The sequence below is a fragment of the Acinetobacter sp. ANC 4216 genome, assembly GCF_004331195.1.
GTDB classification, from domain to species: Bacteria; Pseudomonadota; Gammaproteobacteria; order Pseudomonadales; family Moraxellaceae; genus Acinetobacter; species Acinetobacter kookii.
This window is the reverse complement of sequence record NZ_SJOC01000005.1, coordinates 1-57,671: the sequence shown is the minus strand read 5'-3', so window position 1 is coordinate 57,671 and position 57,671 is coordinate 1. Positions and strand designations below refer to the sequence as shown.

Below are 57,671 nucleotides of genomic sequence, written 5' to 3'. Positions count from 1 at the left end.
ATTCATGGGCTCATTGTTCATGATGTTGATCGTGATTTTTATCTCGATTCCGATAGGTGTGGCATCAGCCATTTATCTTGAAGAATTTGCGCCTAAAAACTGGATTACCGATGTTGTTGAAGTGAATATCAATAACCTGGCAGCCGTTCCTTCGATTGTCTTCGGTTTGCTCGGTGCCGCGATTTTTATTGGCTGGATGCATTTGCCTCTTTCTGCACCATTGGTCGGTGGTCTGGTTCTGAGCCTGATGACCTTGCCAACCGTAATTATTACCACTCGTGCATCACTAAAAGCCGTGCCACCATCGATTCGTCAGGCGGCATTGGGTTTAGGCGCTTCCCGTGTACAAACGGTATTTCATCATGTGCTGCCTTTGGCACTTCCGGGTATTTTAACCGGTGCAATTATTGGGGTAGCGCAAGCACTCGGTGAAACCGCACCCTTACTTCTGATTGGGATGAGCGCATTCGTGGCCAGTGTGCCAACATCGCCACTTGATCAATCCACTGCATTACCGGTACAAATTTTCTTATGGCAGGGTAATGAATTGCGTAACTTCTTTGAAGGACGTACTGCTGCCGCAATTATTGTCTTACTGGCGCTGATGGTTGGATTAAACAGCCTTGCCATCTGGTTACGTAAGAAATTTGAAGTACGCTGGTAAGGTGAGGACAATATATGAATACTGTAACAGATATGACACAAGCAAATTCCTTAGAACAGGATGAATCCGTGAATCCAGAACAGAAACAGTTTACAGCTCCTGAAGTCGATCAAAAACATCCTGGTACTTCATTTGTTTCTCAATTCGATACTCATGCTTCAACGAAAAAAGAAAATGAAACGTCGAATGTTAAGATAAGCACTTCAGATGTCCATGTTTACTATGGCGAAGCAGAAGCCATTAAAGGTATTGACATCAATATCTATGAAAATGAAGTAATTGCCTTTATTGGTCCATCGGGATGTGGTAAGTCAACCTTCCTGCGTACCTTAAACCGTATGAACGATACCATTGATTCATGTCGTGTTACCGGTAAGGTGATGCTGGATAATCAGGATATCTATGACCCGAATCTGGACGTGGTTTTACTGCGTGCACAAGTTGGTATGGTATTCCAGAAACCGAACCCATTCCCGAAATCGATTTTTGATAACGTGGCATATGGCCCTAAACTGCATGGTTTGGCGCGCGATAAATATGATCTGGAAGAAATTGTGGAAAATAGCCTGCATAAAGCGGGGCTGTGGAATGAAGTCAAAGACCGTTTGAACCAGCCGGGTACAGGTCTTTCGGGTGGTCAGCAGCAACGTTTGTGTATTGCGCGTACCATTGCGGTCAGTCCGGAAGTCATTCTGATGGATGAGCCGTGTTCGGCACTGGACCCGATTGCAACGGCCAAAATTGAAGAACTGATTTCAGAGCTTTCAACCCAATATACCATTGCGATTGTAACGCACTCGATGCAGCAGGCTGCGCGTGTATCTGACCGTACTGCCTATTTCCATCTGGGTGACTTGATTGAAGTCAATTCAACTGAAAAAGTCTTTACCCAGCCAGACCATCAATTGACTGAAGCCTATATTACCGGTCGCTTTGGTTAATCTGAACACCAAATTTAAAAAGAGCCGTAAGGCTCTTTTTATTTGTGTGTTGGGGCTGAAGTTGGAAAGATCTGGTTTTCTTTTATAGATAATGATCATTAGATTCCTTTTATAAATCAAAAAATATTCAATATTAGATTTTTTTAAATCAGCACGGCCTCATTTGACTGATTTAATTTTGTACCTTCTCGTAGGCAATCTCTCTACTTTTGAAAGGTCAAAAGTAGACAAAAACCTTTTGTTTCCCATACACGACATCCTTGTCGATGGGAAAAGTGTGGCATCCATGCCACACTCATGAATCTAATATTGACTAAAAATCTATTTTCAATTTCAGCTTTACGAACAGTTCTTAGTTTCTAAAATGATTTATGAAAGAAGTTTATTATTTGCAAAATATAAATTGAATTTTTGTGTGATTGCCCACATCTTATGCAAGATAAATATGAATTAAATGAGTCTGTATCTGTATGTTATTTCACACCCCCAAATTACCCGCTGAAATTCGTATTAGCCATTTAAACGCACGTGTAAATGAACAACGTAAAAAAATTGCACAAGCGACTGCATCTAAACTGGAACTATTGCATCTTGCCCAGCAGCTTTCAAAAGAAGCACGCTTACGTAAAAAGAACAATCAAAAAATTTATGTACTCGATTTCAAGGGTGACACAGCAGCCTCTGCCGTAGAAAACTTGCGTGAAGAAATTACCCTGATTTTAGCCACTGCAAAAGCAGGGCGTGACCGTGTTGTGGTACGTCTGGAAAGCCCGGGCGGTATGGTACATGGCTATGGCCTGGCGGCTGCCCAGCTGGTGCGTTTGTGTGATGCCGGCTTTAACCTGACGATCTGTGTCGATAAAGTCGCAGCCAGTGGCGGTTACATGATGGCTTGCATTGCCAATGAAGTTGTCTCTGCTCCATTTGCCGTGGTCGGTTCCATTGGTGTGGTTGCACAGGTACCGAACTTTAACCGCTTGCTGAAAGAAAAGCATATCGACTTTGAACTTTATACCGCAGGCCAGTTTAAACGTACCGTGACCATGTTTGGTGAAAATACCGCAGAAGGTAAAGCCAAATTTGAGGAAGAGTTACAGCAGACGCATGAGCTGTTTAAACACTTTGTAGAAAAATACCGCCCGCAACTGAATGTTGAGAAAGTGGCGACAGGTGAACACTGGTATGGAAAAGACGCGCTTGAACTCAACCTGGTAGATAAGCTGCAAACTTCGGATGAGTATTTACTCGGCTTGTTAGCGCAGCACGAAGTCTTTGTGATTGAAACTCGCCGTAAACCGACATTGGGTGAAAAACTGGGTTTACAAGCCGCACAAATGGCAGATGGTCTGGTGCCGGCCGTGATGAATAAAGTCATGGAAACTTTGAGCAAGGCAAATGCTGGCTTGGTTCAAATGCGAGATCCTAAGCTTTAATTGAAATTCGTTGGGCTATTTTAAAATTGCGCTCTGATGAGCGCAATTTTTTTGACTGGATATTAATCTCCGATTCAGCTTGATCTTTTATGATGGCATTAAAATAAATGAGCACAGGTTTTTTTATGTTTCATCGTACGACGACCTCTTCAACAGATTTGCTGATCCGATTTCTGCATATTGTTATTATTTTGAGCTTTACTGGGGCTTATCTCACCGGGGATGCAGAAGAATGGCATCACATCCATATGGCATTTGGCTATACACTCGGTATTAGCCTGATATTAAGAGTTTTATGGCAGTTTCTCGCTCCTCGATTGGCCCATACACAGCCTTCAGGACCAAGCCGTCGTTTGAATGTAATCAAGCCATTTGTAAAGCGTTATGGGGCGCAGCCGCAGCAATGGCTTTCACCCGCATTTTTAAAAGCAGCCAGTTCCAGCCTGTTTCAGCTCAGCATACTGGGTATTTTTTGCTTGTTGCCTTTAACTGTACTGGCCGGATTTTTTACCGACTATACGCATAGCCATAGTTTAAAAGAAGTGCATGAACTATTTGCCAACCTGTTTTTAGCCAGTGTGTTGTTGCATTTGGCAGCGCTGACATTGAATAGCGTTCTGCTTAAAAAATGGCTGGCAAAGCGTATGTTCTGGGGCGAAGACACCCATTCATGGTTCACCCTGTTTGCTTCAGTCCTGTCACTAGGCATGCTGGTCACTTTCTGGTTGTGGTATTTTAGCTAAGCTTTTGCGAGAGTAGCACAGATCAAGCAGGCCATAGCCTGCTGCGCCGACTGTTGCAAGCAGCATGTCTTTATGTGCATCCCACATATCTCCCTGCTGCCCATTATAATTTTCCGCTTCCTCGGGGGATAAACCAATCGCAATCAGCCATTCAAGCCATTCATAAATTAAACTGGTGGCCATAATAAATTGAACCACCAATAAAAATAGCATGAAGGGTTTAGCTTCAGGCAGCCACACCTGAAACAATCGAAGTAACACCGGGTAGAGCAGTACACCGCAGGCAAGATGCACCAGACGGTCATACATATTGCGTGACCAGCCCATCGATTGATTGAGGTCAAAGCCGAACAGCTGAATCAGCCATTCGTTATAGGGGACATAGGAATAGAGGTAATGTGCGCCGATAATATGGATCAGCAAAAAAAAGAGATAGAGCACAAAACTATAAAAACTCATGCCAATTTTTTTTTGGGTAAACAATAACAGCACAAGCATAAACACGGTGCCGGCTTGATGCAGTAGATATGCTTCAAATTCTAAAGGACGAATACTTGCGATGATGATCGCAACCGTGATCACTGCGAGTGCAAGCCAGTGTTTAATGCTTAATTGATGTTCAATCATTATTTCTTGTATTGGCAAAGTTTTATTGGAAGTGCTGAAATTTTATCAATGGCTTATAGTAGTTATAAACATAGATGAATTATCAACAGATTCTATTCTAATAAAAAAGCGAAGCCGAAGCTTCGCTTTTTAGATTTATTTCGAATTAAATTTTTGAGATTAAATCTTTAATCTGTTTCGCTTGAGTTGACGCATTACCTGTATAAGTTGCAGGTGTCATTGTCGCAAGACGGGCACGGTCAGCAGCAGGAACGGCTTCTAACTCGTTACCATTCACGAAGTTCACCATCATGTCGCGAGTCATGGCCTGACCACGAGTCAGTGCTTTCAGTTTTTCATATGGTTTTTCAACTGCATAACGACGCATTACCGTTTGAATTGGTTCAGCAAGCACTTCTTGAGCGTGATCCAGATCTTCCAGAATACGGTCAGCATTCAATTCAAGTTTGCCAATACCTTTAGAACAAGCTTCGAAGGCGATCAAGCTTTGTGCAAAACCGACACCCATGTTACGAAGTACAGTCGAGTCAGTTAAGTCACGCTGCCAGCGAGAAATAGGAAGTTTTTCGCCCAAGTGTGCAAGAACTGCATTGGCAATACCCAGGTTACCTTCAGAGTTTTCGAAGTCGATCGGGTTGACTTTATGCGGCATGGTTGAAGAACCCACTTCACCTTCTTTCAAACGTTGTTTGAAGAAACCAAGCGAGATGTAACCCCAAACGTCACGGTTAAAGTCGATCAGGATAGTGTTGAAACGACGCAGTGCATCAAACAGTTCCGCCATGTAGTCATGCGGTTCAATTTGAGTGGTGTACGGGTTGAAAGTCAAACCTAAAGATTCAACAAATGCTTGTGAATGTGCAGGCCAGTTGATTTCCGGGTAAGCAGAGTAGTGTGCGTTGTAGTTACCTACAGCACCGTTAATTTTACCTAGAAGTTCAACCTGTTTGAACTGTTTGATTTGACGCGCTAAACGGTAAGCCACGTTTGCCATTTCTTTACCCAAAGTGGTTGGGCTGGCAGTTTGACCGTGGGTACGAGACAACATTGGCTGTTCAGCGTGTTGTTCAGCCAAAGCAACGATTGAGTCGATGATTTGCTGCATTGCAGCAACCAGTACTTCACGACCATTTTTCAGCATCAATGCATGAGACAGGTTGTTGATGTCTTCAGAAGTACATGCGAAGTGAATGAATTCACCGGCATTTTTCAATTCTTCGATATCAGCAATCTGTTCTTTAAGAAAATATTCAACTGCTTTAACGTCATGGTTGGTGGTACGTTCAATTTCTTTAATGCGGTTGGCATTGTCTTCAGAGAAGTTGGCCACAATCGCATCAAGTGCAGCATTGGTTTCTGCGCTGAAAGCAGGAACTTCAGTAATTTCAGGACGGTTTGCAAGCGCTTGTAACCAGCGTACTTCAACAGTCACACGAGCGTGGATTAAACCAAACTCAGAGAGGAAAGGACGCAAAGCATCACATTTGCTGGCGTAACGTCCATCTAATGGAGAAAGTGCGGTTAAAGCGTTCATAGCGATTCCTTAAACTTTGGAATTAAACGTAAAGCGAATAATAAAAATTCGTTCATGATCAGGTTAAACCACCTGATACTGTAAACGGGCAAGATCTTGAATATCCTGGAGTAGTTTGCGCTTGCTAAAAATCATGCCCCATGAGCTGCCACCTAGCTGACGCCATAAGTGCGCCAGTTGCAGGCCAGTAAACAGGGAAGCGCGAATTCGGTTGGTATGTGCACTATCTTTAAATGCTTCGGCATTGCCCTTGACCATAATCCGCGGATTAATCTGTCCGGCAGTGTCTATATAGGTTTGGGCAAGGTTGGCAATAATGCTGGGATGCAGATAGTTATTATCGAAAAAAGACAGCTGTTTGAGAATTTTTTGTTGTGATTGTTCAATAATTTCAACAAATTTTGGATTGCTATAGACTTTTTTCTCTAACTGCAACAGTGCCATGGCATAGCTCATCGGCAGCTTGGCGTTGGAAAATTTCGGCAAACGCGACTTGGGAGAAGGATTAAAGGGTTGGGTAATGCTGCTTTCTAAGGTTTTTAAACCGAGGGAAATATCGGCCAGTTGATTAAAAAAGTCTAGGGTTTGACAGGATTCATTGGAAGTAGGACGGATATTCAGGCTGGCCTTAATCAGTTGTTCTAAATAGAAGCTGCCATTTTCACCAATACTGTGTTGTCCTGACATGGCTGTCATATGGGTCAGCTGTGTCGACTGGAACACAGCTGCCAACGCCAAAGCACGGTTCTGACGTACATTCAAAGTCCGAGGCTGTTGAAAGGGTAACTCAGCCATGCCTATCGCTTCCTTTTTAAATAAAATCAGGTTTTGGTGCATTGGTATGATGAATCACACCGCCACCTAAACAAACTTCATCTGCGTAGAACACTACACTTTGTCCTGGAGTCACCGCACGTTGCGGTTCGTCAAATTCAACACGTACGCCAGTTGGCATATCGGCATCTTTATAAATGACACAAGCCTGATCTGGCTGGCGGTAACGGGTTTTAGCCGTACAACGGAAACCTGTTGCCGGAATATCCTGCTCGCCGGCGACCCAATCAATCGCTTCACTCCAAAGTATAGTACTTTGCATCAGTGGATGCTCATGACCCTGACCAATAACAAGGCGATTGTTTTCAATATCTTTATAAAGCACAAACCATGCGCCTTCAGCTTCGCCTTTCAGACCGCCTAAGCCGATGCCGCCGCGTTGACCGAGCGTATAGTACATTAAGCCGTGATGTTCACCAACCTCTTTGCCGGTATCCAGTAAAATTTTTCCGGGTTGGGCTGGAAGATATTGTTTTAAAAAGTCATTAAATCGGCGTTCGCCAATAAAGCAGATTCCGGTGGAGTCTTTTTTCTTGGCGGTTGCCAGACCCAGTTCTTCAGCAATTTTACGCACTTGTGGCTTTTCAATTTCACCGACAGGGAACAAAGTCTTGTTAATTTCCCGGCCATGTACGGCATGCAGGAAATAAGTCTGGTCTTTGTTTTGGTCAAATCCGCGTAACAAAGGCGCGTATTCTTCACCGCGCGAGTTGGTCATGGTTTCACCACGACGGCAGTAATGACCAGTGGCAATAAAGTCTGCACCCAAATTCACGGCATGGTCTAAAAAGGCACGGAATTTAATTTCTTTATTACATAAAATATCCGGGTTAGGCGTACGGCCAGCCGCATATTCAGCCAGAAAATGCTCAAACACGCGATCCCAGTATTCCATGGCGAAATTGGCGGTATGCAGTTTGATGCCAATTTTGTCACACACGGCTTGCGCATCGGCAAGATCTTCCATGGCCGTGCAATATTCCGTGCCGTCATCTTCTTCCCAGTTTTTCATGAAAAGACCTTCAACTTGATAACCCTGTTGAAGAAGAAGTGCTGCAGACACAGATGAATCTACACCACCAGACATACCGACGATGACACGTTGTTGCATAGGATTAAGCATCCAAAGTTGTAAATAGGGGAGAGTTTTGGTGCTCGTAAACGAGCGATAAAGGATATTTTTGACCGGATAAGGAATCTTTGACGGCTTTAATCACCAAAGGACTACGTGCGCGTGCAGATTCTTCCAGTTCGTCCAATGTCATCCAGACGGCACCCACGATTCCAGTATCCAGTTTTGCCTCTGCATGATGATGCAGATCTTTAGCCAAGAAGCAGAAACGGAAATAGGTACGGTCAGGGAACATCGGGGGAGTATAGGTATATATGCCAAGCAGGTCTGTAATTTCTACTTCATGCCCGGTTTCTTCCATGGTTTCACGAATGGCTGCCTGTATAAGCGTTTCGCCACATTCGACATGACCCGCAGGCTGGTTAAATACAGTATGCGTTACCCCTTGAGTATGTTCTTCAACAAAAAGGAATTTTCCATTTTTTTCAATAACAGTGGCGACGGTAACGTGGGCAGTCCAAGCGGTCATAGAAAAGCACCATGGGATAAAAGGGGTATTCTACAAAATTTAGCGCGTGGTGGCTATGATGCTGGGCTTTTTCTTTCTGATCAGCCTTCCTGATGCTGACTTGCATGTTCAAAATTCATTAAAAATTGGGTTGATAAGCCCAGACACTATGCAGAAATTTCTGCTCTGAGCCCCATGGGGTCAGGTGAATATCATGTTCAAAATGCATTAAATGAAAATCAGCACCGAGTTTTTCCTGTAACTCTTCAATGCTATAACGCTGAATAGTTAAACCGCTGCATTGGGTGGGACCATCTTCAGCAAAGTTGGACATGATCAGATATCCAGCTTTTTTCAAAGACAGTTTTAAACTGGAAATATATTGCTGTTGCTGTTCAGCTGTGATCATAAAATGAAATACAGCACGATCATGCCATAAATCAAAATAATGGGTGGGAAGCTTGACGGTGCAGATATCTTCTACCAGCCAAGTGATCTGTTCTGCATTCAGGTGTTTATCCCGTAGTCTGGTTTGGGTTTTTTCCAAAGCTGTCCGGGAGAGATCTAATACATGGATATGTTTAAATCCAAGTTCTAAAAGTTGATCGATAAATACCGATGCGCCACTTCCCACATCAATAATCTGCGCAGTTAAGTCAAGTCCATGTTTATCTCTTAATCTCTGGATCAGTTCTAAAGACTTTTGATCCTGTTGCTGATACTAGCTGACTTGATCAGTAGATTTAGTCTGATAGACATTTTCCCAATGCTTTTGGTTCATGTTCTGGCATCCTAAATTTAGATAAAATTTAAGCTTTAAAATTCTTATTTTAAACTGAAAGAATTTCAGGGAGCTTAAAATCTGGCTGTTATCTGTAATTCCCCGCTACCTTCACATAATGCCGTGCCGAATAAGGTAAAAACTCTTTTTCTTTATCGGTTAAAGGGCGGACCTTTTGTACCGGACTGCCGACATACAAATAGCCACTTTCCAGACGCTTGCGCGGTGGTACTAAAGAACCTGCACCAATCATTACATCGTCTTCAATCACCACATCATCTAAAACGATGGTGTTGATTCCCACCAATACCCGATTGCCAATGCTACAGCCATGTAAAGTCACATGATGGCCAATGGTCACATCTTCACCAATAATTAACGGTGAACCTTCAGGTTTATCGGCTTTTTTATGGCTCACATGCAGCATGGCATGATCTTGCACATTGGAATTTTTACCAATACGGATATGATTCACATCACCACGAATCACGGCAAACGGCCACACCGAAACGTTTTCAGCAAGTACCACATCGCCAATCACGACAGACATGTCATCGACATAACATGAGTCATCAATCTGCGGTGCAACATCTAAATAGGGACGAATGTTTTTAGCCATGTGAGAGTTTCAGTCTGTGGGTTTCAAGCATTATAAAATAAAAAAGCACCCAGACCGAAGTGTGGATGCTTTAACTTAAGTCTAAAACTCAGCTTAGAACAAGTTTGCGAAGAATTGTTTGATGTGATCAATCATTTTTGCAAAGAAACCGGCTTCTTCAACAGCCTGAAGGGCAACAAGCGGTTTTTCCGCAATCACTTTGCCATTCAAGGTAGCCACATATTTACCTACCACTTGACCTTTTTTCAAAGGTGCAGTCAGTTTAGGCTGAACCACCAGTTGAGTTTTAATGGCATTGGCTTCGCCTTTAGGCATGGTCACGTTAAAGTTTTCTGCCAGGCCAATTTGAACATCATTGCTTTTGCCATACCAGACTTTTGATTTAGCCAGAACCTGATTGGCAGGTTGAACTTTTACGGTTTCAAAGTTTGCATAACCCCAAGCCAAAAGTTCACGTGTTTGTGATGCACGCTCATTCATGCTTGGTGCACCAAAAATCACGGAAATTAAACGTAATGGACCACGTTTGGCAGAAGTAGTTAAGCAATAACCGGCTTCTTCGGTATGGCCGGTTTTTAAACCGTCTACACTCGGGTCAGTATAAAGCAAGGCATTACGGTTACCCTGTTTAATGCCGTTAAAGGTAAATTCTTTTTCAGAATAGATTGGATAATACTTTGAACTGTCATGAATGATATGTTGCGCAAGTGTCGCCATATCTTTGGCAGTCGAGTAGTGACCTTCAGCAGGCATACCCGTTGCGTTGATGAAGCTGGTATTGGTCATGCCAATACGTTTTGCTTCCTGGTTCATCATGTGGGCAAAAGTACCTTCATTGCCGGCAATATGTTCTGCCATGGCTTTAGAGGCATCATTACCAGACTGGATGATAATCCCGCGCAGCATTTCCAGTGCCGTTGCAGTACCGTTAAGCGGGACATACATACATGATTCCGTGCTGCTGCCACGACACCACGCAGATTCGTTCATGCGAACTTTTTCATTTTCAGTCAGTTCACCGCTCAATAACTTTTGTTCGATGATGTAACTGGTCATCATCTTGGTCATGGAAGCAGGTGCTAATTTTTCATTTTCATTTTTTGATGCGAGGATTTGCCCTGTCTCATAATCCATTAAAACATAAGATTTATTATTGAGTTCTGGTGGTGTAGATAAGACAGTTGCTGCGTATGTGAAGCTCGGCAATAGTAATAATGCAGCAAGGGCGCTTTTGTGGGTCATTCTGGGTGGTTCCAATATCTTAATAATAAGCACAAAGAGCTTTGCATTTTAGGACAAAGCAAAGCTGACTTCTATGGGGGAAATCAGCTTATTTCAAAAGTATTGTAACCAATTTGTGTTATTTGCTGTATGTGGTGAGTTCTTGGCAAATTTCCTGATTTTTTGCGTCTCCGGCTTTTTTCGCATCGCTACGTGCTTCAGCTAAAATTGGTTTAAATTTTTTCTCTTTACTGAGTTTAGCCAGGCTTGAAACCGCATTATTTTCGGCAGGTAAATATTCCTGTGCCAGCTTGGCATATCCCTGTTCAAATTTAGCATGATCTTTCACTAAACTTGGACATACTTCTGAAAGTACATAAATGGCAGCCAGCTCTTGCTGGGTAACTTTTTGTAGCGGGGTCACTTCAATATTTTCATCTTTTTGTGTGGCTGCGTGAGTCATGGAAAGAGCCATTGCAGCAGTGGTCAACAGTCCCAGAGAAAGCGATTTAAGCATAAATAATTTCATTAAACAGACCTGAATGATTTAAAAACATCACAATAAAAATAAGCTTAACGATATTTTTCGTAATTGTAAGTACATAAATGTATTGAAGCTGTTGAAAATGACCCGGTTTATAAAAAGAGTTTTACTTGAGAAAAGCATCAAAAAAAAGGCATAAAGAAGAAACTTCTTTATGCCGATGATCATTATAAATGTTCAAGATTATGATGACTTAATCTAAAACCAGTGCTCTATATCAAGCCTGATAATTGACCACATCATCACAAACCGATTTTTGCTCATCCTGGCTGGTTTCTTTTGCCGCCTGACGGGCTTCATTCAGTACAGTCTTATATTCTGAATCTGCTTGGATTTTATCAAAAGTCATTGATTTATCTGAATAGTCTTGCAGATAGGCTTGAATCAATAGCTGAATGTTTTGATCAAATTTTGCATTTTTACCAATAATGGCAGGGCATACTTCAGCCATCACCTGAGTTGAAGCAAGGTCTTCTTTCACAATCGTATTGGCTTCTTCTAAAGATAAGCCGTCATTGGCTAACACAGTAGAAGATAATAATGCCGCAATGCCTAACCCCAATAAGCCACGAAATGATATGCTTTTAGTCATTTTTAAATCACACTTTTTGAATGGATGTTGAGCGTCAAATATATATAATTTTCTATACAATTCAATCAAATGTTCTGATTAGTCATTTTTAACCGTTAAGAGATGTTGTAGTGAATATATTAATTGCCAATGATGATGGCGTTTTTGCTCCCGGTATTCAAGCATTGGCTCAAGCCCTGGCTCCGCTTGGCCGTGTAGTCGTTGTTGCTCCTGAAAGTGAACGCAGTGGTTTTTCCAGCGCCCTGACTTTAGACCGTCCTTTACGGCCTGTTCAGATTTCAACCGATGTTTGGGCGGTCAATGGCACGCCTGCAGACTGTGTATATCTGTCCATGAACGGCTTATTTGATTTTGAATTTGATCTGGTGGTCAGCGGAATTAACAGTGGAGCAAATCTGGGTGATGATGTGCTTTATTCAGGCACCGTCGGAGCCGCCTTCGAAGGCCGCCTGATGAAACAGCCGGCTATTGCCGTATCTATGTCCGGTCCCAATGTGCGTTCCTATGACAGCCCGAATGATTATGCCGTGGCAGCAAAATGGGTACATGATTTCATTGTCCAGGGGTTGCCGATTTTACCGCCTCGTCATATTTTTAACGTGAATATTCCAGATATATCTGAATTGAAAGGTTCGAAAATTACCTATCAGGGACGTCGCAGTCAATCTAAACCGATTACCAGTCATGTAGACCCACGTGGACGTCAGGTTTATTGGATTGGCTTGTCAGGAGAGGCAGTTGCTGAACCTAAAAAAGGTTTAACTGAAATAGAATCGGACTTTTTTGCGGTGGCAAATGGTTATGTCAGTATTACGCCGATTCAAATGGACGCCACAAATTATGAGATTTTGCACACATTACACGCACAGTTTTCTAAATAGTGTCCAGTAGTGTTATAACTTTGTGAAAAAGCGGAATTGAACATATTTTTCAGATGCTTTTTTGCTAATCTTAGCGCAAACCAATAAACAGACTTAATGTGTAGAGAGGAAGATTAATGCACTTGGTGTCACCGTATCGCATATTTGCTGCGCCTGCAGGCTTGTTGAAAACCATGGTGTTGTCTACAGCTGTTATTGCCACAGCCATTTTGAGTGGTTGTGCTTCAAAACCACAAGTCCATAATGCAACACGTTACGCGGCTGCGCCAGATTACTATACTGTTCGGTCTGGAGATACATTAAGCGGAATTGCTGCACGTTATGGTCTGGCTTATACCAGTGTGGCTGATATGAATGATATAGCGGCACCCTATCGCATTTATGTCGGTCAATCTTTGCGTTTAAAGGATTCAGGCTCACGTCGGACGACCACTACACAAGCGGTGACCCAGGCGGCACCGATTCAGCGCCAAACCGTTCAGCTTCCGACTGCACCGGCTAAACAACCTGCTGTTCCGGTAACTACGACAACTGCACCCGTGGCATCTTCGCAAGTTTCTACTTTGCGCTGGGTAAAACCAAGTAATGGCCCAGTGATTGCAAACTTTAATGTGGCTGCAAACGTAAAAGGTATTCGCTATGGCGGGAATACGGGTGATGCAGTTTTTGCAGCGGCAGATGGTCAAGTGGTGTATGCGGCAGATGGTTTGAAAGAATACGGCAATTTAATTCTGATCAAGCATATCGATGGCTACATTACGGCTTATGCCCACAACAGTAAAATGAATGTGAGCAGTGGCCAGAATGTGACAGCCGGGCAGAAAATTGCTGAAATGGGTTCAACAGGAACCAGTCGTACCATGCTGGAGTTTCAGGTACGTTTAAATGGTAAACCTATCAATCCGACCATCGTTTTACCAATAAATTAAATTTTACAAATACAAAACATAAATTTCACCGTATAATACAATGAGTTGCTTTTATCGGAAAGATAAAGTAATCATAAGTTCAGAGGGAAATTTATGTTAGATCAACTTCGAGCAATGGGTGTGTTTGCTTGTGTTGTTGAAAAAAGCTCGTTTAGCGGTGCTGCACGTGAGTTAGGAATCACGACCAGCGCCGTAAGTCAGCAAATTCGTTCTTTAGAAAATGAAATGGAAGTCACACTTCTACATCGATCTACGAGAAAATTAAATTTGACTGAAGCCGGACTGGCCTTTTTCCACAGCTGTCAAGAAATGCTTGCCGCTGCAGAGCGTGGGAAAATCCGTATCAACGAGTTACGCGATGACTTGGTAGGGGATTTACGCATTGCCACAACCCCGGAACTTGGTGCGAATCATGTGATTCCTGCATTGTCTCACTGGATGCAGGCACACCGTGGTTTAGCTGTCCATGTAGAGGCAGATAATCAATATATTGATTTAATGGAAGGGCGTATTGATATTGCCTTGCGCATGAGTCCAAAAATAGAAGATCATCATTTGAATGTGATGCCTCTGGCTCTGGTAGAGCAGGTGTTGGTGGCTTCTCCAAGTTATTTGAATCAGTCGGCGCCTGTATCGCGGCCTGAAGATTTAAACCATCATGACCTGATTCCAATCAATATTATGAAAAATTATCAACATTTTTCATTTCAACATGCGGCGTCAGATAAAACAGTGAATCTGGAAATGAAATCACGTTTAAGTACCAATAACGTCCTGGTTGCAAAATCATTATGTTTGCAAGGGCATGGTATTGCACGAATTTTATATCTGGATGTACAAAAAGATTTAGTGAATGGCTCGCTGGTGGAAGTTTTACCAGAGTGGAAACTAGAAAATTTCACCTTATATGCCATCACAGCAAAAAAAGATCAGCAGCCGATGAAGGTTCATCGCTGTTTAGAGGCATTAAAACAATACTTTAGCCAGTTACCCGGCGGAAGAATTTACCAGACAGTCTCATAAGAATAGAGCACAAAAAAAGCCGCGATCAGCGGCTTTTTTAGATTGGGTTGAAGGCTTAAGCTAAATAATCCTTGATCATTTTAACCAGGCGTTCAATCAATTGATCTGCCTGTTCTTGGTTAATGTTTAGTGGCGGTAATAAACGAATGACAGAACCGGCAGTTACATTGACAATTAAATGATATTCATCACGTGCCACATTGACCAATTCTCCACAAGCTTTTGGTAACTCAATACCAATCATCAGACCAAAACCACGAACGCTAACGTTTTGATCAGCCAGTTGCTGGGTCAACTGCTCAACGATATAACTCCCCATTTTTGCGGCATTTTCAACCAGATGTTCTTTTTGAAGGGTATCGATGACGGTATAAACCACACGTGAACCCAGAGCAGTACCACTATAAGTAGAACCATGGTTGCCAGCCGTTAACACACCGACGCCGCGGCCTTGGGTCATCACTGCACCAATCGGAAAACCATTGCCTAAACCTTTGGCAGTGGTGAGTACATCGGGAACAATATTGGTGTGCTGGTAAGCAAAGTATTTGCCGGTACGGCCATTACCCGTTTGAACTTCGTCCAGCATCATCAGCCAGTTGTGCTGATTGCAGATTTGACGGATTTCTTCCAGGTAGCTAAAGCCTTGAGGGGCAGTATTGACACCACCTTCACCCTGAATCGGTTCAACCAGAATTGCCACGATGTCCGGATGCTGAATTGCAGCTTCTTCAATGGCTTCGATATCACCAAATGGCACACGGATAAAACCTTCAACCAAAGGCGCAAAACCTTCCTGAACCTTTTTATTACCCGTTGCTGAAAGGGTCGCCAGGGTACGGCCATGGAAAGAATGATCTGCCACAATAATTTTTGGGGTGTTGATCCCTTGCATATGACCAAATTTACGCGCGATTTTAATGGCACCTTCATTTGATTCTGCACCACTATTGGAGAAGAAAATTTCTTCCATGCCGGAAACTTCTGCCAGTTTTTGTGCAGCAGCCGTTTGCCAAGGCACTTCAAAAATGTTGCTGGTATGCATCAGGGTGGCGGCCTGTTCGGCAATCGCTTCAGTGACCGCAGGGTGTGAATGACCCAGGCCACATACGGCAATACCGGTTAAGGCATCTAAGTATTCAGTACCGTCTTCAGTATAAAGATAAGAACCTCGTCCTCGGACAAAGCTGATCGGCTGACGGCCAAATACCGGCATCAAATGAGATGGTTGATCAGTTTGCACAGGAGCAAGGGTAATGTTATTCATGACTAACTCTTATCTGTTAGGAGGGAAAAATAAAAGTTTATATAAGCAAAATCCAGAACAGAATAAAAGCCCAAATGTAAATAAAAATGGATTTATTGCTTTAGAGATACTGTTTCGTCCAGTTTTGGGTATAATGCGAAGCAGATTAGTTGAGGATTTATCAATGACTGAACAAGTACGCGATACTGAAGCGTTAATTCGTGACCAAATTGCTAAACATGCAGTGTTACTTTACATGAAAGGTACACCACAATTCCCACAATGTGGTTTCTCTGCACGTGCGGTAGAAGCACTCAGTCAAATTGGTCGTCCATTTGCTTATGTCAATATTTTGGAAAACCCGGATATTCGTGCAACTTTACCGAAAATTGCCAACTGGCCTACCTTCCCACAATTGTGGATCAATGGCGAATTGATCGGTGGTAGCGATATCATGCTGGATATGTTCCAAAAAGGTGAGTTAAAACCTTTGGTCGAACAGTACAGCCCGGCACCTGAAGCTTAATTCAGTGTAATGATGCAGTATGAAAAAAAGCGCCTTGAAGGCGCTTTTTTATGTCTCAGAAAATGTCAGCGATCTTCTGATCTGTTGTTTGGATCATTTGCAACAGCTTCAGCAGATGGGACTGATCCCGTTTCATCAGTTGCTGCTTCAGTTTTGGACTTTTTCTTGTCTTTCTTCTTTTTTTTCTTTTTCTTCGGCTCTTCTTCCAGTTCGGCACCATCTTCCAGTGCCTGCCAATATTCCAACTGCTCCATGACCGCTGCAAAGATTGAACCTTTGCTGTATCGACCTTTTTTATTGAGTGTCCCTACTGGATGCGCCATTAAAAGTTCCAAGGCCTGGTCAATGGTTTCAATGGCATGAATATGGAACTGACCTTTGGCTACGGCTTCAATCACATCATGACGTAACATCAGATGTTCCATATTTTGACGAGGAATAATTACCCCTTGTTTGCCAGTCAGGCCTTGCAATTTGCAGGCATCATAGAAGCCTTCAATTTTGGCATTGACCCCGCCAATCGGCTGAACCTGGCCCAATTGATTCATGGAACCAGTGATCGCCCAGGATTGATCAATAGGAAGTTGGCTAATGGCAGAGATCAGCGCCGAAAGCTCGGCAACGGTCGCACTGTCGCCATCGATTTGGCCATAACTTTGTTCAAAGGCGAGGGCAGCCGAGAAATGCAGCATCTGTTCACGGCCAAAATGCGCTTTCAGGAAACTCGACATCAGCAATACGCCTTTGGCATGCAGTGAGCCGCCCAATTCGACACTACGCTCGATATCCAGAATATCACCGCCACCTTGATACACAGAGGCTGTTAATCGTGAAGGTAAGCCAAATTCAACATCGGCATATTGAATCACGGAAAGGGCATTGATCTGACCTAAACGGTGACCTTTGGTCTCAATTAACTGGGTACCACGCGTTAAATCTTGCCAGTACAATTCACGTAAATAACCTAAGCGATACTTGCGATGATCAAGCGCCGTGTTGATATGCTTTTCTGAAACGGTTTTATCGCCGGCTTGAGCTGCATGATGATGAGCTTCCCGGATCAGATCACCCAAAGTTAGGGCATGTAATGACAAGGAACTTTGGTCTTCAGCTTGACGACTTGAATCGGTGAGTAATGCAGCCAGTGCAGAACGGTCAAAAGGCAATAATTTATCGGCCTGAACATAGTCGGCAATCAATTGCATATAGGCTTGTTCATTAATGTCATTACGTTGTAATGTGTCGGTGAAATCGGCGCGAATTTTAAATATGCTGCCAAGTTCAGGTTCCAGTTCTAAAATTTCATAATAAATTTCAGGCTCTGCAAGTAAAACCACTTTGATATTTAATGGAATTGCCTGGGGTTCTATGGAGATGCTACCTGTAAGAGTCAGCATATGTTCCAGCGATGACAGCTTTAATTTTCCAGATTTTAATGCACGTTTTAAGCCCTGCCATGCATAAGGCTGCTCGAGCAATTGTTCAGCTTCCAGCATAAGGAAACCGCCATTGGCCTTATGCAGCGAACCTGGACGAATCAAAGTAAAGTCAGTGGTGATGGTGCCATTTTGGGTAAGCTGTTCCACATGGCCGAGCAGGTTGTAGTGGGTCGGAAAATCTTCAAAAATGACCGGCGCACCGCTATTCGGCTTATAAGTCACGATGATATTGGCTTGATAACGTGAAGGCACTCGGCTGAATACGCCTGGAGAGAAATCATCTTCTTCTTGCTCAAGGATAATTTCCACATTATTGATAATATCTTCAGCATAATATTGCAGATATTCAGTCAGGCCATCGACGTCGGGATATTTGTTCTGAATCAGGTCAATACGCGGCATCACTACCTGCTTGGCAATGTCACGGTTCAGATGCTGGACCTGATCCCGGGCATCATCTTCCAGATCACCTAAATGCAGGCCTAAACGCTCCAGTTTTTTATTCATATAACGAATATTGGAAGCGATTTCTGCACGCTGTTTGCTATCCAGGGCGTTAATGTCTTCTTTGGACATTTCCTGATATTCATTGTCTTTCAGATGAACCGGCACGAAGCAGTGCTCGTCATCTTGTGAAATCAGTTTTAAATCAAAATCCGCACCTTCTTTGGTCAGTTCAACCAATGCTGATTGCTGTTCATCGCCCGTTTGCTCGCGAATCATTTCAATACGGTTGTGATAGGTTTCAGCAGTAAAGCGTCGTTCCAGTTGCTTTAAAATGGTTTGCCAGGTTTGGTGCAATAAGGCCTGAAATTTAGGGCCTTGTCCCGCAGGAAATTGAAGCGCAATCGGCTGACGGGGAAACTTGAAATTATTGACATAGACCCAGTCATTTGGCGTTTGCATAGTCTTGGCATGCTGTTGCAGTAAACGCTTGATCATGGTGCGTTTACCTAAGCCTGCTGTACCTACTGCAAAAATATTATAGCCCGAGTAAGGCAAGGCGATCCCTGCTTCAACAGAGGCACGTGCGCGGTCTTGTCCAAGAAAGTCATTGAGCGGTTTTATTCTTCGTGTTGACGCAGGAATTTTTTCAAGATTAGGAATATGCGTCAGTTGCGTAGGTAAAAGTTGTGTTTTGGTCAGGGTGTTTTGAATTTCCGGTTGATCGAATGCTGAAATTAAGCTGCTTTGTAGGGGGGCGGGTTGATTCACTGTAGTGGTCGCAGATAATGAGGAATTCATTTGATCGAGTTTTTGGGGCACTGTTTAAATCCAAAACTAAAATATTGCAATAGAGATTTAAAGGTATACAGGTTTAGTTGAAAAATTCAAGCAGGCATGTGAGTTTTATCGACAAAATAAAATAATGATCGTAATTATTGTTGAAACTGAACTTATTAAGCGTTTGAATAGCAGCATTCAGTTTTGCAGAAAAAATAACGCAATGACAATACAATCTACAGGGTGGAAATCTGCCTTTACTGCTTTTCTTGATCGTCGTGCACTGATCATGCTGTTTTTAGGTTTTTCGGCCGGTATTCCCATTCTTTTGATCTTTTCCAGTTTGTCTTTATGGCTGGGTGAAGCGGGTATTGAAAAAAGCGCAGTGACCTTTTTTAGCTGGGCGGCTCTGGGGTATTCATTCAAGTTTGTCTGGGCACCTCTGGTCGATGAATTGCCGGTGCCATTTTTGACCAAGGCGTTAGGGCGACGTCGGGCCTGGTTACTTATTGCGCAAGTTTTAATTATTAGTGCCATCTGCATTATGGCTTTTTCTAATCCGGCACTTGGTCAGGGGTATCTGTATCAGATGGCTGTGGGAGCCGTGTTACTGGGTTTCTCTGCAGCGACTCAAGATATTGTCATTGATGCCTACCGTATTGAGCTTGCAGAAACTGAAATGCAAACAGTACTCGCCTCTACCTATAATGCAGGTTATCGCATTGGCATGATTGTGGCTGGTGCAGGTGCATTATTTCTTGCGGCATCGCTGGGAACGGCTAAGGGAAACTATATTTATAGTGCCTGGAAAATCACGTATCTGGTGATGGCTGCAGTGATGTTGGTGGGAATCGTGACGACTTTAGTGATTCGTGAACCACTGGTCGAGCGTAGCATTAAGGATTATAAGCGTAGTGATTATTACCGCTTGGTGGCGGTATTTTTTGTGGCTGTGATTGGCTTTGTATTGAGCTATATTTTTTCTGGAAATTTAACGGAATCTGTTAAGGCACAATTTGAAATTACCGATTCATTCCTATTGTTCTGTTTTGAAAGTTTGCGTTTTATTGGATCTGCTGCGGTTGCTGTATTGCTAGGCTCGTTATTGGTGAAAATGGGTGCGGTCAACAAGCAGATGGCCGTTGAAACCTGGATCAATCCGATTGCCGATTTCTTTAAACGCTATGGCTTAAAGCTGGCCTTGGTGCTGTTATTGCTCATCGGTTTTTACCGTATTTCGGACATTATTGCCGGTGTGATCTCCAATGTGTTCTATCAGGATTTAAACTTTAGCAAAGAGCAGATTGCGGAAGCGGTAAAAATTTACGGAGTGATTTTCAGCCTGGTCGGTGGTTTCTTGGGGGGCTTGCTGGCACAGCGTATGAACATTATGAAACTGATGTTTGTCGGTGCAGTTCTGGCCAGTTCAACCAACCTGATCTTTATCGGTTTGGTGAAATCCGGTCAGCCTACGCATGATGTGCAAGTCACCGTTGGTCAGCACAAATATCAGGTGCAATCGGATGAAGTGGGTTACTGGAAACTGAAAGTGCCTGGTCAGGTTTTGGCACAAGCCAGTGCAGTACAGGTTCAAGTGCAATATCAAGATGATACACAGCCGCCAGTCGTAAGCTCTATACCTTATTTAAAACAGGATACCCAACAGCAGGGTGCTCAATCGGGCATGATGCAAATTCTGCCGGTGACCAGTGACAACGCCATTTCTTCACATGAACAAGACAATAGTCTGGTGGTACGTGGCCAGTATTTTGGTCAACCATTATCTGAAACACAAAAAATTGTCTTGCATCTGGATGAAGAGAAGTTTGATGCCAATCTGGACAAAACCGGTGTATTTAGTGCGGCCATTCCCGCAAAAAGCCTGGCAAATTCACCATCTAAACAGCTTGTAGCGGAAGTGGTCGACAATGACAAAGCGATTTTAAACACACAGCATCGCTATACGGTCGACATGAATTCAATCACAGCCAAAGGTCTGGATGTTGATGTTCAACCTTTAGCGGCAGTCAATGCTCAATCAACTGACGATGTTGAAATTAGCGGCAAGGTGATTAAACCTTATAGTTCACTGTGGCTATATTTTGCCATTATTGTCGATAACCTGGCATCTGGATTGGCGGGTGCAGCATTCATTGCATTCTTGTCCAGTTTAACCAGCGTATCTTTCACGGCAGTACAATATGCCATTTTCAGTTCACTGATGACTTTAACGCCGAAGATTTTAGGTGGCTATTCAGGGACTATTGTGACCAATATCGGTTATCCGAATTTCTTCCTCATGACCACGCTGATTGGCATTCCCATTTTAATCCTGGTGGTCTGGGTGGCGAAGTTATTGCGTGAACATCAGCAACAGTCGAGCTAAACTCAAATTTAAAAAAAATGAACGAACAACCCATTTGTCTTGAGGATGAAATGGGTTTTTTCTTGAGCTAAAAATTGTGGTAAGGATTCAATTTTATCTTGTAAATAGCCTAAGCAATGACTCCATCCTTACGGCGCGCTGTGCTGTTAAGCATAATATGATTTAAAAATGTCAAAACAACAGGGAAGTGGAACAATAAATGATATCCACCGCCAGATTGCTAAATTGAATTTTCCACACCAAGTCCCTATAGTGTCTGTAAAAATGGAAAACATAGGAAAATGAATTATGCGCATGCTGCATACCATGTTACGTGTAGGCAATTTGGAACAATCTTTAAAGTTCTATACTGAAGTACTCGGTATGACTTTGCTTCGTAAACGCGATTATGAAGAAGGCCGATTCACTCTGGCTTTTGTCGGTTATGGCGATGAAAAAGATCATACGGTACTGGAGTTGACCCATAACTGGGACACAGAAAGTTATGAGCTGGGAAATGCTTATGGTCATATTGCCATTGCGGTTGATGATGCCTACAAAGCCTGTGAAGAGATTAAGGCACGTGGCGGTAAGGTAGTGCGTGAAGCTGGGCCAATGAAGGGTGGTGTTACCGTGATCGCTTTTGTTGAAGATCCGGACGGCTATAAAATTGAGCTGATTCAGCAGGATGCCAATGCCAGAAATAACTAATAGACAGCTTTCCTTATTATCGACATCCTTTTGTATTTTTCTGCCTGAGCAGAATTGAAAGGTATTTCAAGTCTGCGCAAGAGAAATAAAAGAAATTGATGAAAGAAGTCTGATCATAAAGTGATATAGATAAACTAAATATTCAACATAGAGTTGAAACACTGGCTTTATTTATTTAGCCCAGTAAGATGAAACTTTACCAGTAGGTAAATTCACTTATTGGGCTTTGTTATATTTTCAATGATTACAGGAAGTAGCGATGTTAAAATTATTGGCATTGGATCGCTTTACTATTTTGTTGATTGTGATGGTGATCTTGGCAAGCCTTCTGCCCATATCGGGACTGGCTGCGGATATTTTTAGTGTGATCACCTCGGTGGCAATTGCGATTCTATTCTTTTTGCATGGAGCAAAACTGTCCAGAGAAGCAGTAGTGCAGGGCATCATGCACTGGAAATTCCATGTGGTGGTGTTTGCTTTCACTTTTGCATTATTTCCGCTTTTAGGTCTATTGACTAAACCGATTCTTTTACCGATGTTGGGCAAAGAGTTGTACTGGGGCTTCCTGTTCATGTGCTTCTTGCCATCAACCGTGCAATCTTCCATTGCATTTACCTCGGTGGCAAAAGGCAATGTCGCCAGTGCAGTCTGCAGTGCTTCATTTTCCAATATCGTCGGCATGTTCATTACTCCTGTATTGGTGAGTTTCTTTATTTTAGGTCAGTCGCAACATGGCTTTGATCCTACATCCTCAATTCTTCAAATTACCTTATTGTTACTGGTCCCATTTATATTGGGGCAAATATTACGCCCTTATGTTTATCCGTATATGTTGAAATTGCCCGGTATTGTCAAAGCATTCGATCAGGGTACTATTTTGATGGTGGTGTATGGGGCATTTAGTGGGGCTGTGGTCGCCGGTTTGTGGCAAGAAGTCAGCTGGCAAACGTTGCTGATTTTGACCATAGCCTGTTCAGTGTTTTTGACTATCATCATGCTACTGGCTTTATATATTCCGAAATGGTTGGGTTTTAACCGGGAAGACCAAGTCGCGATGTTCTTTTGCAGTTCGAAAAAAACATTGGCCAGTGGCGTACCGATGGCACAAATCCTGTTTATTGGGCAGCCTTTGGGTATGATCGTTCTCCCAATTATGATTTTTCATCAGATTCAGCTCATGGTCTGTGGAGTCATTGCCAACTACTGGTCAAAACATCCTGCAGATGAGCTTAACGCGATAGAAGAATGTAAAGAATAATTCGCTATCTGTTATTTTTTCCCGTATAATTGCGCCCACTTGTTGTGCTTAGCTCTGACGGTATCCGTCTCGGTGGGCCAAAAGAATGGTCTGTTGTGGTGTTGGTCTAGCTTTTTATTAGATAAAGCTTATTCCTCATTAATCATGAGAGTGATCAATTGCGATGACAGCATAAGCCTTTCTTAACTTAGGAGTAATCGACGATGCGCGCCGATATTCACCCAAAATATGAAAAATTAGTTGCTACTTGTTCATGTGGTAACGTAATCGAAACTCGTTCAGCGCTTGGTAAAGAAACGATTTACCTAGACGTATGTTCAGCATGCCACCCATTCTATACTGGTAAACAAAAGAATGTGGACACTGGCGGCCGTATCGACAAATTCAAACAACGTTTTGCTGGTATGTCACGTTCTATCAAACGTTAATACCCAAAATGAAAAAAACGGGCTTCTTGCCCGTTTTTTTATGCCTGTCATTTCATCAATGACTCAATGACAGACTTTGTACAAGACCTATTGGTCTTGTACATCAATCAAATGATCCAGTTTTTTCTGGAAATAATCGCCCTGAATAAAACGTGCATCCACATTCCATGCATTTGCAAACAGGGTCATGTCATTCAGGTCACGCAGCATGATTTCGCCAGGTTTGATTTCCTGGAAAGCGCTCAGTTTTTCCTGTAACTCCTGGGTCGTTTTTTCTGCCTGCAACATTTTGGTCAAATTCTGATGCAAGGTTAAACAATTTACATCCAGTTGACGTAACATCGACTCGCTATAAATGGTATTACCAAAGTCTCTGAGGGAAACTTCAGCACCAAATTGACGTAACTGGGCAATATACTTTTGGGCATCTGAAATATTCTGACTAATATCTTCTTCCGAAAATTGTAAAATTAACGGATGCTTTAATTTACTGCGCACAATGGTAATGAGTTTTGAAATAAATTCAGGGAAAGTGCGATCGTGTAAGAGAACCGCTTTATTCAGATTCACAATCAATCTTGCTTCAGGATATTGAGTAATGAAATTATGCAGTTGTTTACATGACTCCACGAGTATCCAGCGATCCAGTTTAATAGATAACTCAGGATCTTCTGCAAGTTCTCTTAAACCCGCCAAATCTCTCCAGGTATTTTCATAAATAAAGCCACTGGTCACTTCATAAGTATATAAATTGGTGTCTTGCTTATCGTAAAGTTGTTGATATTTAAGATGAATTTCACCGCGATCCAGACTTTGCTGCAAGGCTCGGAGTAGGGCTGCTTCAGGCGAACTCGGTGCTGCCTTAATTTCGGGCTGGTGCAGATCAATGCTTGGAATGGCTAATGGTGTTTCTAATTCAAGTGCTGGAGTCGGCTGATTTTCTGGTAAAACAGTCTTATAAGCTGAAGCAATAAATTGTTCAAAATGTTTTTCATCGCGTATTTCAGTATCTAACAGCGTATAGCCAATTCTGAGATTAAGCGGATAAGATGTTTGGTTAATCGACAGCAATTGCGGTTTTTTCAGCGAGCTTAAACCGATAAGTTTTGACTCTAACTTGGCTTTGGATTCAGCTTGGAACAAAGCAACGTAAATTCCAGAACTCATTTCAAATAAGGGAACATGAGTTTGTTCTTTTAAAAATTCCTTGATATTGCTGAAATACTTTTTGAAAGTATCCCATTCACCTTCAAAAATGCTGTCCGGGCAGGAAGTCAAGGAGAATAGAACTAATGCATTGATATCAGAAGGCTGTTGAGTAATTGTGCGATTAATCAGCTGATAAGTATTCGGCTTTGGAGCATCAGTCGGAGAGATCGCCTGAGCTGATGGTGAAGAGTCAATATCAACGGTAATTTGTACCGCATCTTCTTCATCCGTAGAGGGCAAAAACTCGATTTTAAGCGGGTTGGGAATAGAGACCTGATCATTGAGGCTGTTGATTTCAAAACGCCCCAAATCAAACTGACCTTGTGAAATTTTTTTAAAACGTAGCTTAAAGTCATTTAAATCTTTAGGCTGAAGCAGATCCAGAAGGGGAAGTCCAACAATCTCATCTTCATTCTTAATTCCAAAAAGTGCTAAATATTCAGGGTTAGCCTGAACATGAATACCTTCCTGAATCAATGCAATGGCTTTGTTGCTCTCTTGAACTAAAGACTGGGCATGCGTTTGAGCTGTTTCTAGCTCTTCCATTAAATGTTGTTGCGTCAGGACCAAACGACTGAGTGAAAGTGCACGTAAAAGCCCGAGATAAAAACGATCTGGATAATCCAAATTAAGAATGTCATAGACGCCTTTACGAATATATCCCGCATATTGATCAGCTTGATAATCATCAGGCTTGAGCAGGATCATAGGAAGGTTGGGTTGCTTAGACAGGCGGATTAAGCTTAATGCCTGTTCATATTTCAGGTCATAAGCACGGCCAAAAATCACCAGATCCCATGGATGATGTAATTGTTTTTCAAAATTTTGTAAGTCATCCAGCAAGGTAGCATGTACCACATGTTCACTTGATGTTAAAAGGTCACGAATTTGGTTAAAACGGATCTGATTGTCATCGATAATGAGTAAACGTGTTTCAGTACGTTTTAACTTTTTGGACAATAATGGATTTCTCACTTCAATGCTTCCCATAAATCGTGATTCTTGACTTCATTCGTTTGCTTATTAATAAAGTTCTTGATCAGGTTTTCTTGATGCTCATTTAGTAATTCGAACTCAAAATGAATAAAACTTTGTGTAATGATTTGCGCTTTGGTGAGATAAATTTTTATTTCTTCTTGTCCCAAGCGCAGATGAATGGTTTGTTTTTCTCTAAACATATGTGAACCGGAAACGATCAGGCTGGTAGATACCTCATCAAGCTGGCTAGACTGAACGATCAGGGCAGGTTGGTAGTTATGGCTATGGCGATCTGTTTTGATCATGACAGCACAAGGGAATAAATCTTGTGCCAGGACTTCCAGTCCCAGTTCCAGGCTTTTGGCTGTGGACTGCTTGATCCAGCGGATCACACCACCACGCCAAGGACTGTGGGTATTTTCCTGAATTAAAATAAATTCGCCGGTTTTCAAATTCGAAGGTGCAGCGCCATTCCATTTAATTCTGTAACCATTGACACTGATGTCCAGAACTTCAGCTGGATAAATTTGTTTGGCTTCCCGGTCTAAAGTTTTCGCCGTTGTCATTTCAGCAGGAATATTCGAATTCATCGAATTAATAAAGCTGCTTTCATTGTGGAACTGATAATTGCCATCTAGATCCAGAGTCTCATGAAAGTTTTTGCCCTTAGAGAGGTAAAAATGTGCCACTGAAAGACTAAAGCAGATTTGTAATTGTGCAGAATATTCATAACGCTCATGACGACGTTCAGTATTGGTCGTAAGCAGGTTGTGAATATGGAAATGCAGGGCCGGTGTTAAGAATAGCTTTTCATTACGCGATAGATAACCCGATTTTTTGGTTTGGGTTTCCGAGAGATGATCTAATAAATTTTGCGTTGAAATATAAATGGTTGGTTTATATAAACTGGATTGATTGACATTGAAAACAGGGGGATAGTCTTTATGAATATCGACAATATAACGAGAAAGCGTCGTTTCCTTAGGTAATATATGGACCAGTTTTGCCCAGTCGAAACTGCATAAATATAAGCCCTGCATTTCAGAAGGCCGAATTTGATGAGTATTCAGAATTTCCAGCAACACCAGTTGTGAATAAGCCTGAGCAACGGTTTGTAAAGGATGTTGCGTGTCTAAAATCTGGTTAATATTGGTTTGATAAAAATTATTTTTAATTGCACATTCAATCAGCTGATGTGCAATTAACCATTGTCCAAATAAAGGCGTGCTATAGAGCAGATGCTGTTGATAAAGCAATAAAGACAGCTGCTGCAAGGCATAATAAGTAGACACGATTCTGGCAGTCTGCAAACTTTTCTTCTGGTTGAATGCAAATAGAGAAAACTTTTGCATGCTGAGCTGGGTGTTGCAGCGTTTTGAGATATCGATATAAATTTTAGCAAAGTGACTACGTAACAGCATCGCCAGTTCAATAATCTGATCACTGCGGTCATTGCTCGCCAGCCCCTGATTGAAAAAATGCTTTTCCAGACTGCTTAAAACATTATCCAGGGTCGGATGCAGGATTTGAATCAAGTCAAAACGCAACATTTCCGGACATTTAAGTTCTGATATTTCCAGCAATGCATTGAAAAGTTCTTTAGAAGAATTCCCCAGTTGAAGAATGGATAAATTAGATACCCATTCTTGTAACCCCTTTGCATTCGTTGGGCAAAAGCTTAATTTTTCCAACTTTAACTCTGTTGGTGTTTGGAAGATATCTGAATTACTCATAAGCATCGTTATTATTAACTCAAAAAGTTGAAACTCCAAAAAGCGGTGTTTTATTTTTTTCGCCCGCTATTTCCCTAACGAGTTTAGGAACCAAATATCCCGGCAGGTTCTCTAAAACCTCTTTATATATCAGATTAATTTCTTCAGGACTTAAGTCAAAATGATGGGCACCTTTTACTTTATCTAATACGTGTAAATAGTATGGCATCACACCTGCATCAAACAGGCGGTAACTTAAATCCACTAACAGTTGCGCAGAATTATTAACCCCTTTTAATAAAACTGCCTGATTCAGCACGGTAATTTGTTGTTGAACCAACGCTGAAAGTTTGGAACAGGTAAAATCGTCCAGCTCAGCGGCATGATTTGAGTGTACCACTAGAATAATGCGCAGCCTACTGTTTTTTAACAGGGAAATCAGCTCATTGTCGACACGGTTGGGGATTACGATCGGAACCCGTGAATGAATTCTCAAAAATTTAATTTGCGGCATGGACTCAATACGATCAATCCACAGCGCAAGTTTTCGGTTGGACAGGGTAAGCGGGTCGCCACCGCTCAAAATAACTTCATTTATATCTGGTTGATTTTGAATGTATTGTTTAATATTTAGCCAGTCTTCGTTTTTTGGCAGGTTTTCTTGATAGGGAAAATGACGGCGGAAACAGTAACGACAATGAACTGCGCAAGCACCGGTTAAGGTGAGTAAAAAACGCGATTTATATTTATGTAATACGCCTGGCTGCTGATTGGCCTGTTCTTCACTTAAAGGATCAGTCACAAATCCAGGATGATCTTCAAGTTCCAGATGGTGGGGCAATATTTGTAACAGCAAAGGGTCAAGCGGGTCACCAATGCTCATTTTTCCGACGAACGCACGTGGAACACGCAACTTAAACTTTTCAGAAGCCAGGATTGCCCCTGATAATAATTGATCAGGCGAGAGCTGAAGCGTTTCAAGCAACTCTAAAGGGTCCGTAATCAGGTCACTCAGTTGAGATTGCCAGTTTTGCTCTTGATACAAATAGTTTATCATGCCAGATGTTAAAAATAATGCTAGTCTAGCATTAATAGATTTAAGTTAGTAAGTTTGGAGCGAGCCTTTCATGGCCAATTATTCTACAAATGACTTTAAGCAAGGCCTTAAAGTAATGCTTGACGGCAACCCATGTTCAATCATGGAAAATGAATATGTAAAACCTGGTAAAGGTCAAGCATTCAACCGTGTAAAACTTCGTAACCTTAAAACAGGTAAAGTTTTAGAAAAAACTTTTAAATCAGGTGACTCTTTAGAAGCAGCGGACATCGTAGAAGTAGAAATGAACTACTTGTACAACGATGGTGAAATGTGGAACTTCATGGACCCAGAAACTTTTGAACAGATTGCCGCAGACAAAACTGCAATGGGTGATGCTGCAAAATGGTTAAAAGACGATTCTAACGAACTGTGTACAATTATGTTATTCAATGGCGTTCCATTGACAGTAAGTGCGCCAAACTTCGTAGTATTGAAAATCGTGGAAACTGATCCAGGCGTACGTGGTGATACTTCTGGCGGCGGCGGCAAACCGGCTAAACTCGAAACTGGCGCGGTTGTTCGTGTACCATTATTCGTACAGCAAGAAGAAAGCGTTCGTGTAGATACCCGTACTGGTGACTATTTAGAACGTGCATAATGGTTTTAAAATAGACTATTATCGAAAGGGATGATCAAAATCATCCCTTTTTTTATGCCAAAGTATTAGATGAAAAGCAAAATATGAGGAGTACAGTCGCAAGGGAAGAAACAGCAGTATACCGAACAATAAAAAATTAAGGCTGATTTATGCATTAGATATGAGGGCTTTACATGGAAACGATTCAACCGAAGTTATCAATGACTTCCAAAATAGTGTGGCTTCTGGTGGCAGTTCTAGGTGCGGTGTCATTTGGAATACTTGCCATCAGCAGAGGTGAGCATGTCAATGCAGTTTGGCTGGTTTTAGCTGCCATCTGTGTCTATAGCATCGCTTATCGCTTCTATAGCTTATTTATTGCCAATAAAGTTTTTGAACTCAATGCAAGACGTTTAACCCCCGCTCACCGTCTGGCAGATGGTCTGGATTATGTACCGACCAATAAATATGTTTTGTTTGGACACCACTTTGCCGCCATTGCCGGTGCCGGGCCTTTAGTCGGGCCAATTCTTGCGGCACAGATGGGCTACTTGCCTGGAACCATCTGGTTGCTGGTCGGGGTCGTGCTTGCAGGCGCTGTTCAGGACTTTTTAGTTCTGTTTATTTCGACCCGCCGTGATGGACGTTCACTGGGTGAAATGGCAAAGCAGGAGCTTGGATCTTTCGCAGGTATCGTTGTGATGCTGGGTGCATTAGGCGTCATGATCATTATTCTTGCCGTGCTTGCCTTGGTGGTGGTAAAAGCTCTGACCAACAGTCCATGGGGCGTGTTCAGTATTGCCGCAACCATTCCAATTGCAGTCTTTATGGGGATTTACATGCGCTTTATCCGTCCGGGTAAAATCGCAGAAGTCTCTATCATTGGTTTTGTGTTGATGATGCTGGCGATTGTCTATGGCGGTAATGTTGCAGCTGATCCGTACTGGGGACCCATCTTTACCCTTTCAGGTACGCAACTGACCTGGTGCTTGATTGTTTACGGTTTTATTGCTTCGGCATTGCCGGTCTGGTTACTGCTTGCTCCACGTGATTACTTGTCCACCTTCTTGAAGATTGGCGTGATTGCCGGTCTGGCCGTGGGCATTATGGTGGCATTGCCTGAAATGAAAATGCCGGCGGTAACGCATTTCGTGGATGGTACAGGTCCTGTCTTTGCCGGTTCGATGTTCCCGTTCCTGTTTATTACCATTGCCTGCGGTGCCATTTCCGGTTTCCATGCCCTGGTTTCTTCAGGAACGACTCCGAAGCTGGTCAATAACGAAGTGGACATTCGCGTGATCGGTTATGGCGGCATGCTGATGGAATCCTTCGTTGCGGTGATGGCGATGATTTGCGCGACCATTCTTGAACCTGGAGTGTATTTCGCAATTAACGCACCGGCCGCGGTACTGGGTACAACGGTTGAAAGCGCGGCAGAAGCGGTGCGGACTTTAGGCTTTGTGGTGACACCTGAAGCCTTGACCCTGCTTGCTCAGGAAGTGGGTGAGAGTTCAATTCTATCGCGTACCGGTGGTGCCCCGACATTTGCGATTGGTATGGCGCACATTATTACGGAAATTTTTAATAACCGTTCCATGATGGCGTTCTGGTATCACTTTGCCATTCTGTTTGAAGCCCTGTTTATTTTAACAGCGGTGGATGCAGGTACACGTGCTTGCCGTTTCATGGTTCAGGATACTGTCGGTATTGTGATTCCTGCGGTGAAAAAATCGCACAATTTCTTTGGTAACTTGTTAGGTACCGCAGTGGCTGTTGCAGGCTGGGGCTTCTTCGTTTACCAAGGTGTGGTTGATCCGCTCGGCGGGATTAACAGTTTATGGCCACTGTTCGGTATTGGTAACCAGATGCTGGCTGCTATGGCACTGATTTTAGGTACGGTCATTCTGTTCAAAATGAAGAAAGAAAAATATGTGTGGATCACGATTGTTCCCACCATTTTCCTGTTCATTACCTGTATGACTGCAGGCTGGCAAAAGATCTTCCATGAAAATCCTAAAATTGGTTTCCTGGCACAAGCCAACCGTTTCTCGGATGCCATTGCCCGTGGAGAAATCTTAAAGCCAGCCAAAGACCTTGCTGAAATGCAAACGATTGTATTCTCCAATCAGATTAATGCCGTACTTTGTGGATTCTTTATGATTGTGGCTATTGTCATGGTGTTTGCTGCGATTGGCGTCATTCGCCGTGCCTTGGCAAATCCAAATCCAAGCGTGCAGGAATCGGAAGCCATTTACAGTGATTCAATTGGGACAGGAGAGGTGAAATGAGTCTAAAAGATCAAATTCGCCAGAAACTGGCATTAGGCAAAATCATCAAGTTTACGGTACTGGCTCAACCGAAAAAGCTGTTGATGCTGAATGGCATTAAAACTATTCAGGTCATTTGGCAACGCCTGCAGCAAAGCTTTCGCCTGATGGTCGGTGTACCGGATTATCAGACCTATCTGGAGCATATGGAAAAGAACCATCCGGACCTGGTTCCAATGGATGCTAAAACATTTTACCGTCACTGTGTGGATGCGCGTTATCCAAGTGCAAGTGGCGGAATGAAGAAATGTCCTTGCTAAGCTGAAGATATGTTTGTCTGAAATCTTCTGATTTGTTTGGAAAAAACGGAAAACGGTGTATGTTAATCATGCACCGTTTTTTATTGAGGAAAGAGTGTGATTTGGGGTACGAATAAAGTTCAAAAACAAGAACTCACACCAGCGCAGCAAGAGCTGAATTTTCAGGTGGAATTTTTTGCGGCAAAAATTCAGGCATTCTTGACTCAAATCAACCGCATTATTCTGGATAAAGAACAACAGACCAAACTGGCTTTATGTTGTCTGCTATCTGGTGGACATGTGCTGTTTGAAGACTTGCCGGGTCTGGGTAAAACCACCTTGTCCAGTGCCTTGTCGCATATTGCCGGATTGAAGTTTCAGCGTATCCAGTTTACCAATGACATGCTCGCCAGTGATGTGATTGGGGTGAACATATTTAATCAAAAAGAACACCAGTTTGAATTCAAGCAGGGACCCATTTTTACCCAGATTTTGCTGGCCGATGAAATTAACCGCTGCAGTCCCAAAACGCAAAGTGCCTTGCTGGAAGCCATGGAAGAGGGACGGGTGACGGTAGATGGAGTGCGTTATGACTTGCCGCAACCTTTTTGGGTAATTGCTACCCAAAATCCCTTGTTCCAGAGTGGAACTTATAGCTTGCCCGAATCCCAGCTCGACCGTTTTTTGATGCGTTTGTCACTGGGCTATCCATCGCGTTCGGCAGAAAAACTGTTACTACAGCAAGATTCCCGCTATGCCCTGATTTCAACCTTGCAACACGTTTTTAATGAACATGAAATTCTGGCGATTCAACAGCTGGTGACACAGGTTTATATTGCCGATGCAGTGCTGGATTATCTGCTGGATCTGGCGACTGAAACCCGCAAAAGACCGCATGGTTTATCGACCCGTGGATTGCTGGCCTTGAAAAAAGCAGCCCAGGCGCATGCTTTTATTGAACAGCGTAGTTATGTGACCCCGGATGATGTGCAGGCAGTGTTTGCTGCGGTGGTGTCGCATCGTATGGGCTTAAGCGAAGCAGAAGCCTTGCAGTTGATGCAGCAAGTCCATATTAGTTAAAAGGTGATTCACTTGACTACACCTTTGACCCAGCCCTGGCAAAAATGGTTAGCGAAACGCTTTCAATTTAAAAAAGTCAAACAACTCTCGCAAAAAGACATTTTGATTTTTATCTATCAGCAAGGGTATTTGTATCTGGTATTGATTTTGCTGACCTTTATTACCGGGGTAAATTATGCCAACAACCTGATTTTGGGATTTTGCTTTCTGGTCAGTGCTATTTTATGTATCAGCTTTTATTTAACTTTTAAGCAGTTGCATGGGCTCAAGCTTGAAGTTTCAGTCAATGAAGTTGGACAGGCGGGGCATCAACTGGATTTGCAACTCCATTTTCAGCAAGCGCAAAAGCAGCCACGTTATTTGTGGGTCAAAACCAGTCAGCATCTGGAAAAAATCTACATCTCAGAATTGAAGCACCGCATCACCCTATCTTTTTTTACTGAAAAAAGAGGGCGGTTTGATTATCCAACCCTTCAGGTATATTCAGTTTATCCTTTTGGCCTGGTGCGTGCCTGGACCTATTTTTATTTAAAAGAATATTCCTGGGTAGCGCCTAAAGCGGCCGTTTATCATGCGGAAAATAAGCAGCATCAGCACACTTTTGAACCGGATATGGATGAATTTCGTGAGCTGCGTAATTTCAAGTTGGGAGACCGTCTGCAAGCGGTATCCTGGAAGCAGGCCGCACGTGGACAAGGTTTATATATCAAGGTGTTTGAACAGCATAACGAGCAGATGAATATTGAAATTCATTATAGCAATATGCCAAGTGCCCAGCATGAAGAAAAACTCAGTCTCATGATGGGCTTGATTGAGCAATGTGAGCAAATGCAGTGTGCATATGCCGTCTTTTTACCGCAAGCCGAATTGGCGGCAGGTCTGGGTAACAACCAGTTATTACAGGCCAAAAAACTTTTGGCGCAGGCTTAAATCATGATTCATGCACAGATCAGAACCTCGATACTGATGACCCTGTCATTGATACTTCTGGCACAGGTTGTGTTTAATCCGCTGCTATTGAGCCTTATTTTTGCCCTGATGATCCTTTTTTTATTTTATAGCTTAAAAGATCAGACCAGGGCTTTATCCAGAATATGGACTTTTGTCCTGACATTTATTGCCTTGGCTGCAATTTATTTTAACTATCAAACTTTTATTGGCATAGAAGCCGGCGTTGCCATTTTATCGACATTTTTATTTGCCAAAGCCTTAGAAAGCAAAAATAAGCGCGATGTCATTATCCTGTTTAATTTTGCCATGTTTGTCAGTGCCAGTTCATTCTTGTTTAGCCAGTCCATCTGGATGGCGTTGATGGTGGTGCTCTGTTTACTCAGCTGCCTGATTGGCCTGTACCGTTTACAGACCCATGAATTCAGGCAATTGCAAAATTCATCCGGCGCATTGCAAAGTGACGCAAAACATGTGGGCAAATTCCTGATTCTGGCTTTGCCTTTTTTTATCTTGCTGTTTGTGTTTTTTCCGCGCTTGCCGCCACTTTGGGCGATTCCGATTCCGGTACAAAAAAGTGTTACCGGGATGAGTGACAGCATGTCACCGGGGGATATTGCCGAATTGTCACAGTCGACCAGTCTGGCATTTCGAATTATTGGCGATATGAACCAGTTGCCAGGCCGCAATGAATTGTATTGGCGAGCTATGGTGTTAGATCAGTATGACGGTAAAACCTGGACTAGCAGTTTTGTAAACGAAAAACCCGTCTCAATGCAAGGTTTTCAGAACAGCAAAGACAGTTTTGATTATCAGTATTTAGCGGCTGACCCTCATGTGATGTGGGTGATGGGACTGGAACAATCACGGCCATTGCAGCGGAACTATGAATTAAAACACGATGGCCGGATTACGCCGGTACGCCAAATTTTGCAGAATCAGCCGATTGCATTGCAATGGCTGGGGAATGCTCAGGTGCAAGAGGGGGCTGTGTACACAACCAGCGTACTGGAACAGATCAATACCAAAATTCCAGGGCGCCTGGATGAGCAATCACGCCAGTTTGCATCTGACATGTTCAGGCAGAGCGGACAGCAACCCGAGCGCTATATAAACAACATTTTGCAATGGTACAGAAAGCATGACTTTGCTTATACCCTGAATCCCGGATTATTGGGAGATAACCGGATAGATGAATTCCTGTTTCAATCACGTCGTGGTTTTTGTGAGCATTATGCCTCCAGTTTTGCTTTGCTGATGCGTTATGTTGGAATACCTGCACGCGTGGTGGTGGGCTATCAGGGCGGACAACTTGCACCAGATCTTGCCAGCTGGGAAGTACGCCAGCTCGATGCACATGCATGGACAGAGGTGCTATTGCATGGAAAATGGCAAAGAATTGATCCTACAGCAATTATTGCGCCCCACCGAATAGATGGTGGAATGCAGGATTATATTGAAAGTGATCGCAGCATTTTGGGCAACAAAGAGCAAAAGTGGAAATACCGCCAGTTTGCAGTGATGAAAAACATGCGCATCTGGAGTGACTACGCGAGTTATCAATGGCAAAGCAAGGTAGTGGGTTATGATGCCGAAAAGCAGCAAGGCTGGCTGTCCAGGTTAGGTATTCAAAACGCGTATACCAGTAGCATCATTATGTTATTCAGTATTCTGCTGGTGGTGTTAATTTATTTTATCTGGATTGTGTATCGAAACAGTCGGTCGGTTTCAGCTTATGAGCGTGCCATTCAACAATTTTCGAAAAAATTGGAACCCGGTTTACACAAGCAGCCTGCAGAAACTTTTTATAGCTGGATGCATCGTTTAGCGGAAACAGCAGGGCAGGAGCAGCAACAGATATTTACTCAAACAGCGCAGTATTATCAACAACAGCAATATTCATTCATGCAAAATCCCGAGCAAATAAAGCAATTTAGAGAAATGCTTAAAACTTGTGCAGATACGTTAAAAAAGAATAGAAAGCACTTGTCTTAAAAAATAAAAATGAATATGATGCACAACACTTAGGTGTATAGCTCAGTTGGTTAGAGCGCTACGTTGACATCGTAGAGGTCAGCAGTTCGAGTCTGCTTATACCTACCAAGATTCCAAACCTTATGTAATAAGGGTTTTAAGCGAAAACAGTAGCTTAAAGCCCTTTTTTATTGTCTTGAATAATGTTCGCCGTTATCTGCACTATCTTTATAATCGCTATTTTTGCCGATAATGCAGTTTAATTTACGTCATGAAATTACCGAAGCCTCGTAAGCGTGGAGAAGCTTTCTATATTGAGATCATAATCAATGCAAGTGTTCATCTGCAACTCGTGATACTGCAAAAGAATGCGAGCAATGGGCTGCACAAAAAGCGCTTGAGCCTAAGGCCAATAAATTTGCTGAAGATCAAGGCATAAAACAACATTACCCATTCAAAACACTTTTTCATAAATAACCCGAATCCTGCTTAAGCTAATAATTCCATTACTCGAATGGTTGGCTTGTTTTGATGGCATTACTGGTAAGCACATAAAGAGACTGTTGCTTCAAAGCCTAATGCATTAGGAATTGTAAAATGCGTTTGGCTTGTAGGAACTAAAGCAGATTTTATTGAGGTTAACACGTCAGCACTTACTAAGGACAAACCTAAATCAGTAGAAAAACCTGATGTGAATAATCAAACTTTAAAGTGATTAAAATTGATAGTGAAGAAAAAGCCCTCTTATCGAGGGCTTTTTCATTATTTTAATTGACCTACACCAGTAAACTTGTCTGGAACAATAACCATCGTATTTAAAGTGCCTTTTTCAGCTGCTTTCAATAATGCTTCGGCTTTAGTCTTTTCAGCTTCAGCACGAAGGAGATCAACATATTTCTCAGAGGCATTCTCAGCAAGTACTTTTTTAATTTCAGTTTCAACACGTGCGGTTTCTAATTCATTTTGCTTTGTCTTTAAAGCATTTTGAGAATTAACAATTGCTAATGATGAATCCAAAATAGATTTAGGTGGCGAAACTTTTAAGATGTTAATTTCATTAACTTTGACAAATTTATCTTTGCCCTGAGCTTTTAATTTAACATTAATACTATTTTTGATTTCAGTTTCTATGGCTGCTCGATTGTCATTGACAGCTAAAGCTTTATATTTGCTCACAACATCATTGATTGCTGAGTTTGCAACGTACTGCACGTACTGACCTAGTAAATACACATCACCATCATCTGTAATAATGTGCTGTGCTTTTTCAGTCTTATATGCGATTGCGGCATTTGATGGCACAATCCCGTAATTCACTTTTAGTTGAAAATCTTGCATTGGAATCTTTTCAACTACAATAGGCTGAGATTCAACATTAAGCACAAGATTTCGCTTTGATACTTTGATTACATCACCAATCACGGTTTGATGTAATCCTTGCCCCAGTACGGTATCTTCAATTTCACCGCTGAATGTTTGACGAATACCAACATCTGCATCGGTGATGCGCGTAAAGCTTGCCGGTATAATAATTAAGGCCAGAATAATTGCGACAATGATCGTGCCCACTATACCAGCAGTTTTATATGACTTTTTTTGCATGTTTACCCCTTTATAAAAAATGATTAATTCTTTCTATTGCGTCCTCGCTTAGCCAAAGGCCTAGCGGTTAAAATCAAATTCGCTTGTTCTGGATCATAAAGGCATTTGCCACGAGTACCTTTGTTGATCTCTACACAGCGATCACGAACCGCATCAACACTAATTCCATATTGCTGAGCCAATTCAGAAGCGGATACCAATTTTGGGCTTACATCCTTGATCGATACGATCTTTGCACCGCCAACCTCAGAGCCACACTCGGAAAGACGAGAAGTACCACAAATGCTTACAGGAATGTAAGCATTTTTAATGCCCTGAGAAATGTTTTCTGTGTAAGCAATATCAGGGCCACCCAGATTAAATTTTTAATGAGTATTGTCTAACAAAAATCAAAAAATAACTAAAAAGTAACTGGGGAAAACTATTTCTGCATATTTTTTATACTTTGTAATTTACTTTGGAGTGATAACTTTTAACTACATTAAAGAGAGCACAGCATGAATAAAAATAATAAAATGGCTATCAAAGACTTCACCCGCTTAATCACATCCCCAGATTAAGCGGGTTTTTTAATATTTGATATATTATTAATCAAGTCGTTCTAAAATTTTGATTAAACTAATAATATTTTAATTTTTGATATATTCCGCCACTGAATGTTGCTTGAATAGTGTATAAAATAACCAACATTAACTGCTGTAGTTTCTGAATGCTCTTCCGGAGTTCTTAGTTTACAAGCCCACATCGTCTTTCCATGTGTGGGCTTTTTTTTTGCATGGAGAAAATCCGTTTCTTAATGGGCTTATTGGGTCTTCATGAGGCGACTGAAATTGAATACACGCTTGATGGTGAAAAAAATTAAGGCATGTCGTTATTGCTTGACAGAAGTGAAGCAATGACTGATCAAAAAAAATGCGATTAATTAAATTAATAATCATATTTTTTTATTTTCACAATGTTGAAATAATTTAATCTTATATTCACTGAAAACAAATAATAACTCCAAAAATTCTAAGATATTAGCGCAATTAAGCCTGTTTAATCTTGGAGAGTTAAGCAGGTTTTTTTTATTGAAGATTTTTTATCTTTTGTCGAAAGTATTACGACATATAAGCCTCGTCATTAATATATCGGGGCTTTTCTTTTTCTAGAATATGAATAAAACCAAGGCATGAAAATATTCTGGTTTCATCTATAAAATTTCTTCTATTATAAATTTTGGTAGTTTTTGCTATTCATATATTTTTAATACATATTTAGAATGCGCCAACAAATTGAAACGCTGTAGTTTCTTTAGTTTTAGTCCTATGCATCCCTCGCATGGGACTTTTTTTTTGGGAAAAAATGATGCTCCAATTCTTAAAGTGCTTATTCGGCCTGCATGGTACTACTGAAGTTGACTACACGGTTGATGATAAAGAAATCAAGGTGTGTCGGGATTGCTTGAAAGAGATTGATTAAAGCTGTTTGCATTTTATTTCTCGTTTAGAGAGAAAAATAAAAGGCGCTAATAAAAGAAGTTCATTAACATTATTTATCATCACGACTGTACTTCTATTTAGCGCTACGCTTAAGCTTCTCTAACTCTATAATATTTTGATCAATCTGATGCTCCATGGCAGGTAAAATCTGCCTTAAAAACTGGCAATATGAAATGGCTTCATCTGCAGCAACCGTACCTGTTTTAACCAGCTGTTTTTGCTGTTCCAGCATTTGGCTTACCTGACGTAAATCGGGTTGTTGTCCATGACTCAACGCGTCGCTAATTCCTGCAAAATCTTTATACAGTTGGTCACGCTGTTGAATGAGTGCTGCCTGACTGGATGCCGACACTGTATCTGTTTGAACTGGTATGTCAGATACCGCTTCCTTTTCAACAGGAGCGACTACAGCTGGAGAGGGTTTTTCTTTTGCCTGGGCTGTATATGATGCAGATGGAGGGGAAGGGGGAAGAGGTCTAAACATATAAACCACCAGGAAGAGTGACAAGGTCACAATAAAACCAATGATAAGACCAAGTCGTATACTGCGATCCATGCCAGAAATCCTGCTCTTGCATTTAAATGAAAGCAGACCCAATCTAAAGATCAGGTCCGTACAGTTGATAAAAAATTAACAGTTAAGGTGTTGACCAGCCCGCAGGTGCATAACCGATCCGAACACGTTGCGGGTGATTTCCTACAGGAACACTTCTTACTTTTTCGCCCGTTGCAAAATCAATCACGGTAACCACATCAGTCTCACTCTCAGAAATTACACAGCTTTTGCCATCAGGACTTTGTGTTGCCCAGTAGGGTTTGCCTGCAGGAATTAGCTTGCCCGCTTTTAAGGTTGAACGGTCGACAATGGTTGCATAGTCATCCATAGTGCCTGCCACACATAATTTCTCACCATCGGCACTAATTGATAATCCATGATGACGCGAGTCGTTTACATATTTGGTTCGGTCTGAAGGAATAGTCGAGCTGCCCGGTAATTGGCCAATGCGAGTGATTTTATTCTGATTCAGGTCATATTCGATTAAACCGTTAAAAAATGAAACCTGGGCATAAATTTTACTTTCATCATTGCTCAGGACAATTGGACGTACAGAGTTGGACAGATCTTTACGGCCCACTGCATCCAGCGCCGGACGGAAATCAATGGTCTTGAGGACTTTAAAGGTATTGGCATCGGCAATGGTGAGGAATCGTTTCCCCTTGGTGAAATCTTGCCATGCAGCATCCATAGAGGTTTCCACATTACCAATGGCTGAGTTTAGAATTTTTGTGCCGCCGTTAAAGAAAATATTTTCATGCGGTTTGTCGCCTGTTGCAAAGCGTCCCAATTCTTTACCCGTGTTGATATCCAGCACATGAACCACGTTGCCAGAAGATGCCGATACGGCTAAGCGTTTGCCATCAGGAGAAACCGCCATATGGTCGGCACGGAACCCTTCTACAGGAGTACGCCAGTTGATTTTGCCCGTCGCAATATTAATCGAAACGACATCGGCAAAACTTGGGCGAGAGGCAACCACTGACTGACCATCTGGCGTAGAGTACATATCATCTACCAGCTGATCATTACCTTCCCCGGCGGTGGACTGGATATAAGTATAGGCAATCAGTTTAATTGGATTGAGGCGGATTTCCAACAAACGCTCTTTGCGATCAGGAACCATGTTGATCACACCGATCTTGCCAAAATCACCCGATGGACGAATGACGGTCACTGTTCCATCCCAGTTATTGCCTACAAAAAAGACCTGTTGGCTATTCGCTGGTGCAGGCATTACCGATGTTGCTGTATTGCCATTGAGGGATGTAAATGCGAGTGATGCAAATAATGCCTTTACACTCCATTTGAGGAAAAAATTTTGATTTTTCATAATATTATTCTCCGATTCAGCTCCATGAAATCGATTTTTTATTTGAATTTTCATTGCTGCCGAATACTCCTGTATTCGCTGAAGCATAGGATAAAGAATTCAGTAATCAAATCCCGGACAATCCGATAAAAATACTTGCTGAAAATGATCTGTATGAGTCTTTTATTTTATAAATATTTGAATAATAAATTAATTATTTTGCTGGAGCAGATTGTTTTTCCGACGAATTGCCGAACCATATCTGAGCTTTTGCAACAGCTCTGATGCAGGTCTAGAAAATTTGCAAAACACTACATGATCTTTGCTACAAAAGCCGTACTATAAAAATGATTTTGTTGAGTTTCCAATATTATGTCTCAGATAGATATGCTTGTTGCCTTGGCCGACATTGAAGTGAATCGGGCTGAACTGCTCTCTATTCAGCAGAATGATTTGGTCCCTTTGCTGCAGGATCAGTATCGTCTGAATCATTATGCCGATTCAGTCATTCAGGCTCAGTCCGTTCTATTAAACGGAGTCGATCCACATCTGACCCAGCAATTGAGCAGCACCATAGAACAGCTGATTCAGGCATTGGCCGATTCAAAAAAATATTTAAGCAGCCGCAAGTTTAATGCCTTGCAAAAGTGGCTGGGGATTGATCTGGAATATGGTTCCGGGCAGGTCGAGTATTACAAAAACCTGGATCAATTGCTTAATCGGGCCAATCACTTAAGTCAAAAATTGCAGATTGAAATACAGAAGTCCCAGGCACGCTTTCAGCAGTTGCTCGGGTATCGGGAGCAAATGGCGAAATACATTCGGGCTGCGCAAGAGTTTTTGCTGGAATATCCAAATTTCGTCAGGAATGTCCATCCTCTGGATAACTTTTCTGAAAGGTTATCTAAAAAAATCAATTCATTACAAACTTTGCAAGCCAGTAATGATATTGCAATTACACAAATGCAGTTGTCGCAGCAGCTTTCTTTTACTTTGCTGGACCGTTTTAAAGAGGCACAGCAGGTACTGATTCCTGCCTGGCAATATCATGTTAAACAAAGTCAGCAGAACAGTTCGGGCATTGAACTGGACAAGCTGGATCATAGCAGAGAGAAGTTAATTCGTACTTTAAGAAAATCACTAGAGAAACCCATACATTAATCATTCTATTCAGGTGAAGCATGACCGATTTTGAACCTAAAGATTTACCCGCTGAAGTCACTCAGGATCTTGTTCAGCAAAAGTTTCAGCAACTGAATTTACAAGAAATTGGTTTGCAGCATTCAGACTTTAATGAAGTGATGAATGCACATAAAGAATTGGCTGAAATGAGCCATAATGCAGTGGCGGAATATGGGAAGAATATTGCAACAAAAACGTCGGGTTATACCGATGAATTGCTGAATCTTGTACAAAACAAAGAACTGGACACGACCGGCCAAAAGTTAAATCAGGTGGTGCAGGTTGCCCAACAGCTGAATAGCAGCAGTATTTTAAACAAGAAAAAGAGTTCCGGTTTCCTGGGCGGCCTGATCAGTAAAATGAAAGGCGCCAAGCAAAACTTTGATCAGCATTTTAACAGCACCAAAGAACAGATTGATGTGCTGGTCAAGGAAATTGAAACATCCCAATCGGGCTTGAAAACCCGGGTGGACACTTTGGATAAAATGTTTCAGGGTGTGCAGGAGGAATACAGACAGCTGGGCATCTATATTGCGGCGGGAAAATTGAAAGAGCAGGAAATTCAGCAGCACATTGCACATTTAACGGCCCAGACCCAAGATCAACCTACGGTGCAAAAAGTCTATGACCTGAATCATCTGGCCAATAATCTGGAAAAACGGGTCAGTGATTTACAGGTTTTACAGCAGTCTGCCATGCAAACCTTGCCGATGATCCGGATTATCCAGTCCAATAACCTGATGCTGGTCGACAAATTTTATGCCATTAAAAACATTACCTTACCGGCATGGAAAAATCAGATCAGCTTGGCTATTTCCCTGCATGAACAGAAAAACAGTGTCCAGCTGGCCAGTAGCATTGATGATGCCACCAATGACCTGTTACGCCGTAATGCCGACTTGCTGCACCAAAATTCGGTGGCTACGGCCAAAGCCAACCAGCGTTCAGTGATTGATATTGAAACGCTTGAACATGTGCAGAATACCCTTATTAAAACAGTGAACGACGTGATTCAGGTACAAAAAGAGGGGATGCAAAAACGCGCCGAAGCGACCACGCGTTTACGTGCCTTGCAGGAAAATCTGAACCATTTGGTGATAGAATCCAGTAACAGTGGAGTGAATAAATCTTAACTATTCGTTTAAGTTCATTGTCTGCACTTTAGGAGAAAGCGTTTGCCTCCCTTAGATGAATATGCCGTGAATCCGCAACAGATTGAAAATGGTGTGGTGATGCTGAAGAAGCGTCAACGCAATGTGATGTTATGGGCGATCACCAGTAGCACCATTTTCCTGGCTTCCGTGGTGGCTTTTTTTCTGCAACATGATTTTGTCTATAGTTTTTTCGGTATTACGACAGAACTGAAGCAATTGCATATACCGCTCAGTGTCGATGCAAACCTTGCTGAACTGGGGCAGCATCGGGATTATTTTAGCAACCTACTGTCATGGTTTGGCTGGCTGATTCTGAAGCTGTTTGTTTCTTTTATGGGCGCGTTTTTTGTCATTCATTTTTTAAAGAAAATACGGTTTTTCTATGTCCGTTTTCAGTCTTTTATTTTGAAGTTTGTGGGCTGGCTGATTGCCTTTATTCTGTTGTGGTCAGGCTTGACCTATCTGCAATATGATTTAAATAATGAAGAAAATGAGGCCTATAATGACGTCATTCACTATGATAAAAATATTCAGCAAAGCGAATTGGCTCAGTATTTACAGCGTAGTAATGTAGATGAGCCCGTCAAAGCTTATCTGCTGGCACAAGCTGCGCTGCTGCATACACCGGTGGATAAGGATGCGGCTATTCCACAAGTGCTGGCTTTAGTGAAAGCGGAAAAAACAGATCCTGATTTTTTTGAATATGGTTTTAAACCCGAACAGCTTTGGACCATGCAGCACCAGCTTTATGGTCAGAGTTTAACGCCAATGGCAAAAATTGTTTCCAGACAGGTAGCCCAGGCAGAGCAGATGAGTTCAGTGGTACAAATTTTAATTATTGCTGCCGCCATACTGCTTGGAATTTTAAGTGCAATTCTGCTGCTGCTGTCGCAGCATTTAAAAAGGCGGATATTTAGGGTTGAGCAGCGTATGCAGCTTAAATGATGCAATATAAAAGCCCAGAGAAGGGCTTTTGTTATTTTTATGATACCTTCTTTCAGTCAGGTGATTTTAGTCATGCTTAAGGGAGAATGCTTAGAAAACAGGATAAAATTTATTTAATTTGATATTTCGATTATAATAATAAAAACAAACTGTTTTACCTATTTAAATATTTATCTTAATATAGCTTTATTAAATAAGCATTTACTCCCTTGGAGACGTTAGCCATGTTAGACCAAAACACTTCAGCACAACTTAAAACACTCTTGCAACGTCTGGAAAGCCCGATTGAACTGGTCGCAACCTTGGATGGTTCGGACAAGTCGGACAAGATTAAAGAACTGGTGACTGAAGTTGCAGCCTTATCTGATTTAGTCACTGCACGTTTCGACGGTACCAATAAACGTGCCCCAAGCTTTGGGGTAGCCAAGGCAGGTGAACAGCCGCGCGTCAACTTTGCCGGTTTGCCGATGGGACATGAATTTACCTCTTTAATTCTGGCCTTGCTGCAGGTGTCGGGTTATGCCCCGAAAGTGTCGGATGAGGTGTTGGCGCAGATCAAGGGTTTAAATTTAACGACCGATTTTGAGGTATTCGTATCGCTGAGCTGCCATAACTGTCCGGACGTGGTGCAAGCCCTCAACCTGATTGCCATCTACAACCCGGGCACCACCGCGACCATGATTGACGGGGCTTTCTTCCAGGATGAAGTGGAACAGCGCAAAATCATGGCGGTACCGATGCTGTTCCAGGACGGCAACCACATCGGTCAGGGCCGCATGACGCTGGAAGAAATCGTGGCCAAATTGGATTCCGGTTCATCAGCCAAAGAGGCAGAGAAACTGAATGCCAAAGACGCCTTTGATGTGCTGGTGATTGGTGGCGGTCCTGCCGGCAATACCGCAGCCATCTATGCGGCGCGTAAAGGCATTAAAACTGGGATTGTGGCGGAACGCTTTGGCGGTCAGGTCATGGACACCATGGATATTGAAAACTATACCTCGGTGCAGAAAACCCAGGGTCCAAAATTTGCGGCCGAGATGGAAGCGCATGTACGTGCCTATGATGTCGACATCATGAACCTGCAAAAGGTTTCCGCGATCAAGGGCGCGGATGAAGCCGGGAATGGCCTGGTGGAAGTCACTTTGGAAAACGGGGCCAAACTCGAATCCAAAACCATCATCCTGTCGACCGGTGCACGCTGGAGAGAGATGAACGTTCCGGGTGAGCAGGAATATAAAACCCGTGGTGTGGCCTACTGCCCGCACTGTGACGGTCCACTGTTCAAGGGCAAGCGTGTTGCGGTGATTGGTGGCGGCAACTCGGGTGTGGAAGCGGCGATTGACCTGGCGGGGATTGTCGAGCATGTAACGCTAGTGGAATTTGACACCAAACTGCGTGCCGATCAGGTCTTGCAGGACAAACTGAACAGCCTGCCAAACACCACCGTGATCATGAATGCACTGTCGACTGAAGTGGTGGGTGACGGTTCACAGGTGACGGCACTGAAATATAAGGACCGTGCAACGGATGAGGAACACACGGTTGAACTGGCGGGGATCTTTGTACAGATCGGGCTGTTGCCAAACACGGATTTCCTGAAAGCATCAAAAGTGGAACTCACTAACCGTGGCGAGATCGTGATTAACGAGCGCAACGAAACCAGTGTGAAAGGTGTATTTGCTGCCGGTGACTGTACCACGGTGCCGTACAAGCAGATTATCATCGCCACCGGTGAAGGTGCCAAGGCATCACTGTCTGCTTTTGATTACATTATCCGTTCGGGGCAGTAATCTGTATTCGGTATAATACGTCGCTTGATCAGGCTTATATTACAAGGTGGTATAAGCCTTTTTTTTCACTCATTTTTTTATAAAAAATAATTACATTTAATTAACAATTTTAGCTCATTATTTATGCATTTTTTTAGCTATATTCAAAATACCCCTATTCAGGTGGGTGCCACAATTAGAAGGAAATGAAAATGAATAAATTGCTTATTGCTTTAGGTCTTGCTGCTAGCGTTGCCCTGGTGGGCTGTAACAAACAAGAAGCACCAGAAACAGGTGCAACCACTGGTGAACATCTTGAAAACGCAGCAGATCAGGCAGGTCATGACATTTCAAAAGCTGCTGATGAGGCTGCCGCAAAAACCGAGGCTGCGACTGAAGAAGCTACTGCTAAAATTGATGCTGCCGGTGAAGAAGCCGCTGCAAAAACTGAGGCCGCTGCCCAAAATGCTAAAGAAGCCGCTAAAGATGCCACTGTAGCGACTGCCAGTGCTGTAGAAGATGGAGCAGCCAATGTGAAAGAAAGAGCTCAACAATAATGTGAATCGTTGAAATAAAAAGGCTCCTTTTAAAAGGAGCTTTTTTATTGATTAATCTTGCTTTTTTATGACATTTCTTCGATGGTCATTACAACAAATAATGTACATTATATTCAACGTGCTTTAAAACCTGAGCTGGCGGATCAGGTTGCCGTACAGCTTATTGCCGATGATCTTCTGGAAGCGCATGCCCAGAATGAAATCTGCATTCACGAAAATACCAGAGCGAATCCCTTACAGATAGCAGGTTCTTCTGCCCTTGCATTTTCTGCCTGTGCATTATTTTCCATGATTTCTAATTAGTCAGTCCCAAACAATATCGCTCAATTAGGGTTATGACGATGAACATTGCTGGTGGACTACATTAAATGCTTTGTCTGTTTATTTTGCGGATAACACTGAAATTAAGGAAAGTTTGTAGGTTGCCATTTGGAAAATGATTGCCATGAGCTTTGCAATCAGGACAGGCTCATTATTTAAGGTCAGCCCGATTTAATTTTGTTTATTATTTTTTAAAATATATTTAATCAAATATTCTCAATTATAAATTTAATAATCTATTACAATAAATAATATTATGTGTGAATAATACAGTAAAATATCCCGACTAATTTAGTTGTTTTTATTCCCCCATGTCTATTATTGCTACGAAATCCAATCGATCTAATCTTTCGGTTTGGGTTGCTCTTTTTCTTTTGCTCGTCGGCACGCTGGGTGCCTATCAAGTTGTTGGTCTTAATCAAGCCTTATTATTTTTGGTTGGCGGTGCCCTGGGCATGACCTTGTATCATGCATCCTTTGGTTTTACCTCAAGCTGGCGTGTTTTTATTCTGGAGCGTCGTGGTCGTGGCTTACGTGCCCAAATGATCATGCTGGCGCTTGCCGTATTGCTGTTCTTTCCAGCCTTAGGTGCAGGCGAACTGTTTGGCAATCCCGTCAAAGGCAATGTCAATCCTGTTTCCATGTCTGTAATGATTGGTGCTTTTATCTTTGGTATAGGCATGCAACTGGGAGGTGGCTGTGCTTCAGGTACGCTTTATACCGTGGGTGGCGGTAGTGCGCGCATGATTGTGACCCTGATTTTCTTCTGCTTAGGCTCTTTAATTGCCACTACGCATTTAGACTGGTGGTTTAACCTGCCGCATCTTGAACCCATTTCGATTGTATCGAGTTTAGGCGTAATTCCTGCACTTATCGTCAGCTTTGTGCTGTTCGCTGCAATTGCTCTTGCAACCGTCTTTTTTGAAAAAAAACGTCATGGTTCACTTGAAGTAGAACCAAAAGCTCAAACTCAAGGTCTTAAACGCTTCTTGGCTGGTCCATGGCCGCTTATTTGGGGCGGTATCATTCTGACCCTGCTCAACTTTATCACCTTAGCTTTAGCCGGTCGTCCTTGGGGTGTGACTTCTGCACTTGCAGTCTGGGCGGCAAAAACGGCCAGCTTTGCCGGTGTAGACGTCACCTCTTGGGCCTATTGGCAACAACCTGCCAATGCCAAAGCCTTGACCAATTCATTGTGGTTCGATATTACCTCAATGATGAACTTCGGCATTATGCTTGGTGCACTATTGGCAGCAAGCCTTGCCGGTAAATTCGCGCCAAATCTCAACATTCCAAAACGCTCCCTCATTGCTGCTGTTGTTGGCGGTTTATTATTAGGCTACGGCGCACGTCTCGCCTATGGCTGTAATATCGGTGCTTACTTTAGCGGCATTGCTTCAGGCAGCTTGCATGGCTGGTTATGGCTGATCTTTGCTTTTATAGGTAACGCTCTTGGCGTGAAACTTCGTCCCATTTTCTTCCCCGGTGAACGACCACAACCCGAAAAATTAACCGGTTGTTAAATCCAGATTTCAGCCTATAAAAAAGCCCATCCAATGATGTAATGCCAGTCAGTTAAGAAATTGACTGGCATTTTCTTTTTTTAAATTCATGAATATATTTGATATATGGAAAAGTCATCCGCAACTGTTGAGGCAGGACTACATTAAAAAATGATTGTTTCTGCGACAAATTTGCTAGTTGATAGTAGCTGACGAGTTTTGCGGATGACAAATGCCTTTGGTCTTACGAAGCAGTGCTTCTCAGGGCGAAACCAAAGTAACAAATGAGCTGCAAGAGTTTGATTTAAAAAGGTAAGACTCCGCCATGAATTACCAAAAATTAAAGAGTTTATTTCTAAACTCCTTAACTGATCAGCATTACATCCAACGATGGGCTTTTTTTGATTTATGCTATTTTTAATTAATGCAGCGCCGCTTTTAAATTACAGCCAAAGCCCATAATTTCCTGAGCCTGACGGTATGAGGTATAACGGTTTAAAATAAAGTCATAAAACTGATCGGCATCGGCAAAATTTTTGCTTAAGTTTTCACCCTGCGCGTGGGGTAATTTCACCTGTCCAATAATATTCAGGTTTTGATGACCCAACTGGTACATCTCGGCGAAATAGCCATTCATCATTTGACAATATGCCTGTTTGACCGGTTTTAAAGAGGTACTGCTCACCGCATGCAGGTTCAAAGTCTGCAACTGGTTTACATCAAGCAGCGACTGGTCTGAAAAGGCAATATTGTTGCTTTTTTTAAAAGCCTGATAATCTTTAGATAGCTGCTGATTTAAGCTTTCAAAGCGCTGCTGCAAGCTTGCCGCATCCTGCATCTTATATTTTTGAGGATCAATCTGGATTTTTTGCTGCTCGGAAGATGAACATGCTGAAACTATTACGCTTGAAATTAAAGTCGCCAAAATGAACGGCTTCATTATAAATTGTCCTCATCACTAAATCTTGCACTAGTATGCCTGAAATCTTCAGCTAAATTGACTTTTCATTCATATAACGCCAGTACCGCTTCGGCACATACTGAATATGCAGTTTCATATTTTGCCGAACCTGAATATTGACACTGCGGAAATAATCTTTCCACAACTGGTCATACAGTAATTCCTGTTCGTCCAGTTCTACAGTAAATGCCTGACTATAGCCACTCGCCAGTGTGGCATCGACCTGATGAGCATTCATTTCGATTTGATGCACATTTTGCAAATCATAATAAATGCCGTATTTACGCTTTTCGTCATAAATCAGCCAGCGTTGATCCTGATAACGTGCCTTAAAATGCCATTCAATCAGCGGCAATACATTAAAATCAGGCCGAACCAGACTTAAAAACAGACCATCCTGACATTTTTTAAAGCGCACAAAGGCTTCCATACGATGCTTTTCACGACCTACCTGCTTTGCCCATTGCGCTAAAGCCAGCACATCAGCATGCCCATAGTTTTCGTCAACCTTGTAGCGACTTTGAAAAACATAAAGACAATAATTAAACAGGTGCTGATGAGCGATTGGATTTTCAGAGAGAAAAGTATAGTAAAAATTACGCTGACTCTGACCCGATGTTTTTTGCTTCAATCCTTGCCAGACCCGCTGGGCATGTTCTTCATTCGATGCCACCTGTATAAAATCATCAAACAGACCCTTTTGTGCATGCGGATTGCTCGTTACCTGCACCTGAAATTCTTTAAATTGAAAGGCACGAAACACGCAGCTCAACAGACCGGTCATGCTGCCATCAAAACAGTAAGTTGCCATTAAAAAGCAAAACCCAATTGTGGCGATAACTGCTGCACATATTTGGACTGCCCCGACTGCAAAATTTGACTCCGAATCTGGCCTGGCAACTGCTCCTTAATAAATTTTGGCGTATCGGCACAGCGGATAAAATGCTGCGCACGGTTATATGCTACACCCATACGCTTCAGTTGATCGATGTGGATTTTGCCAAAGCGACGTGCCTGTACAATTTTTTTCGCTGAACGCACGCCAATACCCGGAACACGTAAAATCATGCGGTAATCTGCCCGGTTCAGATCGACAGGAAACTGTTCAGGATGCCTTAATGCCCATCCCAGCTTGGGATCAACATCCAGATCCAGATTGGGGTGTTTTTCATCGACCAGTTCTGTCGCCTCAAAGCCATAAAAACGCATCAGCCAGTCGCTTTGATAGAGCCGATTTTCTCTTAATAAGGGTGGTGCTGAACCAATCGCCGGCAAGGCTTTTTCCTGTTCATTAATTGGAATATAACCCGAGTAATACACACGTTTCAGTTTAAATTCCTTGTAATGCCGGTCTGCCATTAAAATAATGTCTTGATCGCTTTCGCTATGTGCTCCCACCACCATTTGCGTGGTTTGCCCTGCAGGAACAAACTTTGGAACGGAACGTATCAGTTTGCGTTCATCTTTAAACTGGATTAAACGGTCACGAACAATACCCAAGTCTTTCTGTACTTCGGCATGTGTTTTCTCAGGAGCGAATTTTTGCAAGCCTGCTTCAGTCGGCATTTCTAAATTAATGCTCATCCGGTCGACATATAGCCCCGCTTCAGTAATGATTTCCGGTGATGCTCCAGGAATGGCCTTTAAATGAATATAACCGTTAAAATTTTCTTCCAGACGTAATTTTTTCACCACTAGCAGCATGCGCTCCATAGTGTAATCAGCCGACCTGAATATTCCCGAACTTAAAAACAAGCCTTCAATATAATTGCGACGATAGAAGTTCATGGTCAAATCCACCACTTCCTGCACGGTAAAAGCCGCCCGTTTTACCTCATTGGAACGACGTGACACGCAGTAAGCACAATCATAAATACAGACATTGGAAAACAGAATTTTAAGCAAAGATACACAGCGCCCATCTTCGGTATAGCTATGACAGATACCGGAACCGGTATTCCCTAAGCCTTTGTCCTTGTTTTTTCGGTTACTGCCACTTGAGGAACAGGAGACATCATATTTGGCAGCATCGGCTAAAATTTGCAGTTTTTCACGGATACGATCAGACATGTGTAATCAGCGCTAAAAAATGAATAGCTATTATAAAATTTTCAACTCAAGCAGCATGGGCACTGATCTTTTATGCGACATAGTTTGACGCTTTATTTATCATTTCATTTTCATTTATTTTTAGTTGTAAAAAACTTTTTATTTCATAAAAAAATAACGAATATTATTTGCTTAATTTATAGGGCTTGGGCAAAGTGATGATATGCATAGGAGCCAAATATGACTTTATTAGAACAACTTGAGATTAAACATCCTATTTTCCTTGCACCGATGGCGGGTGTTTCTACTCCTCAATTGGCTGCGGAGGTTTCCAATCAAGGTGGTTTGGGTTCATTGGGTTTGGGTGCCAGTACCGTTGCGGCAGCGCGTCAACAAATTTTAGAAACGCAAGCCCTTACGCATAAACCCTTTCAGGTCAATTTCTTTTGCCATCAAAGTTCAGCACTTGACCCCACTATTGCCAAACAATGGATTGAATACCTAAGACCTCAATTCGAGAAGTATCATGCAACTCCGCCGACAGAATTAAAATGTATTTATCCCAGTTTTCTTGATAACGATGACTATTTAAATCTGGTTTTAGAAACTCGACCTCAGGCAGTAAGCTTTCATTTCGGCATTCCGCATGCACACCAGATTCAGGCCTTAAAACAGGCAGGTATCATGACGATGGTTTCAGCAACCAATCTGGCTGAAGCGCTGCAGATTGAAGCTGCCGGCATTGATGTCATTATTGCGCAAGGCATTGAAGCGGGTGGACACCGTGGCATTTTTAATGAAACATTTGACAGTGCCGTCAAAACTTCCGATCTGGTGCAATTGTTAAAACAGTACTGTAGCAAGCCTGTTGTGGCTGCTGGCGGGATTATGAATGGCACGCAGGCCCAACTGTTAATGCAGTTAGGCGCTGAAGCTGTCCAATTGGGCACTGCTTTCGTACAGTGCAAAAGCTCCAATGCCAACACAGCCTATCGGCAAGCCCTGTTTAGCAAACCGATTACCCAAATTACGGCCAGCATTTCGGGGCGGCCTGCTCGGGGTTTAATTAATCATTGGCATACCCAAATCGATCAGCCTGAACGTCCTCCAGTCGCCACCTACCCCTATTGCTATGACTTGGGGAAACAGTTGCATGCCGCAGCATCTGCACAAGGTGACCATGGTTTTGGAGCATTTTGGGCGGGAACCAATGTTGCCCAGATTCGGGAGATCGAAGCTGCAGATTTAATTAATCAACTGGTTCTGGAAATCAGTCAGGCCTAAGCTTACGGCCTAGACAGATTATAAAAAAACCTCTCATCTGAGAGGTTTTTTTATAATCATTCACTTAACGGGTAGCCCGGTGCCAGGCATCTTTGGCTGCATATTTGGCTTCTTCCCAACTGAGACGGGACTGATCCTTGGTATTTTCCCATTTGCTTCTCAATTCAGGTTCCACATGCTCAAATTCGACATTAGGGTCGTATTGGGAGCGACTGCCATATCCGACCTGATAAGCACTGCGGTAATCACGATCATAATCTAAATCGGCATAGGTATTGCGGGTTTCATGGAAATAAGGCCGTTCACGGTGCTGCTCGCGCCAATAGGCATCTTCCTCTTCCGGATTCGCTGTTTGCGCGATGTCATTACCTGCAATGCCCCTAACAATCCCCCCGACAATGCCCCCAACCACTGCACCTGGAGGACCACCTACCATGCCTAGTGTAGCCCCTACAGCTGCGCCTCCCAAAGTTCCGGCACCAGTCGCAGCCAGATGATCGCCCGCTTCATTCATATCGGGTACACGATGACTTTCAGTCTCTGGCGAATTCAGGTCAGGACGTGCACTATCAAGTGTGGGTGGACTAGATTTCAATGAATCCTGATTGAATGCATCACCCTGTTCTGGAGACATTTCTGTTGAAGCAGGATTAACCTGTGAAACTGGTCTCTTGTTATTCACCATTTTCTTTCTCCTTCTGTCAGATCCATATCATCAAATTTTTTAGATTAGCAGCTTTAATGAGCTTCAAAAGAATTTAGCATAAGATAATTTTCGACCAGCTCTGTCTTATAAGTGTCCTGATTGGGTGATGAGATGTTGTCGCATGTAATTCTTTGAATATTGTTATACAAATTACGCAAAAAAGTCTCGATAAAAAACCACTACTCTTTTTTTCATAAAATCCTTTGAAATAAAGAGCAGTGAAGCTATTTAAAATGAAGAAATGAAAAACAAATAAAAACTATTTGGTTTCAAGCAAGTTCACCTGCTCCACCTGTACATCACTCATAATTTCACCCTGAGCAAGAAGCTGGTTAAAATAGTCCTCTACGACATTAAACTGCTCGGCTGTGCTTTCCACCTTATACATATTTTGGCGGAATTCATTGCTTGAACGCAAACCTTTGGTGTACCAGGCAATATGTTTACGCGAAATACGGCAACCCGAGTATTCACCATAGAAGTCATACAATTCAGATAAATGTCCCAATAACACATCTTTCACTTCAGCAATACTGGGTGCTGCAAGCTGTTCGCCTGTTTTTAAATAATGTGCAATTTCACGAAAAATCCAAGGCCGGCCTTGTGCAGCACGTCCAATCATCACAGCATCGGCACCCGTATAATCGAGCACATATTTGGCTTTTTCAGGGCTGTCGATATCGCCATTGGCAATGACTGGAATATTCAACATTTCTTTGACTTCTTTAATCAAAGAATAACGTGCTGTATTCAAGTACATATCTTCACGGGTACGACCATGCAGTGCCAATGCGGCAATCCCGGCTTCTTCGGCACGCTTGGCAACCCGCAGGATATTTTCATGCCCATTTAGATATCCTAAACGGGTTTTTAAAGTGACAGGGACATCCACTGCAGCAACCACAGTATCTAAAATGCGTGCCACGAGATCTTCATCTTTTAATAATGCAGAACCTGCCAATTTATTACAGACTTTTTTGGCCGGGCATCCCATATTGATATCGACAATCTGCGCCCCATTCGCCACCTGATAGCGTGCCGCTTCCGCCAACTCGTTGGGTTCAGAACCCGCAATCTGCGCAGAAATAGGCGCCAGTTCGCCGTCAAAATTGGCCCGGTACAGACTTTTCTTGCTCATGCGTAAGGTCTGGTCTGAAGTCATCATTTCGCTGACCGCATGCCCTGCACCAAAATATTTACACAACGTCCGGAAAGGACGATCCGTAACACCTGCCATGGGAGCAACAATTAAATTATTTGACAGTTGATATGGACCGATATACATATAAATTCATCACTTTTTCGACTGACATAGTATACTGCATCTGCTGTATAGGCTCATCCTTTTGGAACATGTTTTCATCATTATGAAAAAAACTCTTTTTACTTCGTCCCGGTTTAAATCTTTGAGTATTCTGGCTTTGTCTTTGAGCCTGGTGGCATGCGGCGATGGTTCTTGGTGGTCAAAAAACAATGAACCCACACTAGAAGAAGATCAGGTCAAACGTCTTATTCCACCCCGCGTCAACGATCGTAGTTCTTGGGCCAAGGATATTTACGACATTACCGATCAGCTCGGTATTCCTCAAACCAAAGAAAATATTTGCAGTATTGTGGCCGTCGTCGATCAGGAATCCAACTTCGTAGCTGACCCGCAAGTTCCCGGTTTAGGCGAAAAAGCGGTGAAGGAAGTTCAAGATCGTCTGGATGAAAAATTTAAAGATAAATTAGGTGATACTATTGGTGGAACAGTTGCAGGATATTTCCAACAAGTTTTAAAGAATCAGCCCAGTCCTGAAAATAATTATTTAAGCCAAATGCGTCGTGTAAAAACCGAGCGTGAATTAGATGAACTCTATCGTGAAATTTTTGACTATATGTCAAAACATTATCATGTCAGTGCCTTAACCGGTGCAGCCAAACTGGTCGGTCAAGACATGGGCGAAAAATTAAATCCGATTACAACTTTAGGTTCTATGCAGGTTCATATTGGCTATGCCAAAGAACATAAACGCCAAGGCGGCAATATGGCCGAATTACGTACCGACTTATATAGTCAATATGGCGGTTTGTATTATGGCATCCACCGTTTGATGATGTACCCTGCCGATTATGATAAAGCGATTTATCGTTTTGCAGATTATAACTCTGGCATGTATTCAAGCCGCAACGCAGCTTTTCAAAGCATGCTCAATGACTTGACGGCAACAGAGCTTGATCTTGATGGCGATTTGTTGCTTTACACCAAAGATGGTTCAATCCGTTCTGCAGCCAGTCAGTCTGAACGAGAACTGATCAGTGTATTTGCAGCCAACAATATTCTGGTGACACCACGGCAAATTCGTTCTGACCTGAAAAAAGAAAAAGAGAAAAGTTTCGAAGATACGGCAACTTATCGTGCTGTAACCAAGTTATATCAAGAGAAAATAGGCAAAGATCCAATTTATGCTATCATGCCTGAAGTGGTCATTTCTGGTCCTAAACTGAGTCGTGATTATAATACCAACTGGTTTGCAACACGCGTAAACGGAAGATATCAATCATGTATGCAACGAGCAAAAAGAATAAAAATTTAGCGCTCTTTGATTTTGATGGAACCCTGTGTAAAAAGGACAGTTTTACAGGGTTTATCTTTTACGCCTTATCTAAACGCCATATTGTCAAACAAGGCATTAAAATTTTGCCCTGGATTCAAGCTTATTATTTGAATGTCTATTCTGCACCTGCCATGCGTTCCAGATTGTTTCGTGCGATGTTTAGCAATGCCAATGCCTTAGAACTGCAACACATGGCACGAGAATACGCAACAAGTTTAATGTCTCAATTAAATCGGTCTTTGCTTAAGCAGCTTAAACAGCATCAAGCCTTAGGTGATGATGTGGTTTTGGTTTCGGCATCCGTCGATGTCTATCTCAAGCATGTCTGTGAGCTACTCAATATTGATTTAATTTGTACCCATACTGAACAAATCAATAATATCTATACGGGACAATACACCACGCCCGATTGCAGTTCGGAACAGAAAAGACAACGAATTTTAGAAAGATATCATTTAGCTGATTATGCTGTGATTTATGCTTATGGTAATAGTCATGAAGATCAAGAGATGCTCGCGCTTGCTGATCATGGCTACATGGTGGGTGGGTCTGATCATTTGCCAAACATTTTAAATCATAAAAAATTGGCTTAGTTTTATTTATAAATCATAAATAAAAAACCCACAATTCATTGTGGGTTTTTAGCTTTTGAAAAATTACATGTAGCGGATGCCGCCAATACCAAAAGTCTTTTTATAGAAAGGTATCACATTTCCTGCAGCTTGGGCATTGGTTAATTTCATACTAAAATCACCCAGCATTTCAGTCATGTCAGCTTCTCCTACAACCATGACATTCCCACGAATATTCAAGACTCCAGTGCCAGTAAACTTACCTGAAGGACTGCCTGTTCCTCCAGATGTTCCGTTCGCAATTAAGTTCCCATAATAATTAACCACAATATTATGCTGTTTTTCTTTACCGGCAGCCAATTCCAAAGATTGTGATAAAAACAGAATATTAGATATTGTCGCTGGTGACTGAGCGATCAGAGTATCTGATTTCAACTGCCCGGCAGCCTGACAATATTGTAAAGGATAATTGGTAGGACAAATTTTTTGTGCCCGTGTAGTTTTTTGTTCATCGGTAGCGGTAATGTAATAATGGTGAGGTGCAAAAGCATTATAAACAGCATCTTTGGACTCGTCTAATAATTCAGTTTTGATTTTTTGAGTGGAAATTACCGTATTTATAAAGTCGGCGGATTCAAGCGGCAAGTGCAACAGTATAAAAACCAGCCATAACTTCACTCGGTGTATGCCAACCTAGTGTTTTTCTAGGACGATGGTTGAGTGCAAATTCTATCTGCTCTATTTGTTCGTTTGACACGTCATCAAACGATGACGATTTTGGCAGATATTGCCGGATTAAACCATTCGTATTTTCATTTCTAGCTCGCTGAATAGA

General features: G+C 42.4%; 54 protein-coding genes and 1 tRNA gene (1 of these 55 running past the window's edge). 29 read left to right on the top strand and 26 right to left on the bottom strand.

Going from position 1 to position 57,671, the window contains the following annotated elements:
- The 4 genes from pstA to E0H88_RS05245 all read left to right on the top strand — a co-directional run.
- Positions 1-664, top strand: the 3' end of a protein-coding gene (gene pstA / locus E0H88_RS05260; protein ID WP_131273361.1) for a phosphate ABC transporter permease PstA. Its footprint begins 728 nt before the window's first position; 664 of the gene's 1,392 nt are visible here — the last part of the coding sequence; its start codon lies beyond the left edge, outside the window; its stop codon occupies positions 662-664.
- Positions 665-678: 14 nt separating this feature from the next.
- Entirely contained in the window at positions 679-1,605 is a 927-nt protein-coding gene (gene pstB, locus E0H88_RS05255) for a phosphate ABC transporter ATP-binding protein PstB (RefSeq protein ID WP_092818562.1), read from the top strand.
- Between the two features lie 470 nt (positions 1,606-2,075).
- Complete coding sequence (gene sohB / locus E0H88_RS05250; RefSeq protein ID WP_131273360.1) at positions 2,076-3,038, top strand: protease SohB; 963 nt, start codon at positions 2,076-2,078, stop codon at positions 3,036-3,038.
- A gap of 125 nt (positions 3,039-3,163) precedes the next feature.
- Positions 3,164-3,781 carry a cytochrome b/b6 domain-containing protein gene (locus E0H88_RS05245; protein ID WP_131273359.1) on the top strand — a complete coding sequence of 206 codons (618 nt, stop codon included), beginning with the start codon at positions 3,164-3,166 and terminating at the stop codon, positions 3,779-3,781.
- Here the strand turns inward: E0H88_RS05245 and E0H88_RS05240 are convergent.
- From E0H88_RS05240 to E0H88_RS05195, 10 genes are all read right to left on the bottom strand, one after another.
- Complete coding sequence (locus E0H88_RS05240) at positions 3,740-4,408, bottom strand: DUF2238 domain-containing protein (RefSeq protein ID WP_131273358.1); 669 nt, start codon at positions 4,406-4,408, stop codon at positions 3,740-3,742. The genes E0H88_RS05245 and E0H88_RS05240 overlap by 42 nt on opposite strands.
- A gap of 145 nt (positions 4,409-4,553) precedes the next feature.
- Positions 4,554-5,942 carry an adenylosuccinate lyase gene (gene purB / locus E0H88_RS05235; RefSeq protein ID WP_092818558.1) on the bottom strand — a complete coding sequence of 463 codons (1,389 nt, stop codon included), beginning with the start codon at positions 5,940-5,942 and terminating at the stop codon, positions 4,554-4,556.
- Between the two features lie 63 nt (positions 5,943-6,005).
- Positions 6,006-6,737 (bottom strand): high frequency lysogenization protein HflD, encoded by a 732-nt coding sequence (hflD, locus tag E0H88_RS05230; RefSeq protein ID WP_086195683.1) that lies wholly within the window; start codon positions 6,735-6,737, stop codon positions 6,006-6,008.
- Between the two features lie 16 nt (positions 6,738-6,753).
- Positions 6,754-7,887: a tRNA 2-thiouridine(34) synthase MnmA gene (gene mnmA / locus E0H88_RS05225; RefSeq protein WP_131273357.1), complete on the bottom strand. Its 1,134-nt coding sequence runs from the start codon at positions 7,885-7,887 to the stop codon at positions 6,754-6,756.
- Between the two features lie 4 nt (positions 7,888-7,891).
- Positions 7,892-8,377 (bottom strand): NUDIX hydrolase, encoded by a 486-nt coding sequence (locus E0H88_RS05220; protein ID WP_131273356.1) that lies wholly within the window; start codon positions 8,375-8,377, stop codon positions 7,892-7,894.
- Positions 8,378-8,495: 118 nt separating this feature from the next.
- Positions 8,496-9,044 (bottom strand): class I SAM-dependent methyltransferase, encoded by a 549-nt coding sequence (locus E0H88_RS05215; protein WP_252151995.1) that lies wholly within the window; start codon positions 9,042-9,044, stop codon positions 8,496-8,498.
- Positions 9,045-9,225: 181 nt separating this feature from the next.
- Positions 9,226-9,756 (bottom strand): gamma carbonic anhydrase family protein, encoded by a 531-nt coding sequence (locus E0H88_RS05210; RefSeq protein WP_131273355.1) that lies wholly within the window; start codon positions 9,754-9,756, stop codon positions 9,226-9,228.
- Positions 9,757-9,849: 93 nt separating this feature from the next.
- On the bottom strand, positions 9,850-10,998 hold the full coding sequence (gene dacC, locus E0H88_RS05205) for a D-alanyl-D-alanine carboxypeptidase PBP5/6 (RefSeq protein ID WP_131273354.1): 1,149 nt from the start codon (positions 10,996-10,998) through the stop codon (positions 9,850-9,852).
- A gap of 118 nt (positions 10,999-11,116) precedes the next feature.
- Positions 11,117-11,506 (bottom strand): MCR_0457 family protein, encoded by a 390-nt coding sequence (locus tag E0H88_RS05200; protein ID WP_131273353.1) that lies wholly within the window; start codon positions 11,504-11,506, stop codon positions 11,117-11,119.
- Between the two features lie 232 nt (positions 11,507-11,738).
- The gene (locus E0H88_RS05195) at positions 11,739-12,113 is read right to left on the bottom strand and encodes an MCR_0457 family protein (protein WP_131273352.1); all 375 of its coding nucleotides are present in this window, start codon (positions 12,111-12,113) and stop codon (positions 11,739-11,741) included.
- Between the two features lie 110 nt (positions 12,114-12,223).
- Between E0H88_RS05195 and surE the strand changes: the two genes are divergently transcribed.
- The 3 genes from surE (at position 12,224) to E0H88_RS05180 (ending at position 14,946) form a co-directional block, all read left to right on the top strand.
- The gene (gene surE / locus E0H88_RS05190) at positions 12,224-12,994 is read left to right on the top strand and encodes a 5'/3'-nucleotidase SurE (RefSeq protein WP_131273351.1); all 771 of its coding nucleotides are present in this window, start codon (positions 12,224-12,226) and stop codon (positions 12,992-12,994) included.
- Between the two features lie 116 nt (positions 12,995-13,110).
- Positions 13,111-13,923 (top strand): peptidoglycan DD-metalloendopeptidase family protein, encoded by an 813-nt coding sequence (locus tag E0H88_RS05185; RefSeq protein ID WP_131273350.1) that lies wholly within the window; start codon positions 13,111-13,113, stop codon positions 13,921-13,923.
- 93 nt (positions 13,924-14,016) lie between these two features.
- Complete coding sequence (locus E0H88_RS05180) at positions 14,017-14,946, top strand: LysR family transcriptional regulator (RefSeq protein WP_092818546.1); 930 nt, start codon at positions 14,017-14,019, stop codon at positions 14,944-14,946.
- A 55-nt stretch (positions 14,947-15,001) separates the two neighbouring features.
- On the opposite strand, the gene E0H88_RS05175 is transcribed toward E0H88_RS05180, so the two are convergent.
- Positions 15,002-16,213: an aspartate aminotransferase family protein gene (locus E0H88_RS05175; protein WP_092818545.1), complete on the bottom strand. Its 1,212-nt coding sequence runs from the start codon at positions 16,211-16,213 to the stop codon at positions 15,002-15,004.
- Between the two features lie 163 nt (positions 16,214-16,376).
- On the opposite strand from E0H88_RS05175, the gene grxD reads away from it, so the two are divergent.
- Complete coding sequence (gene grxD / locus E0H88_RS05170) at positions 16,377-16,718, top strand: Grx4 family monothiol glutaredoxin (RefSeq protein ID WP_086175639.1); 342 nt, start codon at positions 16,377-16,379, stop codon at positions 16,716-16,718.
- Positions 16,719-16,783: 65 nt separating this feature from the next.
- On the opposite strand, the gene E0H88_RS05165 is transcribed toward grxD, so the two are convergent.
- Positions 16,784-19,423, bottom strand: coding sequence for a Lon protease family protein (locus E0H88_RS05165; protein WP_131273349.1), 2,640 nt, complete (start codon positions 19,421-19,423; stop codon positions 16,784-16,786).
- A 181-nt stretch (positions 19,424-19,604) separates the two neighbouring features.
- Here E0H88_RS05165 and E0H88_RS05160 point away from each other — a divergent pair, with 181 nt between their 5' ends.
- The 4 genes from E0H88_RS05160 to rpmE all read left to right on the top strand — a co-directional run bounded on the left by E0H88_RS05160 (position 19,605) and on the right by rpmE (position 24,143).
- Positions 19,605-21,767 carry an AmpG family muropeptide MFS transporter gene (locus E0H88_RS05160; protein ID WP_131273348.1) on the top strand — a complete coding sequence of 721 codons (2,163 nt, stop codon included), beginning with the start codon at positions 19,605-19,607 and terminating at the stop codon, positions 21,765-21,767.
- Positions 21,768-22,055: 288 nt separating this feature from the next.
- On the top strand, positions 22,056-22,457 hold the full coding sequence (gene gloA / locus E0H88_RS05155) for a lactoylglutathione lyase (RefSeq protein WP_131273347.1): 402 nt from the start codon (positions 22,056-22,058) through the stop codon (positions 22,455-22,457).
- Between the two features lie 259 nt (positions 22,458-22,716).
- Positions 22,717-23,715, top strand: coding sequence for a bile acid:sodium symporter family protein (locus E0H88_RS05150; RefSeq protein ID WP_131273346.1), 999 nt, complete (start codon positions 22,717-22,719; stop codon positions 23,713-23,715).
- A 203-nt stretch (positions 23,716-23,918) separates the two neighbouring features.
- A complete protein-coding gene (rpmE, locus tag E0H88_RS05145; protein ID WP_001200845.1) occupies positions 23,919-24,143 on the top strand; it encodes a 50S ribosomal protein L31 in 225 nt (74 codons plus the stop codon).
- 87 nt (positions 24,144-24,230) lie between these two features.
- Here the strand turns inward: rpmE and E0H88_RS05140 are convergent, their stop codons facing one another.
- Genes E0H88_RS05140 through epmB form a run of 3 tightly spaced genes read right to left on the bottom strand, consistent with a single transcriptional unit; the run spans position 24,231 to position 29,099 of the window.
- A complete protein-coding gene (locus E0H88_RS05140) occupies positions 24,231-26,342 on the bottom strand; it encodes an EAL domain-containing protein (RefSeq protein WP_131273345.1) in 2,112 nt (703 codons plus the stop codon).
- On the bottom strand, positions 26,324-28,069 hold the full coding sequence (locus E0H88_RS05135) for a cyclic-di-GMP receptor FimW-related protein (protein WP_131273344.1): 1,746 nt from the start codon (positions 28,067-28,069) through the stop codon (positions 26,324-26,326). Before E0H88_RS05135 ends, E0H88_RS05140 begins: the two co-directional genes overlap by 19 nt.
- Positions 28,070-28,082: 13 nt before the next feature.
- Positions 28,083-29,099: an EF-P beta-lysylation protein EpmB gene (epmB, locus tag E0H88_RS05130; protein WP_131273343.1), complete on the bottom strand. Its 1,017-nt coding sequence runs from the start codon at positions 29,097-29,099 to the stop codon at positions 28,083-28,085.
- A gap of 70 nt (positions 29,100-29,169) precedes the next feature.
- Between epmB and efp the strand changes: the two genes are divergently transcribed.
- The 7 genes from efp to E0H88_RS05095 all read left to right on the top strand — a co-directional run bounded on the left by efp (position 29,170) and on the right by E0H88_RS05095 (position 36,415).
- Complete coding sequence (gene efp / locus E0H88_RS05125; protein WP_092818537.1) at positions 29,170-29,739, top strand: elongation factor P; 570 nt, start codon at positions 29,170-29,172, stop codon at positions 29,737-29,739.
- A gap of 173 nt (positions 29,740-29,912) precedes the next feature.
- Complete coding sequence (locus tag E0H88_RS05120; protein ID WP_092818536.1) at positions 29,913-32,006, top strand: carbon starvation CstA family protein; 2,094 nt, start codon at positions 29,913-29,915, stop codon at positions 32,004-32,006.
- On the top strand, positions 32,003-32,305 hold the full coding sequence (locus E0H88_RS05115) for a YbdD/YjiX family protein (protein ID WP_092818535.1): 303 nt from the start codon (positions 32,003-32,005) through the stop codon (positions 32,303-32,305). Before E0H88_RS05120 ends, E0H88_RS05115 begins: the two co-directional genes overlap by 4 nt.
- Positions 32,306-32,458: 153 nt before the next feature.
- Positions 32,459-33,364: an AAA family ATPase gene (locus tag E0H88_RS05110; RefSeq protein WP_252151994.1), complete on the top strand. Its 906-nt coding sequence runs from the start codon at positions 32,459-32,461 to the stop codon at positions 33,362-33,364.
- A 24-nt stretch (positions 33,365-33,388) separates the two neighbouring features.
- Positions 33,389-34,294, top strand: a complete 906-nt coding sequence (locus E0H88_RS05105; protein WP_131273455.1) for a DUF58 domain-containing protein — start codon at positions 33,389-33,391, stop codon at positions 34,292-34,294.
- A 3-nt stretch (positions 34,295-34,297) separates the two neighbouring features.
- On the top strand, positions 34,298-36,307 hold the full coding sequence (locus E0H88_RS05100; protein ID WP_131273342.1) for a transglutaminase TgpA family protein: 2,010 nt from the start codon (positions 34,298-34,300) through the stop codon (positions 36,305-36,307).
- 31 nt (positions 36,308-36,338) lie between these two features.
- A tRNA-Val gene (locus E0H88_RS05095) sits at positions 36,339-36,415 on the top strand.
- Between the two features lie 633 nt (positions 36,416-37,048).
- Here E0H88_RS05095 and E0H88_RS05085 read toward each other — a convergent pair.
- The 4 genes from E0H88_RS05085 to E0H88_RS05070 all read right to left on the bottom strand — a co-directional run bounded on the left by E0H88_RS05085 (position 37,049) and on the right by E0H88_RS05070 (position 41,258).
- The gene (locus tag E0H88_RS05085) at positions 37,049-37,888 is read right to left on the bottom strand and encodes an SPFH domain-containing protein (RefSeq protein ID WP_092818533.1); all 840 of its coding nucleotides are present in this window, start codon (positions 37,886-37,888) and stop codon (positions 37,049-37,051) included.
- A 23-nt stretch (positions 37,889-37,911) separates the two neighbouring features.
- Complete coding sequence (locus E0H88_RS16055; RefSeq protein ID WP_252151990.1) at positions 37,912-38,088, bottom strand: hypothetical protein; 177 nt, start codon at positions 38,086-38,088, stop codon at positions 37,912-37,914.
- A 1,354-nt stretch (positions 38,089-39,442) separates the two neighbouring features.
- On the bottom strand, positions 39,443-39,925 hold the full coding sequence (locus E0H88_RS05075) for a hypothetical protein (RefSeq protein WP_131273340.1): 483 nt from the start codon (positions 39,923-39,925) through the stop codon (positions 39,443-39,445).
- Between the two features lie 82 nt (positions 39,926-40,007).
- Complete coding sequence (locus E0H88_RS05070; protein WP_131273339.1) at positions 40,008-41,258, bottom strand: YncE family protein; 1,251 nt, start codon at positions 41,256-41,258, stop codon at positions 40,008-40,010.
- A 351-nt stretch (positions 41,259-41,609) separates the two neighbouring features.
- Here E0H88_RS05070 and E0H88_RS05065 point away from each other — a divergent pair, with 351 nt between their 5' ends.
- The 7 genes from E0H88_RS05065 to E0H88_RS05035 all read left to right on the top strand — a co-directional run bounded on the left by E0H88_RS05065 (position 41,610) and on the right by E0H88_RS05035 (position 48,688).
- On the top strand, positions 41,610-42,398 hold the full coding sequence (locus E0H88_RS05065; protein ID WP_131273338.1) for a tellurium resistance protein: 789 nt from the start codon (positions 41,610-41,612) through the stop codon (positions 42,396-42,398).
- A gap of 20 nt (positions 42,399-42,418) precedes the next feature.
- A complete protein-coding gene (locus E0H88_RS05060; RefSeq protein ID WP_131273337.1) occupies positions 42,419-43,552 on the top strand; it encodes a toxic anion resistance protein in 1,134 nt (377 codons plus the stop codon).
- Between the two features lie 42 nt (positions 43,553-43,594).
- Complete coding sequence (locus E0H88_RS05055; protein WP_131273336.1) at positions 43,595-44,518, top strand: hypothetical protein; 924 nt, start codon at positions 43,595-43,597, stop codon at positions 44,516-44,518.
- Positions 44,519-44,742: 224 nt separating this feature from the next.
- Entirely contained in the window at positions 44,743-46,308 is a 1,566-nt protein-coding gene (gene ahpF, locus E0H88_RS05050) for an alkyl hydroperoxide reductase subunit F (RefSeq protein ID WP_131273335.1), read from the top strand.
- Positions 46,309-46,499: 191 nt separating this feature from the next.
- Positions 46,500-46,844: a hypothetical protein gene (locus E0H88_RS05045; protein ID WP_092818392.1), complete on the top strand. Its 345-nt coding sequence runs from the start codon at positions 46,500-46,502 to the stop codon at positions 46,842-46,844.
- An 81-nt stretch (positions 46,845-46,925) separates the two neighbouring features.
- Positions 46,926-47,147 (top strand): VIT1/CCC1 transporter family protein, encoded by a 222-nt coding sequence (locus E0H88_RS05040; protein ID WP_131273334.1) that lies wholly within the window; start codon positions 46,926-46,928, stop codon positions 47,145-47,147.
- Positions 47,148-47,476: 329 nt separating this feature from the next.
- A complete protein-coding gene (locus E0H88_RS05035; RefSeq protein ID WP_131273333.1) occupies positions 47,477-48,688 on the top strand; it encodes a YeeE/YedE family protein in 1,212 nt (403 codons plus the stop codon).
- Positions 48,689-49,088: 400 nt separating this feature from the next.
- Here the strand turns inward: E0H88_RS05035 and E0H88_RS05030 are convergent, their stop codons facing one another.
- From E0H88_RS05030 to E0H88_RS05020, 3 genes are read right to left on the bottom strand one after another with little or no spacing between them, the layout of a single operon-like run.
- Positions 49,089-49,607, bottom strand: coding sequence for a hypothetical protein (locus tag E0H88_RS05030; RefSeq protein ID WP_131273332.1), 519 nt, complete (start codon positions 49,605-49,607; stop codon positions 49,089-49,091).
- Positions 49,608-49,659: 52 nt separating this feature from the next.
- Positions 49,660-50,439, bottom strand: coding sequence for a TIGR03915 family putative DNA repair protein (locus tag E0H88_RS05025; protein ID WP_131273331.1), 780 nt, complete (start codon positions 50,437-50,439; stop codon positions 49,660-49,662).
- Positions 50,439-51,698: a putative DNA modification/repair radical SAM protein gene (locus E0H88_RS05020; RefSeq protein ID WP_131273330.1), complete on the bottom strand. Its 1,260-nt coding sequence runs from the start codon at positions 51,696-51,698 to the stop codon at positions 50,439-50,441. Before E0H88_RS05020 ends, E0H88_RS05025 begins: the two co-directional genes overlap by 1 nt.
- Positions 51,699-51,917: 219 nt before the next feature.
- Here E0H88_RS05020 and E0H88_RS05015 point away from each other — a divergent pair, with 219 nt between their 5' ends.
- The gene (locus tag E0H88_RS05015) at positions 51,918-52,961 is read left to right on the top strand and encodes an NAD(P)H-dependent flavin oxidoreductase (RefSeq protein WP_092818398.1); all 1,044 of its coding nucleotides are present in this window, start codon (positions 51,918-51,920) and stop codon (positions 52,959-52,961) included.
- Between the two features lie 64 nt (positions 52,962-53,025).
- Here the strand turns inward: E0H88_RS05015 and E0H88_RS05010 are convergent, their stop codons facing one another.
- Positions 53,026-53,646, bottom strand: coding sequence for a hypothetical protein (locus E0H88_RS05010; RefSeq protein ID WP_131273329.1), 621 nt, complete (start codon positions 53,644-53,646; stop codon positions 53,026-53,028).
- A 280-nt stretch (positions 53,647-53,926) separates the two neighbouring features.
- Complete coding sequence (dusB, locus tag E0H88_RS05005; RefSeq protein WP_131273328.1) at positions 53,927-54,952, bottom strand: tRNA dihydrouridine synthase DusB; 1,026 nt, start codon at positions 54,950-54,952, stop codon at positions 53,927-53,929.
- A gap of 82 nt (positions 54,953-55,034) precedes the next feature.
- On the opposite strand from dusB, the gene E0H88_RS05000 reads away from it, so the two are divergent.
- Positions 55,035-56,243, top strand: a complete 1,209-nt coding sequence (locus E0H88_RS05000; RefSeq protein WP_131273327.1) for a DUF1615 family protein — start codon at positions 55,035-55,037, stop codon at positions 56,241-56,243.
- Positions 56,210-56,857 (top strand): HAD-IB family hydrolase, encoded by a 648-nt coding sequence (locus E0H88_RS04995; RefSeq protein ID WP_131273326.1) that lies wholly within the window; start codon positions 56,210-56,212, stop codon positions 56,855-56,857. The genes E0H88_RS05000 and E0H88_RS04995 overlap by 34 nt, the downstream gene beginning before the upstream one ends.
- A gap of 63 nt (positions 56,858-56,920) precedes the next feature.
- Here E0H88_RS04995 and E0H88_RS04990 read toward each other — a convergent pair whose 3' ends face one another.
- Complete coding sequence (locus E0H88_RS04990) at positions 56,921-57,514, bottom strand: hypothetical protein (protein ID WP_131273325.1); 594 nt, start codon at positions 57,512-57,514, stop codon at positions 56,921-56,923.
- Positions 57,471-57,671, bottom strand: a 201-nt coding sequence (locus E0H88_RS04985) for an IS30 family transposase (RefSeq protein ID WP_131273324.1), incomplete at its 5' end; no start/stop codon positions are given. The genes E0H88_RS04985 and E0H88_RS04990, both read right to left, overlap by 44 nt.

What these genes read in the sequence shown, in the direction of transcription:
- pstB (WP_092818562.1), top strand. Translation starts at nt 679, where the DNA reads ATGAATACTGTAACAGATATGACACAAGCAAATTCCTTAGAACAGGAT.
- sohB (WP_131273360.1), top strand. Translation starts at nt 2,076, where the DNA reads ATGTTATTTCACACCCCCAAATTACCCGCTGAAATTCGTATTAGCCAT.
- E0H88_RS05245 (WP_131273359.1), top strand. Translation starts at nt 3,164, where the DNA reads ATGTTTCATCGTACGACGACCTCTTCAACAGATTTGCTGATCCGATTT.
- E0H88_RS05240 (WP_131273358.1), bottom strand. Translation starts at nt 4,408, where the DNA reads ATGATTGAACATCAATTAAGCATTAAACACTGGCTTGCACTCGCAGTG.
- purB (WP_092818558.1), bottom strand. Translation starts at nt 5,942, where the DNA reads ATGAACGCTTTAACCGCACTTTCTCCATTAGATGGACGTTACGCCAGC.
- hflD (WP_086195683.1), bottom strand. Translation starts at nt 6,737, where the DNA reads ATGGCTGAGTTACCCTTTCAACAGCCTCGGACTTTGAATGTACGTCAG.
- mnmA (WP_131273357.1), bottom strand. Translation starts at nt 7,887, where the DNA reads ATGCAACAACGTGTCATCGTCGGTATGTCTGGTGGTGTAGATTCATCT.
- E0H88_RS05220 (WP_131273356.1), bottom strand. Translation starts at nt 8,377, where the DNA reads ATGACCGCTTGGACTGCCCACGTTACCGTCGCCACTGTTATTGAAAAA.
- E0H88_RS05210 (WP_131273355.1), bottom strand. Translation starts at nt 9,756, where the DNA reads ATGGCTAAAAACATTCGTCCCTATTTAGATGTTGCACCGCAGATTGAT.
- dacC (WP_131273354.1), bottom strand. Translation starts at nt 10,998, where the DNA reads ATGACCCACAAAAGCGCCCTTGCTGCATTATTACTATTGCCGAGCTTC.
- E0H88_RS05200 (WP_131273353.1), bottom strand. Translation starts at nt 11,506, where the DNA reads ATGAAATTATTTATGCTTAAATCGCTTTCTCTGGGACTGTTGACCACT.
- E0H88_RS05195 (WP_131273352.1), bottom strand. Translation starts at nt 12,113, where the DNA reads ATGACTAAAAGCATATCATTTCGTGGCTTATTGGGGTTAGGCATTGCG.
- E0H88_RS05185 (WP_131273350.1), top strand. Translation starts at nt 13,111, where the DNA reads ATGCACTTGGTGTCACCGTATCGCATATTTGCTGCGCCTGCAGGCTTG.
- E0H88_RS05180 (WP_092818546.1), top strand. Translation starts at nt 14,017, where the DNA reads ATGTTAGATCAACTTCGAGCAATGGGTGTGTTTGCTTGTGTTGTTGAA.
- E0H88_RS05175 (WP_092818545.1), bottom strand. Translation starts at nt 16,213, where the DNA reads ATGAATAACATTACCCTTGCTCCTGTGCAAACTGATCAACCATCTCAT.
- grxD (WP_086175639.1), top strand. Translation starts at nt 16,377, where the DNA reads ATGACTGAACAAGTACGCGATACTGAAGCGTTAATTCGTGACCAAATT.
- E0H88_RS05160 (WP_131273348.1), top strand. Translation starts at nt 19,605, where the DNA reads ATGACAATACAATCTACAGGGTGGAAATCTGCCTTTACTGCTTTTCTT.
- gloA (WP_131273347.1), top strand. Translation starts at nt 22,056, where the DNA reads ATGCGCATGCTGCATACCATGTTACGTGTAGGCAATTTGGAACAATCT.
- E0H88_RS05150 (WP_131273346.1), top strand. Translation starts at nt 22,717, where the DNA reads ATGTTAAAATTATTGGCATTGGATCGCTTTACTATTTTGTTGATTGTG.
- rpmE (WP_001200845.1), top strand. Translation starts at nt 23,919, where the DNA reads ATGCGCGCCGATATTCACCCAAAATATGAAAAATTAGTTGCTACTTGT.
- E0H88_RS05140 (WP_131273345.1), bottom strand. Translation starts at nt 26,342, where the DNA reads ATGGGAAGCATTGAAGTGAGAAATCCATTATTGTCCAAAAAGTTAAAA.
- E0H88_RS05135 (WP_131273344.1), bottom strand. Translation starts at nt 28,069, where the DNA reads ATGCTTATGAGTAATTCAGATATCTTCCAAACACCAACAGAGTTAAAG.
- epmB (WP_131273343.1), bottom strand. Translation starts at nt 29,099, where the DNA reads ATGATAAACTATTTGTATCAAGAGCAAAACTGGCAATCTCAACTGAGT.
- efp (WP_092818537.1), top strand. Translation starts at nt 29,170, where the DNA reads ATGGCCAATTATTCTACAAATGACTTTAAGCAAGGCCTTAAAGTAATG.
- E0H88_RS05120 (WP_092818536.1), top strand. Translation starts at nt 29,913, where the DNA reads ATGGAAACGATTCAACCGAAGTTATCAATGACTTCCAAAATAGTGTGG.
- E0H88_RS05115 (WP_092818535.1), top strand. Translation starts at nt 32,003, where the DNA reads ATGAGTCTAAAAGATCAAATTCGCCAGAAACTGGCATTAGGCAAAATC.
- E0H88_RS05100 (WP_131273342.1), top strand. Translation starts at nt 34,298, where the DNA reads ATGATTCATGCACAGATCAGAACCTCGATACTGATGACCCTGTCATTG.
- E0H88_RS05085 (WP_092818533.1), bottom strand. Translation starts at nt 37,888, where the DNA reads ATGCAAAAAAAGTCATATAAAACTGCTGGTATAGTGGGCACGATCATT.
- E0H88_RS05075 (WP_131273340.1), bottom strand. Translation starts at nt 39,925, where the DNA reads ATGGATCGCAGTATACGACTTGGTCTTATCATTGGTTTTATTGTGACC.
- E0H88_RS05070 (WP_131273339.1), bottom strand. Translation starts at nt 41,258, where the DNA reads ATGAAAAATCAAAATTTTTTCCTCAAATGGAGTGTAAAGGCATTATTT.
- E0H88_RS05065 (WP_131273338.1), top strand. Translation starts at nt 41,610, where the DNA reads ATGTCTCAGATAGATATGCTTGTTGCCTTGGCCGACATTGAAGTGAAT.
- E0H88_RS05060 (WP_131273337.1), top strand. Translation starts at nt 42,419, where the DNA reads ATGACCGATTTTGAACCTAAAGATTTACCCGCTGAAGTCACTCAGGAT.
- ahpF (WP_131273335.1), top strand. Translation starts at nt 44,743, where the DNA reads ATGTTAGACCAAAACACTTCAGCACAACTTAAAACACTCTTGCAACGT.
- E0H88_RS05045 (WP_092818392.1), top strand. Translation starts at nt 46,500, where the DNA reads ATGAATAAATTGCTTATTGCTTTAGGTCTTGCTGCTAGCGTTGCCCTG.
- E0H88_RS05040 (WP_131273334.1), top strand. Translation starts at nt 46,926, where the DNA reads ATGGTCATTACAACAAATAATGTACATTATATTCAACGTGCTTTAAAA.
- E0H88_RS05035 (WP_131273333.1), top strand. Translation starts at nt 47,477, where the DNA reads ATGTCTATTATTGCTACGAAATCCAATCGATCTAATCTTTCGGTTTGG.
- E0H88_RS05030 (WP_131273332.1), bottom strand. Translation starts at nt 49,607, where the DNA reads ATGAAGCCGTTCATTTTGGCGACTTTAATTTCAAGCGTAATAGTTTCA.
- E0H88_RS05025 (WP_131273331.1), bottom strand. Translation starts at nt 50,439, where the DNA reads ATGGCAACTTACTGTTTTGATGGCAGCATGACCGGTCTGTTGAGCTGC.
- E0H88_RS05020 (WP_131273330.1), bottom strand. Translation starts at nt 51,698, where the DNA reads ATGTCTGATCGTATCCGTGAAAAACTGCAAATTTTAGCCGATGCTGCC.
- E0H88_RS05015 (WP_092818398.1), top strand. Translation starts at nt 51,918, where the DNA reads ATGACTTTATTAGAACAACTTGAGATTAAACATCCTATTTTCCTTGCA.
- E0H88_RS05010 (WP_131273329.1), bottom strand. Translation starts at nt 53,646, where the DNA reads ATGGTGAATAACAAGAGACCAGTTTCACAGGTTAATCCTGCTTCAACA.
- dusB (WP_131273328.1), bottom strand. Translation starts at nt 54,952, where the DNA reads ATGTATATCGGTCCATATCAACTGTCAAATAATTTAATTGTTGCTCCC.
- E0H88_RS05000 (WP_131273327.1), top strand. Translation starts at nt 55,035, where the DNA reads ATGAAAAAAACTCTTTTTACTTCGTCCCGGTTTAAATCTTTGAGTATT.
- E0H88_RS04995 (WP_131273326.1), top strand. Translation starts at nt 56,210, where the DNA reads ATGTATGCAACGAGCAAAAAGAATAAAAATTTAGCGCTCTTTGATTTT.